Annotated in this window: 53 protein-coding genes and 1 riboswitch (2 of these 54 only partly in view); of the genes, 35 read left to right on the forward strand and 18 right to left on the reverse strand. The window is 68.1% G+C overall.

What is annotated here, in order from left to right:
* A protein-coding gene (locus GVV86_RS06235; protein WP_159802072.1) for a formate--tetrahydrofolate ligase crosses the window boundary here: on the forward strand, positions 1–1,121 show its 3' portion. Its footprint begins 547 nt before the window's first position; the window shows 1,121 of its 1,668 coding nt (coding positions 548–1,668); the start codon falls outside the window, past its left edge; the stop codon is at positions 1,119–1,121.
* A 171-nt stretch (positions 1,122–1,292) separates the two neighbouring features.
* Here the strand turns inward: GVV86_RS06235 and GVV86_RS06240 are convergent, their stop codons facing one another.
* Positions 1,293–2,378, reverse strand: coding sequence for an inositol-3-phosphate synthase (locus GVV86_RS06240; RefSeq protein WP_159802074.1), 1,086 nt, complete (start codon positions 2,376–2,378; stop codon positions 1,293–1,295).
* A 280-nt stretch (positions 2,379–2,658) separates the two neighbouring features.
* On the opposite strand from GVV86_RS06240, the gene GVV86_RS06245 reads away from it, so the two are divergent.
* Together GVV86_RS06245 and GVV86_RS06250 are read left to right on the forward strand one after the other, a co-directional pair.
* Positions 2,659–3,804, forward strand: a complete 1,146-nt coding sequence (locus tag GVV86_RS06245) for a lipid II:glycine glycyltransferase FemX (RefSeq protein WP_159802076.1) — start codon at positions 2,659–2,661, stop codon at positions 3,802–3,804.
* Positions 3,805–3,819: 15 nt separating this feature from the next.
* Positions 3,820–5,262 (forward strand): phytoene desaturase family protein, encoded by a 1,443-nt coding sequence (locus tag GVV86_RS06250; protein WP_159802078.1) that lies wholly within the window; start codon positions 3,820–3,822, stop codon positions 5,260–5,262.
* 4 nt (positions 5,263–5,266) lie between these two features.
* Here GVV86_RS06250 and GVV86_RS06255 read toward each other — a convergent pair whose 3' ends face one another.
* Positions 5,267–6,574, reverse strand: a complete 1,308-nt coding sequence (locus GVV86_RS06255; protein ID WP_159617407.1) for an Nramp family divalent metal transporter — start codon at positions 6,572–6,574, stop codon at positions 5,267–5,269.
* Between the two features lie 153 nt (positions 6,575–6,727).
* Here GVV86_RS06255 and GVV86_RS06260 point away from each other — a divergent pair, with 153 nt between their 5' ends.
* The 4 genes from GVV86_RS06260 to GVV86_RS06275 all read left to right on the forward strand — a co-directional run bounded on the left by GVV86_RS06260 (position 6,728) and on the right by GVV86_RS06275 (position 12,905).
* Positions 6,728–7,171 carry a DUF1810 domain-containing protein gene (locus tag GVV86_RS06260; RefSeq protein ID WP_159802080.1) on the forward strand — a complete coding sequence of 148 codons (444 nt, stop codon included), beginning with the start codon at positions 6,728–6,730 and terminating at the stop codon, positions 7,169–7,171.
* 89 nt (positions 7,172–7,260) lie between these two features.
* A riboswitch (glycine riboswitch) is annotated at positions 7,261–7,362 on the forward strand.
* Positions 7,363–7,521: 159 nt separating this feature from the next.
* On the forward strand, positions 7,522–10,383 hold the full coding sequence (gene gcvP, locus GVV86_RS06265; protein ID WP_159802082.1) for an aminomethyl-transferring glycine dehydrogenase: 2,862 nt from the start codon (positions 7,522–7,524) through the stop codon (positions 10,381–10,383).
* 4 nt (positions 10,384–10,387) lie between these two features.
* Positions 10,388–11,494 (forward strand): glycine cleavage system aminomethyltransferase GcvT, encoded by a 1,107-nt coding sequence (gene gcvT, locus GVV86_RS06270; RefSeq protein ID WP_159802084.1) that lies wholly within the window; start codon positions 10,388–10,390, stop codon positions 11,492–11,494.
* A gap of 37 nt (positions 11,495–11,531) precedes the next feature.
* A complete protein-coding gene (locus tag GVV86_RS06275) occupies positions 11,532–12,905 on the forward strand; it encodes an L-serine ammonia-lyase (protein WP_159802086.1) in 1,374 nt (457 codons plus the stop codon).
* A gap of 28 nt (positions 12,906–12,933) precedes the next feature.
* On the opposite strand, the gene GVV86_RS06280 is transcribed toward GVV86_RS06275, so the two are convergent.
* Together GVV86_RS06280 and GVV86_RS06285 are read right to left on the reverse strand one after the other, a co-directional pair.
* Entirely contained in the window at positions 12,934–13,377 is a 444-nt protein-coding gene (locus GVV86_RS06280; RefSeq protein WP_159617412.1) for a MarR family winged helix-turn-helix transcriptional regulator, read from the reverse strand.
* A 102-nt stretch (positions 13,378–13,479) separates the two neighbouring features.
* Positions 13,480–14,286 (reverse strand): alpha/beta fold hydrolase, encoded by an 807-nt coding sequence (locus GVV86_RS06285; protein ID WP_159802088.1) that lies wholly within the window; start codon positions 14,284–14,286, stop codon positions 13,480–13,482.
* Positions 14,287–14,379: 93 nt separating this feature from the next.
* On the opposite strand from GVV86_RS06285, the gene GVV86_RS06290 reads away from it, so the two are divergent.
* Complete coding sequence (locus GVV86_RS06290) at positions 14,380–15,102, forward strand: response regulator transcription factor (RefSeq protein ID WP_159617414.1); 723 nt, start codon at positions 14,380–14,382, stop codon at positions 15,100–15,102.
* Between the two features lie 22 nt (positions 15,103–15,124).
* On the opposite strand, the gene GVV86_RS06295 is transcribed toward GVV86_RS06290, so the two are convergent.
* Positions 15,125–17,008: a glycerophosphodiester phosphodiesterase gene (locus GVV86_RS06295; protein WP_159802090.1), complete on the reverse strand. Its 1,884-nt coding sequence runs from the start codon at positions 17,006–17,008 to the stop codon at positions 15,125–15,127.
* Between the two features lie 124 nt (positions 17,009–17,132).
* Between GVV86_RS06295 and GVV86_RS06300 the strand changes: the two genes are divergently transcribed.
* The 12 genes from GVV86_RS06300 to dnaB all read left to right on the forward strand — a co-directional run bounded on the left by GVV86_RS06300 (position 17,133) and on the right by dnaB (position 29,265).
* Positions 17,133–18,815, forward strand: a complete 1,683-nt coding sequence (locus GVV86_RS06300; RefSeq protein WP_159617416.1) for an ABC-F family ATP-binding cassette domain-containing protein — start codon at positions 17,133–17,135, stop codon at positions 18,813–18,815.
* A gap of 113 nt (positions 18,816–18,928) precedes the next feature.
* Complete coding sequence (locus tag GVV86_RS06305; protein ID WP_246199678.1) at positions 18,929–20,131, forward strand: MFS transporter; 1,203 nt, start codon at positions 18,929–18,931, stop codon at positions 20,129–20,131.
* 46 nt (positions 20,132–20,177) lie between these two features.
* Positions 20,178–21,170, forward strand: a complete 993-nt coding sequence (locus GVV86_RS06310) for an ATP-binding cassette domain-containing protein (protein WP_159802092.1) — start codon at positions 20,178–20,180, stop codon at positions 21,168–21,170.
* Positions 21,167–22,015, forward strand: coding sequence for an ABC transporter permease (locus tag GVV86_RS06315; protein ID WP_159617418.1), 849 nt, complete (start codon positions 21,167–21,169; stop codon positions 22,013–22,015). Before GVV86_RS06310 ends, GVV86_RS06315 begins: the two co-directional genes overlap by 4 nt.
* A gap of 129 nt (positions 22,016–22,144) precedes the next feature.
* A complete protein-coding gene (locus GVV86_RS06320; protein ID WP_159802094.1) occupies positions 22,145–23,098 on the forward strand; it encodes an ABC transporter ATP-binding protein in 954 nt (317 codons plus the stop codon).
* Positions 23,095–23,979, forward strand: coding sequence for an ABC-2 transporter permease (locus GVV86_RS06325; RefSeq protein ID WP_159802096.1), 885 nt, complete (start codon positions 23,095–23,097; stop codon positions 23,977–23,979). Before GVV86_RS06320 ends, GVV86_RS06325 begins: the two co-directional genes overlap by 4 nt.
* Positions 23,980–24,069: 90 nt before the next feature.
* The gene (locus tag GVV86_RS06330; RefSeq protein ID WP_159802098.1) at positions 24,070–25,362 is read left to right on the forward strand and encodes a M18 family aminopeptidase; all 1,293 of its coding nucleotides are present in this window, start codon (positions 24,070–24,072) and stop codon (positions 25,360–25,362) included.
* Positions 25,363–25,534: 172 nt separating this feature from the next.
* Entirely contained in the window at positions 25,535–25,840 is a 306-nt protein-coding gene (rpsF, locus tag GVV86_RS06335; RefSeq protein WP_120165970.1) for a 30S ribosomal protein S6, read from the forward strand.
* Positions 25,841–25,899: 59 nt separating this feature from the next.
* Positions 25,900–26,454 (forward strand): single-stranded DNA-binding protein, encoded by a 555-nt coding sequence (locus GVV86_RS06340; RefSeq protein WP_133404249.1) that lies wholly within the window; start codon positions 25,900–25,902, stop codon positions 26,452–26,454.
* A 116-nt stretch (positions 26,455–26,570) separates the two neighbouring features.
* Positions 26,571–26,810 (forward strand): 30S ribosomal protein S18, encoded by a 240-nt coding sequence (gene rpsR, locus GVV86_RS06345; RefSeq protein WP_005273147.1) that lies wholly within the window; start codon positions 26,571–26,573, stop codon positions 26,808–26,810.
* Positions 26,811–26,827: 17 nt separating this feature from the next.
* Positions 26,828–27,277, forward strand: coding sequence for a 50S ribosomal protein L9 (gene rplI / locus GVV86_RS06350; protein ID WP_159617422.1), 450 nt, complete (start codon positions 26,828–26,830; stop codon positions 27,275–27,277).
* 611 nt (positions 27,278–27,888) lie between these two features.
* The gene (gene dnaB / locus GVV86_RS06355; RefSeq protein ID WP_133404248.1) at positions 27,889–29,265 is read left to right on the forward strand and encodes a replicative DNA helicase; all 1,377 of its coding nucleotides are present in this window, start codon (positions 27,889–27,891) and stop codon (positions 29,263–29,265) included.
* A gap of 13 nt (positions 29,266–29,278) precedes the next feature.
* Here dnaB and GVV86_RS06360 read toward each other — a convergent pair whose 3' ends face one another.
* On the reverse strand, positions 29,279–29,698 hold the full coding sequence (locus tag GVV86_RS06360) for a MarR family winged helix-turn-helix transcriptional regulator (protein WP_159617423.1): 420 nt from the start codon (positions 29,696–29,698) through the stop codon (positions 29,279–29,281).
* A 187-nt stretch (positions 29,699–29,885) separates the two neighbouring features.
* Positions 29,886–30,764, reverse strand: coding sequence for a DUF2382 domain-containing protein (locus GVV86_RS06365; protein ID WP_159802100.1), 879 nt, complete (start codon positions 30,762–30,764; stop codon positions 29,886–29,888).
* Between the two features lie 482 nt (positions 30,765–31,246).
* Here GVV86_RS06365 and GVV86_RS06370 point away from each other — a divergent pair, with 482 nt between their 5' ends.
* A complete protein-coding gene (locus GVV86_RS06370; protein WP_159802102.1) occupies positions 31,247–31,582 on the forward strand; it encodes a hypothetical protein in 336 nt (111 codons plus the stop codon).
* A 76-nt stretch (positions 31,583–31,658) separates the two neighbouring features.
* Positions 31,659–32,108 carry a cysteine hydrolase family protein gene (locus tag GVV86_RS06375; protein ID WP_246669890.1) on the forward strand — a complete coding sequence of 150 codons (450 nt, stop codon included), beginning with the start codon at positions 31,659–31,661 and terminating at the stop codon, positions 32,106–32,108.
* Between the two features lie 64 nt (positions 32,109–32,172).
* Here GVV86_RS06375 and GVV86_RS06380 read toward each other — a convergent pair whose 3' ends face one another.
* From GVV86_RS06380 to GVV86_RS06390, 3 genes are read right to left on the reverse strand one after another with little or no spacing between them, the layout of a single operon-like run.
* Positions 32,173–32,862 carry a DUF3618 domain-containing protein gene (locus tag GVV86_RS06380; RefSeq protein WP_159802106.1) on the reverse strand — a complete coding sequence of 230 codons (690 nt, stop codon included), beginning with the start codon at positions 32,860–32,862 and terminating at the stop codon, positions 32,173–32,175.
* Complete coding sequence (locus tag GVV86_RS06385; protein WP_159617428.1) at positions 32,859–33,311, reverse strand: phage holin family protein; 453 nt, start codon at positions 33,309–33,311, stop codon at positions 32,859–32,861. Before GVV86_RS06385 ends, GVV86_RS06380 begins: the two co-directional genes overlap by 4 nt.
* Complete coding sequence (locus GVV86_RS06390; protein ID WP_159617429.1) at positions 33,311–34,072, reverse strand: hypothetical protein; 762 nt, start codon at positions 34,070–34,072, stop codon at positions 33,311–33,313. Before GVV86_RS06390 ends, GVV86_RS06385 begins: the two co-directional genes overlap by 1 nt.
* 283 nt (positions 34,073–34,355) lie before the next feature.
* Between GVV86_RS06390 and GVV86_RS06395 the strand changes: the two genes are divergently transcribed.
* The 6 genes from GVV86_RS06395 to GVV86_RS06420 all read left to right on the forward strand — a co-directional run bounded on the left by GVV86_RS06395 (position 34,356) and on the right by GVV86_RS06420 (position 39,681).
* Positions 34,356–35,237, forward strand: coding sequence for a manganese catalase (locus GVV86_RS06395; protein ID WP_159802108.1), 882 nt, complete (start codon positions 34,356–34,358; stop codon positions 35,235–35,237).
* Positions 35,238–35,273: 36 nt separating this feature from the next.
* Positions 35,274–35,741 carry a DUF4383 domain-containing protein gene (locus tag GVV86_RS06400; RefSeq protein WP_159617431.1) on the forward strand — a complete coding sequence of 156 codons (468 nt, stop codon included), beginning with the start codon at positions 35,274–35,276 and terminating at the stop codon, positions 35,739–35,741.
* 207 nt (positions 35,742–35,948) lie between these two features.
* A complete protein-coding gene (locus GVV86_RS06405) occupies positions 35,949–36,980 on the forward strand; it encodes an iron-containing redox enzyme family protein (protein WP_159802110.1) in 1,032 nt (343 codons plus the stop codon).
* Positions 36,977–37,228, forward strand: a complete 252-nt coding sequence (locus GVV86_RS06410) for a CDGSH iron-sulfur domain-containing protein (RefSeq protein WP_159802112.1) — start codon at positions 36,977–36,979, stop codon at positions 37,226–37,228. Before GVV86_RS06405 ends, GVV86_RS06410 begins: the two co-directional genes overlap by 4 nt.
* Positions 37,229–37,307: 79 nt before the next feature.
* The gene (locus GVV86_RS06415) at positions 37,308–38,057 is read left to right on the forward strand and encodes a LamB/YcsF family protein (protein ID WP_246669891.1); all 750 of its coding nucleotides are present in this window, start codon (positions 37,308–37,310) and stop codon (positions 38,055–38,057) included.
* A gap of 1 nt (position 38,058) precedes the next feature.
* Positions 38,059–39,681, forward strand: a complete 1,623-nt coding sequence (locus GVV86_RS06420) for a 5-oxoprolinase subunit B/C family protein (protein ID WP_246669892.1) — start codon at positions 38,059–38,061, stop codon at positions 39,679–39,681.
* Between the two features lie 96 nt (positions 39,682–39,777).
* On the opposite strand, the gene GVV86_RS06425 is transcribed toward GVV86_RS06420, so the two are convergent.
* The gene (locus GVV86_RS06425) at positions 39,778–40,065 is read right to left on the reverse strand and encodes a MoaD/ThiS family protein (RefSeq protein WP_201291371.1); all 288 of its coding nucleotides are present in this window, start codon (positions 40,063–40,065) and stop codon (positions 39,778–39,780) included.
* A 10-nt stretch (positions 40,066–40,075) separates the two neighbouring features.
* Positions 40,076–41,170, reverse strand: a complete 1,095-nt coding sequence (locus GVV86_RS06430) for a WD40/YVTN/BNR-like repeat-containing protein (RefSeq protein WP_159802120.1) — start codon at positions 41,168–41,170, stop codon at positions 40,076–40,078.
* Positions 41,171–41,323: 153 nt separating this feature from the next.
* On the opposite strand from GVV86_RS06430, the gene GVV86_RS06435 reads away from it, so the two are divergent.
* Complete coding sequence (locus GVV86_RS06435) at positions 41,324–42,229, forward strand: DUF4031 domain-containing protein (protein ID WP_159802122.1); 906 nt, start codon at positions 41,324–41,326, stop codon at positions 42,227–42,229.
* Here the strand turns inward: GVV86_RS06435 and GVV86_RS06440 are convergent.
* Positions 42,226–42,585 (reverse strand): hypothetical protein, encoded by a 360-nt coding sequence (locus GVV86_RS06440; RefSeq protein WP_159802124.1) that lies wholly within the window; start codon positions 42,583–42,585, stop codon positions 42,226–42,228. The two genes, GVV86_RS06435 and GVV86_RS06440, sit on opposite strands and share 4 nt — an antisense overlap.
* Positions 42,586–42,839: 254 nt before the next feature.
* Between GVV86_RS06440 and GVV86_RS06445 the strand changes: the two genes are divergently transcribed.
* The 3 genes from GVV86_RS06445 (at position 42,840) to GVV86_RS06455 (ending at position 47,363) form a co-directional block, all read left to right on the forward strand.
* Positions 42,840–44,234: a flavin monoamine oxidase family protein gene (locus GVV86_RS06445; RefSeq protein WP_159617440.1), complete on the forward strand. Its 1,395-nt coding sequence runs from the start codon at positions 42,840–42,842 to the stop codon at positions 44,232–44,234.
* Between the two features lie 94 nt (positions 44,235–44,328).
* A complete protein-coding gene (locus GVV86_RS06450) occupies positions 44,329–45,720 on the forward strand; it encodes an APC family permease (protein ID WP_246199682.1) in 1,392 nt (463 codons plus the stop codon).
* A 29-nt stretch (positions 45,721–45,749) separates the two neighbouring features.
* The gene (locus GVV86_RS06455) at positions 45,750–47,363 is read left to right on the forward strand and encodes an amidohydrolase (RefSeq protein WP_159802126.1); all 1,614 of its coding nucleotides are present in this window, start codon (positions 45,750–45,752) and stop codon (positions 47,361–47,363) included.
* A 285-nt stretch (positions 47,364–47,648) separates the two neighbouring features.
* Here the strand turns inward: GVV86_RS06455 and GVV86_RS06460 are convergent, their stop codons facing one another.
* Entirely contained in the window at positions 47,649–48,701 is a 1,053-nt protein-coding gene (locus GVV86_RS06460) for an LLM class flavin-dependent oxidoreductase (protein WP_159802128.1), read from the reverse strand.
* A 134-nt stretch (positions 48,702–48,835) separates the two neighbouring features.
* Between GVV86_RS06460 and GVV86_RS06465 the strand changes: the two genes are divergently transcribed.
* The 3 genes from GVV86_RS06465 (at position 48,836) to GVV86_RS06475 (ending at position 51,187) form a co-directional block, all read left to right on the forward strand.
* On the forward strand, positions 48,836–49,378 hold the full coding sequence (locus GVV86_RS06465; protein WP_246669893.1) for a MarR family winged helix-turn-helix transcriptional regulator: 543 nt from the start codon (positions 48,836–48,838) through the stop codon (positions 49,376–49,378).
* Positions 49,375–50,040, forward strand: a complete 666-nt coding sequence (locus tag GVV86_RS06470; protein ID WP_159802130.1) for an NADPH-dependent F420 reductase — start codon at positions 49,375–49,377, stop codon at positions 50,038–50,040. The genes GVV86_RS06465 and GVV86_RS06470 overlap by 4 nt, the downstream gene beginning before the upstream one ends.
* A 79-nt stretch (positions 50,041–50,119) precedes the next feature.
* A complete protein-coding gene (locus GVV86_RS06475; protein ID WP_159617444.1) occupies positions 50,120–51,187 on the forward strand; it encodes an LLM class flavin-dependent oxidoreductase in 1,068 nt (355 codons plus the stop codon).
* Positions 51,188–51,234: 47 nt separating this feature from the next.
* On the opposite strand, the gene GVV86_RS06480 is transcribed toward GVV86_RS06475, so the two are convergent.
* From GVV86_RS06480 to GVV86_RS06495, 4 genes are all read right to left on the reverse strand, one after another.
* Positions 51,235–53,817 carry an FtsX-like permease family protein gene (locus GVV86_RS06480; protein WP_159802132.1) on the reverse strand — a complete coding sequence of 861 codons (2,583 nt, stop codon included), beginning with the start codon at positions 53,815–53,817 and terminating at the stop codon, positions 51,235–51,237.
* A 1-nt stretch (position 53,818) separates the two neighbouring features.
* Positions 53,819–54,598: an ABC transporter ATP-binding protein gene (locus GVV86_RS06485; RefSeq protein WP_159617446.1), complete on the reverse strand. Its 780-nt coding sequence runs from the start codon at positions 54,596–54,598 to the stop codon at positions 53,819–53,821.
* A gap of 133 nt (positions 54,599–54,731) precedes the next feature.
* Positions 54,732–55,460 (reverse strand): response regulator, encoded by a 729-nt coding sequence (locus GVV86_RS06490; protein ID WP_159617447.1) that lies wholly within the window; start codon positions 55,458–55,460, stop codon positions 54,732–54,734.
* A gap of 48 nt (positions 55,461–55,508) precedes the next feature.
* A protein-coding gene (locus tag GVV86_RS06495) for a sensor histidine kinase (RefSeq protein ID WP_159617448.1) crosses the window boundary here: on the reverse strand, positions 55,509–56,266 show its 3' portion. It continues 430 nt past the right edge of the window; 758 of the gene's 1,188 nt are visible here — the last part of the coding sequence; its start codon lies off the right edge, out of view; the stop codon is at positions 55,509–55,511.

Here is a 56,266-nt window from a genome sequence, read left to right on the forward strand (position 1 = left end):
CGGAAGGCACACCCCGCCAGGACGGCTTCGACATCACGGCCGCCTCCGAGATCATGGCGGTGTTCTGCCTGGCCACCGACCTCGCCGACCTGCGGGAGCGGCTCTCACGCATCACCTTCGGCTACTCCTACGACCGCAAGCCGCTCACCGTCGCCCAGCTGGGGGTCGAGGGGGCGCTGACCCTGCTGCTGAAGGACGCCTTCAAGCCGAACCTCGTCCAGACGATCGCCGGGACCCCCGCCCTGGTGCACGGCGGGCCGTTCGCCAATATCGCCCACGGCTGCAACTCCGTGGTCGCCACCCAGACCGCCCGGCGCCTGGCCGACATCGTCGTCACCGAGGCCGGTTTCGGGGCCGACCTGGGCGCCGAAAAGTTCCTCGACATCAAGGCCCGCGCGGCCGACGTCGCACCCGACGCCGTCGTGATCGTGGCCACCATCCGCGCATTGAAGATGCACGGCGGCGTGGACAAGGCGGACCTGGCTGGGCCGGATGCCGCGGCGCTCGAGGCCGGCACCGCCAACCTGCTGCGGCATGTACGCAATGTCGAAAAGTTCGGCTATTCCCCGGTCGTGGCGATCAACCGCTTCGCCACCGACAGCGACGCCGAGCTCGACTGGTTGCTGGGCTGGTGCGCCTCGCAGGGGATCGCCGCCGCCGTCGCCGATGTGTGGGGCCAGGGCGGCGGCGGACCCGGGGGAGACGATCTGGCCGCGGCCGTCCTGGCCGCCCTCGACCGCCCGACGGACTTCCGCCACCTGTACCCGCTGGATCAGCCGGTGGAGGAGAAGATCCGGACCATCGTGCAGGAGGTTTACGGGGCCGACAATGTCGACTTCTCGGTGCCCGCGCTGCGCCGGCTCGCCGAGATCGAGGCGAACGGCTGGGGCGGACTGCCGGTATGCATGGCCAAGACCCAGTACTCGTTCTCCGACGACGCAACCAGGCTCGGCGCACCCAGCGGGTTCACGGTGCACGTCCGGGACCTCATCCCAAGGACCGGCGCCGGCTTCATCATCGCCCTCACCGGAGCGATCATGACCATGCCGGGGCTGCCGAAGGTTCCCGGAGCCCTCGGAATGGACGTCGACGCCGACGGCAACGCGGTCGGGCTCTTCTAAGCCCCTGCCCGCCGACCGGACCCGATCGGCGGGCCTACCCGGACCCGCCCGGCGGTCGGCCGCGCTCAGGGGGCGGAAGCGGACCCGCCGGGCATCCTCCGGCCGAACCTTAAACGGTCCGGCCGCCTGCCTGAACCAGGAAGACGGCCGGGACCTGCCTTGGGGCGGAGCCTAACGCTCGATGTCGCCGCGGATGAAGGCCTCGACCTTCTCGTGGGCGATGTCATCCGCGTACTGCTCCGGCGGGGACTTCATGAAATAGCTCGACGCCGACAGGATCGGTCCGCCGATTCCCCGGTCGAGGGCGATCTTCGCCGCCCGGATGGCGTCGATGATGACACCGGCGGAGTTGGGGGAATCCCACACCTCGAGCTTGTACTCGAGTGACACCGGGGCGTCACCGAAGTTGCGGCCCTCGAGGCGGACGAACGCCCACTTCCGGTCGTCGAGCCAGGCCACATAGTCCGAGGGGCCGATGTGCACGTCGTCGGCGTGGAGTTCGGCCTTCACGTTCGAGGTGACGGCCTGGGTCTTGGAGATCTTCTTGGACTCCAGGCGGTCGCGCTCGAGCATGTTCTTGAAGTCCATGTTGCCGCCGACGTTCAGCTGGTACGTGCGGTCCAGGGTGACGCCGCGGTCTTCGAAGAGCTTCGCCATGACGCGGTGCGTGATCGTCGCACCGATCTGGCTCTTGATGTCGTCGCCGACGATCGGCACGCCAGCGGCGGTGAACTTGTCCGCCCATTGCTTGGTCCCCGCGATGAAGACGGGCAGGGCGTTGACGAAGGCCACGCCTGCGTCGATGGCGCACTGCGCGTAGTACTTCGCGGCGTGCTCCGAGCCCACCGGGAGGTAGCAGACGAGGACGTCGGCCTTGGTGGCCTTGAGTTGGCCAACAATGTCGACCGGTTCCTCATCGGATTCCACGATGGTTTCGCGGTAGTACTTGCCCAGGCCGTCGAGGGTGTGGCCGCGCTGCACGATCACGCCGGTCGGGGGGACGTCGGCGATCTTGATGGTGTTGTTCTCGCTGGCACCGATCGCTTCGGCGAGATCGTGGCCGACCTTCTTTCCGTCGACGTCGAAGGCCGCGACGAACTGCACGTCGCTGACGTGGTAGTCGCCGAACTTGACGTGCATCAGCCCGGGGACCTTGGCCGACGGATCAGCGTCCCGGTAGTAGTGAACGCCCTGTACAAGGGACGCGGCACAGTTACCTACGCCGATGATTGCCACCCGGATGGGGTTAGTTCCCACAGTTCTCCTCAAAAAGCCCGCTGAAGTGTAATTGGCCCGTTCAGCCCCGTAATGGAGGGTCGGGCAGAGAATGTCCAGTCTACGTCCATTTGGACGTATGCCGGTTGGACTCTATCAACCTTGCAGCCTCCCCGTTCACCGGGCACGGTTCCGGCGGGCGGCGGCTGGGTCGATGGCCACCGCCGCAGCCTGCCCAGGAGGCTCCAGGGCGGGCCCCGTCTATGCCGCTGACGCCTCGGGTAGGCTGGGGCGAGCACGGATTCCCAGCGAAAGAACCCACGTGAGCGCAGCTTCATTCCGATACGAAAAACTTGGCCCGGAGGACTTCGACCGGCTCGCCGGCGGGCACCCCGACGTGGTCGTTCCGCTTGAGCAGACCCCGGACTGGGCCGGGTTCGAAACCGCCCTGGGCCGCCGCCCCTACGGGATCTGGGCCTACTACGACGGCGAAACACCCGTTGCCGTTGCCAGCTACCTCCTCATCCAGCGGCGCCTGAGGACCTCCCTCGTGGTGGTCAACGGGCCCGTATGGTTCGCGGAACGGACGCCGGCCGCCGAACGCACCCTGATGACCACTGTTCTTTCGCAGTTCGCGGCGGATCCGGGGGTCGATCCGCTGTATATACGGATGCAGGTATCCACGCCGCAGCCGCCGGCGGAGGGCCCCCTGGAGCACGGCTGGTTCGAGCGGGAGATTGTTGTCGATCTCACGCCGGAGGAGAAGGACCTGTTCCGGAGCTTCAAGCCCAACGCCCGCAACAGCGTCCGCCGTGCCCAGAAATCCGGGGTAGAGGTTCGAAGTATTCCTCGCGAGCTATGGAGTGAGACTTTCCGGCAGGACCTTTTCCCGATCATGAGGGAGACCGCCGAACGCGACGGGTTCGAAAGTTTCGCGTCCGGCTACTACGAGACACTCCTGACCGAGCTGGGGGACTACCTCCGTCTGCTTGTCGCCTACCTCGACGGAAAGCCGGTGAGCTGGCTCATCACCAGCGAGTACCGGGGTGCCGCCGTTTACTACTTCGCCGGCAGCACGCAGCAGGCGCGCAAGATCTTCGCCCCCTACCTCCTGCTCTGGGAAGCCTTCCGGGAACTCAAGGCCGCGGGCAACCGCACCTGCGCCCTGACGGGCATCGTCAGCGAGAACTACCCGCAGCTCGCCAATGTCACCACCTTCAAGCGGAACTTCTCCAAGAATGTCGTCGTGGTGCCCACAACGTATGACCTCCCCCTGAGGCCGCTGCAGTACCGGACGCTCGCCGCGGCCCTCAACGCCCGGCGGAGCCTGCCGGGACAGGTGCGGGCCGCGCGGAGGGCGCTGGCTGCTGCGCGCGGCACCCTCGCCACCAGGTCCAGGCCGGCCACCGTCGTGCCCGCGCAGCCCGGCACTGACGCCCGGCCCGGCACTGACGCCCCTCCCGCCTGAGGAAAGCGAGAACCGATGGTTGACGTCGAGGTTGTCGGTTCGGGCCCCAACGGGCTCGCAGCGGGCGTCGTGCTGGCCCGGGCCGGGCTGAGCGTACGCGTGCACGAATCAGCGGCGACCATCGGAGGCGGATCGCGCACCCTCCCGCTGATGGAGGAGGGGAGCGTGCAGGACGTCTGCTCGGCGGTCCACCCCATGGCGCTTGCCTCGGAGTTCTTCACCTCCTTCGAACTGAACCGCCGCATCGGGTTCGCCATCCCGGAGGTGTCCTACGCCCACCCGCTCGATAACGGAAGGGCGGGGATCGCTTACCGCAGCCTGGATCGGACCGTGGCCGAGCTGGGCGCTGACGGCCGGGCGTACCGGCGGCTGATGCAGCCCCTTATCGATTCACGGGACGGCATCCTCGCGCTGACCCTGAACCACCTGCTGCGCGTTCCGAAGAACCCGCTGGCGGCGGCACGGCTCGCGGCGGCCGTACTCGACCAGGGCTCGCCGGCCTGGAACCGGAGGTTCCGGGGAGAGGAGGCCCCGGCGATGCTGACCGGGGTCATGGCGCACCCCGTCGGACCGCTTCCCTCGCTCACGGCCGCCGGAGCCGGAATGGTCCTCGGGCTGCTTGCGCACGCTGGCGGGTGGGCCATCCCCGTCGGCGGTTCACAGGCGATTGCCGACGCCATGGCCCGGGACATCGAGGACCACGGCGGCGAGATCCTCACCGGCTCCAGGGTGCGGTCCCTCGCGGAGCTCAGCGGTGCCCGGGCTGTCCTGCTGGACGTTTCCCCGCCCGCACTGGTGGAGATGGCGCGGGGACGGCTTCCGGGAGGGTACGCGCGGGCGCTGAGCAGGTTCCGCTTTGGCAACGCCGCCTGCAAGGTCGACTTCCTGCTCTCCGGCCCCGTGCCGTGGACCAATTCCGAGGTGGCCCGGGCCGGCACGGTTCACCTCGGTGGAACCCGCGCCGAGGTGGCGGCGGCCGAGGCGGACGTCAACGCAGGACGCCACCCGGAGCGCCCCTACGTCCTTGTCTCCCAGCCGTCCCTGTTCGACCCGACCCGGGCGCCGGCCGGCCGGCATACCCTCTGGACCTACTGCCACGTGCCCCGCGGCTCCACGACCGACATGACCGAAGCCATCACCGCCCAGATCGAACGCTTTGCCCCCGGGTTCCGCGACCTGATTGTGGACTCGCACTCCTCCACGGCCGCCCAGCTCGGGGAGTACAACGAAAACTATGTCGGCGGCGACTTCGGCTCGGGCGCCGTCGACCTGCGCCAGATGATCGCCCGCCCGGTGCTGGCGGCCCACCCGTGGGCAACCCCGCTGAAGGGGGTCTACCTCTGCTCCCAGTCGGCCCCGCCCGGGCCCGGCGTCCACGGCATGGCAGGATTCCATGCCGCGAAGCTTGCCTTACGGCGCGAGTTTGGGCTGGGGATGCCCGAACTCGGGATCGGCTGAAGGCTCAGCCGCCCACCAGCGGCGCGACTGCCTTGACGAGTTGCTGGCCGCCGAGGACGAGGAACAGCAGCGCCGTAATGCCCAGGGCGATGTTCGTCGAGGGCTTGTTGGCCCAGCGGGCGGGAATGCGTTTCCCGTTCAGCAGTCCGAGCAGGGTCACCGCAAGGAACGGCATGAACAGCGAACCCAGGACTCCGTAGGCGAGGATCAGGCCGATGGGCTGGCCCAGGGCGAACAGGATCATCGGCGGGAAGGTCAGCCACAGCACGTAGAACCGGAAGTACTTGCCGCCCACCCGGGTGTCGGGATGGCCTGATTCCTTACCGCGCATATTTCCCCAGAAGTCGGCGAACATCAGGGAGACGCCGTTCCACACGCCGAGGATCGAGGAGAAGGAGGCGGCCCAGAAACCGACGAGGAATCCGGTGCCGACGACGTCGCCGTATTCGTCCTTCAGCACGCCGTAGAGGTCCAGCAGGCCCTCGTCACCTGCGCTGATCGAGACGCCCGCCGAGCGCACCACCTCCGCGCCGACGATGAGCATGGCGACAACGAAGATGCCGGTCATCACGTAGGCCATTGAGTTGTCGATGCGCATCACCCGCATCCATTTCGGGGTGTACCAGCCCTTTTCCCGCAGCCAGTAGCCGTAGGCGGCCAGGGTGATGGTTCCACCGACGCCGCCGGCGAGGGCGAGGGTGTAGAGAACCCCGCCGTCCGGAATTCTGGGGAGCAGGCCGGTGAACATCGCCGGGATGTTGGGCAGGGCGATGACGGCAAGTCCCACAACGGTGACGAACATCAGTCCCACCAGGACGGCGGTGATCTTCTCGAAGGTTGCATACTTGCCGAACCAGACCATGACGAACCCGAGCAGGCCCATGGTGATCGCCCAGGCCCAGAGTGGCAGGACAGGGAAGACGGCGGCCAGGGGCAGCGCCGCCGAGGACATGGCCGTGGCTCCGTACACGAAGCCCCAGATCATGATGTAGGGGCCGAAGTACCAGGTGGTCCACCGCCCCAGCGACCGCCAGCCCTCGAAGATCGTCCGTCCGGTGGCGAGGGTGAACCGTCCGACGCCCTCCACGAGGATGATCTTCAGGACCACACCGAGCACGACGGCCCACAGCAGGCCGTAACCGAAGCGGGAACCGGCGACGAGCGTGGCCACCATGTCCGCCGCGCCGACCCCCGTGGCGGCCACCACGAGTCCCGGCCCGACGAGCTTCCACTTCGCGGGAGCGCCGCCGTCGTCGTCGATCCGGTCCTCGTGCTCTGTGGGCGTTGGGGGAGTGCCGCCGGTAGTCGCCATCGACCAGGAGTCCTATCTGTTGGTACCTTGTGCGGGTGAGACCGCCCGGGGGCGGGTCCGCCGGTCGTGTGCATTCTGTCACAGGCCCGGCGCTGGATCCGGGACCCGCCGGCACGCCAGCAGCGGTCCGGGACACCGCCTGAGGAGGCTCCGATGGACAACACACCGACCGCAGGCGACCCCTACCGCCTGAAACGGTTCGTCTCAGCCCAGGACGCGGGCGGCACGTACGGGCGAGCCCTTGGCGAGATCCGCGCCGGACGCAAGCAGAGCCACTGGATGTGGTTCGTCTTTCCCCAGATCCAGGGACTTGGGAGCAGCGCGACGGCCCGCGAGTTTGCCATCTCCTCCCTGGCCGAGGCGCAGGCCTATCTCGCCCACCCCGTCCTCGGGCCTCGGCTGCTCGAATGCGCCGCGGCGGCCGCCGGTCTGCCCGGGCACAGCGCGGAAGCGGTCTTCGGCGGCATCGATGCACGGAAACTGCATTCGAGCGCGACTCTCTTCCACCGGGCGGCCCCCGGCGAGCCCGCGTTCTCCGACCTTCTTGCGAAGTACTTCGACTCACTGCCCGACACCGCCACCGACGAACGCCTCTGAACGGGGCACTGCCGGCCCGCGCGTCTTTGCCCGGCCGGGGGTTGCCAAGGTAGGATCGATGTGGTTTCAACCACAATTTCATATGCCTTTGACCTGCAGCGGGAGAGTCCTGCCGCGAATATCCACTCGGCAGGCGCCGTAGGAGCAAATCCTCCCCAGGAATCTCTCAGGCCCAGTACCGCTGCGGTGAGGCAACTCTGGAAAGCAGCGCACCGGCCCCGAGGGCAGGCAGCGCTCACCGAAGGTGCAAGCAGGCACGGAGCCCTGCGGAAACTCTCAGGTCCAAGACACAGAGCGGGGAGGAACTCGAAAAGGGACGCGCTTTCAGCGCTTGAACGTACGGAGTTTCCATGACCGCCCATGCCGACCTGGCTTCCACCTTCGCCGACCGCCACATCGGTCCGCGCACCTCCGACGCAGCGCAGATGCTGTCGGTCCTCGGATACCCCAGCATCGACAAGCTCGTCGATGTCGCCGTACCGGCAAGCATCCGGTCCGCCAAGGCCCTCGATCTTCCTGCGGCGCTCAGCGAACCCGAGGTGCTGGCGCAGCTGCGCCGGATCGCCGGCCGCAACCGGACCGCCGTGCAGATGATCGGCCAGGGCTACTTCGATACGGTCACCCCTCCGGTGATCCGCCGCAACGTCCTCGAATCGCCGGCCTGGTACACCGCCTACACGCCCTACCAGCCGGAAATCTCCCAGGGCCGCCTCGAAGCGCTCCTCAACTTCCAGACCATGGTCCAGGACCTCACCGCCCTCGACATCGCCAACGCGTCGCTGCTCGATGAGGCCTCGGCCGTCGCCGAGGCCGTGCTGCTGATGCGCCGCTCGGGCAAGAACAAGTCAGGCCGCACCGTCCTCGACGCCGACTGCCTCCCGCAGACCGTAGCTGTGGTCCGCGGCCGCGCCGAGGCGCTCGGCTTTGAGGTCGAGATCGCCGACCTCTCCCAGGGCCTGCCCGAGGGCGACATCAACGGCGTCGTCCTCCAGCAGCCCGGCGCCTCCGGTGCCCTGCGCGACTCCACGGCCGTCATCGCCGCCGCCAAGGAACGCGGAGTCCTCGTCACCGTCGCCGCCGACCTGCTGGCCCTGACCCTGATCACCGCGCCGGGCGAGCAGGGCGCCGACATAGCTGTCGGCTCCGCCCAGCGCCTTGGCGTTCCGCTGTTCTTCGGCGGGCCCCACGCCGCGTACATGGCGGTGCGCAAGGGCCTCGAGCGCATGCTGCCCGGCCGCCTGGTCGGGGTGTCCAAGGACGCCGACGGCGCCCCCGCCTACCGCCTGGCCCTCCAGACCCGCGAGCAGCACATCCGCCGTGAAAAGGCGACGTCGAACATCTGCACCGCCCAGGCGCTGCTGGCCATCACCGCCAGCATGTACGGGGTCTACCACGGCCCCGAGGGCCTCAAGGCGATCGCCGAGCAGACCCACCGCCGCGCCGTCGACCTCGCCGGGCGGCTGAGCGCCACCGGAGCGCAGATCGTCCACGACACCTTCTTCGACACCCTGCTGGTCCGCGTGACCGGCCGGGCCGCCGAACTCGCGGACCGTGCCGAGGAACTCGGCTACAACCTGCGCCGCGTCGACGCTGATCACCTCGGCATCTCCTGCGACGAGACCACCACCGAGGACCACCTCGCCGCCGTCGCCGGCGTGTTCGGCGCCGGCAGCGACGCCGGTGCCGGGGCAGCGGACACCGGAACCCGGATCCCGGCCGGGCTGCGCCGCACCTCCGCCTACATGACCCACCCGGTGTTCTCGCTGCACCGCTCGGAAACGGCGATGCTGCGCTACCTGCGCCGACTCTCCGACCGCGACCTGGCCCTTGACCGCACCATGATCCCGCTGGGCTCGTGCACCATGAAGCTCAATGCCACGGTGGAGATGGAAGCGATCTCCTGGCCCGAGTTCGCCTCGATCCACCCGTTCGCGCCCACCGCGCAGACCGAGGGCTGGCGCGAACTCATCACCGACCTCGAGGAGCGCCTGGCCGAGATCACTGGCTACGCCAAGGTGTCCCTGCAGCCCAACGCCGGCTCACAGGGTGAGCTCGCGGGCCTGCTCGCCATCCGCGGCTACCACCGCTCGCGCGGCGACGAGAACCGCACGGTGTGCCTGATCCCCTCCTCGGCGCACGGCACCAACGCCGCCTCCGCCGTCCTCGCCGGTATGAAGGTGGTTGTCGTGGCCACGGCCGCCAACGGCAATATCGACCACGACGACCTCAAGGCGAAGATCGAGCAGCACGCCGAGAACCTCTCCGCGATCATGATCACCTACCCCTCGACCCACGGTGTGTTCGAAGAGGATGTCCGCTGGGTCTGCGAGCAGGTGCACGCGGCTGGCGGGCAGGTCTACATCGACGGCGCGAACCTCAACGCCCTCGTCGGGCTGGCCAAGCCGGGTGAGTTCGGCGGCGACGTCTCGCACCTGAACCTGCACAAGACCTTCTGCATCCCGCACGGCGGCGGCGGCCCCGGCGTCGGGCCGGTCGCCGTGGCCGAGCACCTCATCGACTTCCTGCCCGGTGACGCGAACCGGGACATCGCCACCGACGAGGCCGCCGGCGGCGCTCCCGTCTCGGCGTCGATGTACGGTTCGGCCGGGGTTCTTCCCATCTCCTGGGCCTACGTGGCCCTGATGGGCGCGGAGGGCCTGACCAGCGCCACCGCGCACGCCCTGCTCGCCGCGAACTACGTTGCCGCACGCCTCAACGAGCACTTCCCCGTGCTCTACACCGGGGCCCAGGGGCTGGTGGCGCACGAGTGCATCCTCGACCTGCGCCCGCTCACCGCGAAGACCGGGGTCACCGCCGAGGACGTCGCCAAGCGGCTCATCGACTACGGTTTCCACGCCCCCACGCTGTCCTTCCCGGTGGCCGGAACCCTCATGGTGGAGCCCACCGAGTCGGAGAACCTCGCCGAGCTCGACCGGTTCGTCGACGCCATGATCGCCATCAAGGGCGAGATCGACCGGGTCGCCGACGGCGAGTGGACCGTCGAGGAAAGCCCGCTGCGCCAGGCCCCGCACACGGCGACCACGCTCATCGGGGACGACTGGAACCAGTCCTACCCGCGCGAGCTCGCCGCGTACCCGCTGCGCTCCCTGCGGCACGACAAGTATTTCCCGCCGGTCCGGCGCATCGACGGCGCCCACGGCGACCGCAACCTGGTGTGCTCATGCCCTCCCATCGAAGCCTTCGAGGACTAATCCCATGCCCAAGCAGACCCCGCTCTACACCCGGCACGAAGCCCTCGGCGCCTCCTTCACCGACTTCGGCGGCTGGCAGATGCCGCTGAAGTACGGCAGCGAACTCGAAGAACACCACACGGTGCGCCGCGCCGCCGGCCTGTTCGACCTCTCCCACATGGGGGAGGTCCTGGTCACCGGACCCCAGGCGGCCGAGTTCCTCAACTACGCGCTCGTGGGCAACCTGGCGGTGATGCCGGTGGGGAAGGCGAAGTACTCCCTCATCTGCAACACCGACGGCGGCGTGATCGACGACCTCATCACCTACCGCCTGGCCGAGGACCGCTTCCTCGTGGTGCCCAACGCCTCCAACGCCGACACCGTCGCTTCGGAGCTGCGCGACCGCGCCGCCGACTTCGACGCCGTGGTGGAGGACCAGTCCGAGACCACCGCCCTGGTGGCCGTCCAGGGGCCCAACGCCGAGGCGATCCTGCTGGCTCTGGCGGCCCCCGACGACGCCGAGGCCATCACCTCGCTGCGCTACTACGCCGCCGTCGAGGTCGAACTGGCCGGGGTGCCGGTCCTGCTGGCCCGCACCGGGTACACCGGCGAGGACGGATTCGAGCTGTTCGTCGGCAACTCCTTCGCCGTGCGCGTCTGGGACGCGGCCCTCGAAGCCGGTGCCGGCTCCGGCCTGATCCCGTGCGGCCTTGCCGCCCGGGACTCCCTCCGCCTCGAGGCCGGCATGCCGCTCTACGGAAACGAGCTCGGCCTCTCAACCAACCCCTTCGAGGCCGGCCTCGGCCCGGTGGTGAGCCTCAAGAAGACCGAGGACTTCGTGGGCCGCTCCGTCCTGGAGCCGCTGAAGGCCACCGGGCCGGCACGCCGCTTGGTGGGGCTGCGCGGCACCGGCCGGCGTTCCGCGCGCGCCGGCTACGACGTCGTCGTTGACGGCACGGCCGTGGGCACGGTGACCTCCGGGCTGCCCAGCCCCACCCTCGGCTATCCGGTGGCGCTGGCCTACGTCGACTCGGCCCTTGCGGAGCCGGGCACCGAAGTCCAGGTCGACCTCCGGGGCCGCCCCGAGCCCTTCACCGTCGTGGAGACACCGTTCTACAAGCGCGCCAAGTGATGCCGTTCGACGGCTCCATGGCATCAGGGGGACCTCAGTGACCATCAGCGCATTCGACCTGTTCAAGATCGGCATCGGCCCGTCGAGTTCACACACCGGCGGGCCGATGACGGCGGCCTACCTTTATACGGAACTGCTGCGGGAAGAGCAGCTGCTCGGGCGGGTCGACCGCCTCCAGGTTGAGCTCTTCGGATCCCTCGGCGTCACCGGGCACGGCCATGGCACAGTGAAGGCGATCCTGCTCGGGCTTGAGGGAAGCCAGCCCCATCTCGTCGATCCGGCCACCGCGGACGAACGGGTGGGACGCATCGGCGAACTCAAGTTGCTGCGCCTGGCCGGCGAACGTGGAATCGGCTTCGACCCCGACCGGGATCTCATCCTGCACCGGCGGAAGCGGCTTGAATATCACACCAACGGAATGCGTTTCCAGGCCTGGGACGCCGCGGGAACCCTGCTCCGGGCGCGCGACTACTTCTCGGTCGGAGGCGGGTTTGTCCTCGATGAGAACCAGATCGGCGTCGAAACGCAGCCCGAACCCGAGGTCGTCGTGCCCTTCCCGTTCAATACGGCCGACCAGCTGCTGGAACTATGCCGCAAGCACGATATGTCTTTTTCCGAGATCGTGCTCGCCAATGAGAAGGCCTTCCGGAGCGAGGGGGAGGTCCGGGCGGGCCTGCTGCAGATCTGGGAGGTCATGCAGGACACCATCCGCCGGGGAACCAGCACCGGCGGCGTCCTGCCCGGAGGGCTGGCCGTGCGGCGGCGGGCCGCCCGTCAGCTGGAACTCCTGGAGAAGGCCAACGACCCCGAGGACCGGCTCGGGACCATGGAATGGGTGACCCTGTTCGCCCTGGCGGTCAATGAGGAAAACGCGGCCGGCGGCCGTGTGGTCACGGCGCCCACCAACGGCGCCGCCGGCATCATTCCGGCCGTCCTGAAGTACTACGTCGACTTCGTTCCCGGCGCCAGCGACGACGGCGTGGTGCGCTTCCTGCTGGCCGCCACCGCCGTCGGCTCCCTGTTCAAGAAAAACGCGTCCATCTCGGGCGCGGAGGTGGGATGCCAGGGCGAGGTCGGCTCCGCCTGCGCCATGGCGGCCGGTGCCCTGGCCGAGGTGCTCGGGGGCACCCCCGAGCAGGTGGAGAACGCCGCGGAGATCGGAATCGAGCACAACCTGGGTCTGACCTGCGATCCGGTCGGCGGGCTCGTGCAGATACCGTGCATCGAACGCAACGCGGTCGGCGCGATCAAGGCCATCACCGCCGCACGGATGGCGGTGCGCGGGGACGGGCAGCATCACGTCTCGCTGGATATCGCGATCAAGACGATGCGCGACACCGGCGCGGACATGATGGACAAGTACAAGGAGACGGCCCGGGGCGGGCTCGCCCTGAACGTCGTGGAGTGCTGAGCGGGCAGGTCCCGCCCGCCCGGCCGGCCTAGACCGCGGCCGGGACCGACTTGTTCCGCTGCGGGGCGAGTTCGACGACGATATCGCGCAGCAGTCCGCGCAGTTCCTCGGACTCAAGGCCCTCGCCGGTCATCAGGGACCGCTCGATGTCCTGGGCCCGGGCCAAAGCCAGCTGCCCCGCCTCGGTGATGGTGATGCGCTGGCTGCGGCGGTCGCGTGCGTCGCGGATGCGGGAAATGAAGCCCTGGCGCTCCAGCTTTTCCAGCGTCTTGCCGATGGTCTGGGCCTGGACGTGCACGGCCAGGGCGAGCCGCGCGCCGGTCATGGTGCCCTCACGCGAGAGAACACCCAGGGTGGTGTAACCCGCATGGGTGATGCCGATATCGAGGAGTCGTTCGTTCCACGCATGGTCCACCAACCGGGCGGCGGTGGTGAGGAGACGGCTTGTTGACCACTCGTTAAGGTTTGGCATGACGGTACTTCTTCCAGACGCTAGTAGAACCCAATACCTCCACTATGAACCCCGATCTTCAAGTTTTCCCTGTGATCCGCCCAAAGCTTTAAGCAAGGGTGCTTAGGAAGTTGGATGCTCGGGCTCCGGACCCGAATGATCGCCGACCCCGGAGCGGTGGCCGGCGAGAAAGACCCGGATGGCGTCGGCGACCGCGCCCGGAGCGCCCTGTTGGGCGACATGCGGCTGGCCGGGAATCTCCGTGAAGGACCCATGGGGCGCAGCCTCGGCGAGCTCCCTGCACCAGGGCTCCCGCGCCACCGGATCCCGGGAGCCACGCAGCACCAGCACGGGGCATTCCACTGCCCGGAGGGCGGCTTCGAGGCGGTACTCCATCATGGGACGCAGCGCCTTCAGATACCAGCGCAGGCCCGTGCGCACGTAGTCAGTGAGGACAATGAGATTCGCCGAGGGGAGTTCGCGCAGTGAGTCATGCCCGAGGGCCGCCGCCTGCCGCCAGACTGACCGGCGCCGCCGGTCCACCACCGGCCCGATCAGCACAACCCCCCTTACCCGCGCTGGATCGCGCAGGGCCGCCGCCGTAACGATCTGGGCGCCCATCGAGTGCCCTACCAGGATGCAGGGCGCCGCCCCGGCCTCGGCCAGCAGGTCGAGCAGCACGGCGGCGTAGTCCTCCACCGAAAGGGTGGGCCCGGGGGCCGGGTTGGGACCGAACCCCGGAAGGTCGACCGCATAGGTGTCAGCGGTCGCGGTGAGCTCGGTGTGCAGGCGGTCAAGGTAGCGGTGCGACATGCCGATGCCGTGGATCAGAACAAACGGCGGCTCGGTGCAACCGGTGGGCCCGGGCGAGGAGTGGAGGCGGAGGGTGTGCCCGCGCAGGCGGACAGTTGAGACAGTGCGAGAGACCATCCGGTGAGTGTAGCCCGGCGTTCTACCCGCCGAAGTTCAAGAAATCCTCAAGTTTGGCCAGCGGCTTCTCGAATTTTCTGGCAAGGTATTGCTATGCCCGATATCCATGAACCACGCACCGCCCTCATCGTCGAGGACGACGAGGACATCCGGGAGCTGCTGGGCACAGCACTGCGGTTGAAGGGATTTTCGATCCTCGAGGCGGCGACCGGGCATGAGGGCCTTGCAAAGGTGCGCGACCACCAGCCTGACCTGATCACCCTGGATTTGAACCTTCCAGACCTCGACGGGGTCGAGGTCTGCAGGCAGTCCCGGGCGATGAGTGATGCCTACATTGTGATGGTGACCGCGCGCCAGGACGAGATCGACCGGCTGCTGGGCCTGGAGACCGGCGCCGACGACTTCATTGGAAAGCCGTTCAGTCCGCGGGAGTTCACGGCGCGCGTCTCGGCCATGTTCCGCAGGCCGCGCACCGGCCCGGGTGCGGTGGGCAACGACAGCTCCCTGCTGCGGCACAACGGACTGCTGATGGATGTCGAGGGGCGCACCGTGAGCCTCGACGGTGAGGAACTGGCCCTGACGAGGATCGAATTCGACCTCCTCGAGGCCCTGCTCGACGGCGCGTCGCGGGTGTGGTCACGGGAGGCACTCCTCGACCGGGTCTGGGGGGATGGCTGGGCGCTCGACCACCACCTCGTGGAGGTGCACATCCGGAACCTCCGCCGGAAGCTCAGCGATGACACCAGCAATCCGCGGTTCATCCGCACGGTCCGGGGCGTAGGCTACCGGCTCATTCCGCTGACACCGGTGCGCTGAGACCGCCCGCTGACGGCCTGCCCTACAGCAGGGTGAGCTTGTCGAGGGCATCACGCAGCCCCGGCGCGCTCCCCCGCTCGTCATCGATGCTTTTGCGCTCGCTCTGCACGACGTCGGGCCGGTCGGTGATGATTCCGTCGACCGGCACCCGCAGGAACGTCCGGATGGCATCGGGGTCGTTCACCGTCCACACCCACAGCTCCTTCCCGCGTCCGCGGGCGAGAGCGGCGAGTTCCTCGGTGAAGAAGGACTGCTCAACCACGAGGAAATCCCCCGGCTCCCCCTCAAGGGTGCCGACGTTGGCTGCCACGGTGTAGCCCACCCGCAGCCCGGGCCGCTTTTGCTCGAGTTCCTGGACCACCTCGCTGCTCAGGGAATGGTAGATGTGATGGTCCGTGGCGCCGATCGAATCGAGCTCCGCCAGGAGCCGGTCCACCACCTGGGGCGACTCATGCCCGTGCAGCTTGAGCTCGATGAGGAGCTTCACACCGAGCTCCTCGGCCCGCAGCACGTAATCGATGAGGGAAACCATTGAGTCGCTGTACCCGCCGACACTCACATCGATCGACTCGGCCTCGGCGAGGGTCAGCTCATACGTGTTCACATTGAGTCCCGAGACGATCCACAGGTTGACGTCGTGGCTGAGGATGAACCGACCGTCCCTGGTCTCCTGGGCGTCGATCTCAACGAAATCCGGACTCACCCGTGCCGCCGCCTCCAGGGCGCCGATGGTGTTTTCCACGCCGCCCCCGACGAAACCGCGGTGGGCGATGATCTTGGTGGACCCGGAGTTTGCCGGCACGCTTCCGGCCGCCGGGAGGATCGAGGCCGACTGGACCGCCGTGGCCCCCATCACTGTCAGGCCGAGGACCACGAGGGCGGCCTGCCGCCGCCTGGAGCGTCCCCTCCGGTGGAGCTGAGGGCCCTGCGGGGCAGGCGGCGGTGTCCCGTCCGGAACGTCAGTGCGCCGGTTGTTATAGGCGGCGGTCAGGGCGTGGAGAATCACGACGAGCGCGAAGCTCAGCACCACTGCGGATCCGACATTGGCGATGCCGTAGCCGCCGGCCGCCACGGCGGGGGCGATTGGCGGGGCGATGCGGTCCGCGAGGGCGGCGGCGAGCACCACCGCCTCGGTGAGCAGGGTCGAAAGCGCCCCGGCGCCCGCTGCCACGATTCCGATGGCGGCGGCAATCCGCCAGGACTGGCGGCGGGTCGCGGCCAGGCTGCCGGCCACGGCCCGGCCCGGTGATTTTCCTTCGATCACCAGCAGCGGGAAGGTGAAGATCAGACGGATGTTCACGTACAGGAGCGCCGCGAGTCCCGCCCCGTACAGGGTGGCACTCACCGGCGCCTTGAGCATCTCGCCGCTGATGAAGAGCGGCACGGCGATGCCGCGGGTGACCGTGGAAAACAGCCCGAATCCGCCCAGGGGCATGACCAGCAGGACATAGACGATCAGCAGGGGCGACTGGTAGTGGAGCACCGCCCGGATGGCCAGGGCCACGTCCTCTGCCACCGGCCGCAGCTGCAGGGGCAGGGCGCACTGCTGGCGGTGGACCAGCACGATCAGGGTGACAAGCTGCAGGCTCACCACCGCGAGTGCGGCGACCACCAGCAGGATCATCAGCACGAGCGCCCCGGGGTGCGCCAGGACCATCCCGAGGTTCTGGTCGCTGATCCGGGGCAGGCCCGACGCCGCCAGAACGAGGCGGAAGAGTGCCGACAGGGCAGGAAGCGCCAGCAGGATGGTGGCACCGTTGAGGACCAGGGAGGCGAGCTGGAGGGGGAGGAACCCCCTGAGCGCCTCGGTCAGGGCCTTCCGCAGGGACGCCCGCAGGGGAAACGCCGATGGCACACGGGTTTCGGGCGCGCCGGTTGACCGCCCGATCCGCTTGGCCATGTACATCTCGGATATCCCTTCGGGTCTGCGGAGCTCCGGGGCACGCGTCGGTGGGGCGCCAGCGGAGCATTTACCGAACCACTCTAGGCCCCGAGCGGAGCGGCCCGCGGCCCGCCGCTAAACTTTAGGGGTGGCCCACCTCGACGTTTCAAACATTGATTATTTTCTCTCCGACGGACGGCAGCTGCTCAATGCCGTCTCCTTCCGGGTCGGGGAAGGCCACAAGACGGCCCTGATCGGACCCAACGGCACGGGCAAGACAACGTTGCTGCGGATCATCGCCGGTGACCTGACCGCCGACGAAGGGGCCGTCACCCGTTCGGGCGCCCTGGGCATCATGCGCCAGTTCGTTGGGCAGGTGCGCGATGACACCACCGTCCGCGACCTCCTGGTCTCCGCCGCCCCGCCGGCCCTCGCACGGGCGGCGAAGGCTGTCGATGACGCCGAACTGGCCATGATGGAAACCGACGACGAACCCACCCAGATGCGCTATGCGCAGGCGATCGCCGACTGGGGGGACAGCGGCGGGTATGAACTGGAGACCACCTGGGACGAGGTGACCATGGCGGCCCTCGGCATTCCGTTCGACCGCGCCCAGCACCGGGCGGCATCCTCCCTCTCCGGCGGCGAGCAGAAACGCCTGGTCCTCGAGGCGCTCTTCTCCGGTCCGGACGAACTGCTCCTGCTCGATGAGCCGGACAACTACCTCGATGTGCCCGGCAAGCGCTGGCTGGAGACGAAGCTGGCCGAGTCGCGCAAGTCGGTGCTCTTCGTCAGCCACGACCGGGAGCTGCTGGCCAACGCCGCGACCCGCATTGTCACGCTCGAGCCCGGCGTCCTCGGCGCGTCGGCCTGGACCCACGGTGGAGGATTCGAAACCTACCTCAAGGCGCGGCAGGACCGGAACGCGCGGTTCGAGGAGCTTCGACGCCGGTGGGACGAGGAGCACCTGAAGCTCAAGGAACTCGTGAACATGTACAAGAACAAGGCCGCGTTCCGCTCCGATATGGCCAACCGGTACCACGCGGCACAGACGCGCCTGGCGAAATTCCTTGAGGCCGGCCCCCCGGAAGCCCTTCCCATGGAGCAGAACGTGTCGATGCGGCTGCGCGGAGGACGGACGGCGAAGCGGGCGGTGGTGGCCTCGAAGCTCGAACTGACGGGGCTGATGAAACCGTTCAGCACCGAGATCTGGTTCGGTGACCGCGTGGGAGTCCTGGGCTCCAACGGGTCCGGCAAGTCGCACTTCCTGCGGCTGCTCGCCGGTGGCGGGACCGACCCCGACAAGGAACACCAGCCGGTGTCTGACGTCGACATCGCCGAGGTGCCGCACGAGGGCACGGTCAAGCTCGGAGCACGCATCCGTCCGGGATTCTTCGCCCAGACCCATTCGCGTCCGGACCTGCTGGGCCGGACGCTCCTCGACATCCTGCACCGCGGCGATGAGCACCGCTCGGGCCTCGGACGGGAGGCGGCCTCGGCTGTCCTCGACCGGTACGGCCTGGCCGGACAGGCCGAACAGCCTTACGACTCGCTCTCCGGCGGGCAGCAGGCGCGGCTGCAGATTCTGCTGCTCGAACTCTCCGGCGCCACCCTGCTGCTGCTCGACGAGCCGACCGACAACCTCGACCTGCACTCGGCCGAAGCGCTCGAACACGCCATCGACGCCTTCGAGGGAACCGTCCTCGCCGTCACCCACGACCGGTGGTTCGCCCGCAGCTTCGACCGGTTCCTCGTCTTCGGTTCCGATGGAAAGGTCTACGAGACCAAGGAACCCGTCTGGGACGAGGGGCGCGTGACCCGGGCCCGCTGAGCCGGGCACCGGATGCCGGCAGCCGGTTCGTCCCCGCCGGTGGGTCCCCCGGGCCGGTGAAGTACGGGCGGACCGGTTTGAATGCCGCCGGAGCGCACAGCTACGGTGGCAGGGTGAACCCCAACCTGAAGTCCGCCGTCTGGGCCACCTTCGCCATCTTCGGGCTCAACGGCCTCGTCTTTGCGAGCTGGGCCGCCCGGATCCCCGCTGCTTCGGCAGCGCTTGAGCTCAGCTCGGGCCAGATGGGTGCGCTGCTGCTGGTTGGGGCGGTGGGCTCGGTCCTGTCCCTGCCCCTTGCGGGTCTGATTTCGGCGCGCGTCGGCACGGCGAACACCGTGCGGGTAGGAGGAGCTGCGGCGGCGCTCGCCGCGGCCACCGTCGCGGCCGGCCTGCAATTCCAGTCGGTGCCGCTGACCGGGGCGGGGCTGTTCCTCTTCGGTTCCGGCGTGGCCCTCTGGGACGTCGCCCAGAACATCGAGGGCGCCGACGTCGAACGCCGGCTGCGGCGCACCATCATGCCGCGCTTCCACGCCGCCTTCAGCGGCGGTGCGTTCCTCGGGGCGCTGCTGGGCGCAGGCCTTGCCGCCGTCGACGTCGACCTGCCGGCGCACCTGGTGGCCATTGCGGTCCTGTCCCTCGCCGTGTCCCTGTGGATGCCCCGGTATTTCCTGCCCGTGGCCGCACCCGGGCACACCGAGCAGGCGCCGGTGGCGGGCGGCAGATTCTCCGCCTGGCGCGAGCCGCGCACGCTGCTGATTGGACTCGTGGTGCTGGGTGCCGCACTGACGGAGGGCGCCGCCAACGACTGGGTGGCCAAGGCCACCGTGGACGGGCTGGGCAGCAGCGAAAGCGTCGGGGCCCTCATGTTCGCCGTCTTCGTCGCTGCCATGACCCTTGTCCGCTTCGTGGGCGGGGGCTACATCGACCGCCACGGCCGGGTCCGGGTGCTTCAGGCGAGCCTCGGAACCTCCCTCGCGGGCCTCCTCCTGTTCGTGCTCGCCCCCAATGTCCTCCTGGCGGGGGTGGGGGCCGTGCTGTGGGGTGCCGGGGCCGCACTGGGCTTCCCCATGGGTATGTCCGCGGCCGCCGATGACCCGCGCCACGCCGCGCTGCGGGTCTCCGTCGTCTCGACAATCGGCTACACCGCCTTCCTCGCCGGTCCGCCCCTGCTGGGCTTCCTCGGTGACCTCGTCGGGATCCGGACGGCGCTGCTCGCCGTCGGCGCCGCAGTGCTTGCGTCCTTCCTCGTCGCCCCCGCCGCCCGCGAACGGGCCAGCGAGGAGCACACGGCAATTTTGGATAAGGACAGAACCTGACCTGAATGGTGCGGGGCTGGCGGAGTGCACGCCTAAGCTTTTCCGCATGACAATGATTGAGGCCTCCGGTCTGAAGAAGACCTACCGCTCAAAAAGCGGCCCGGTCCATGCCCTTGCCGGGATAGACCTATCCGTGCCCCGGGGAACCGTGAAGGCGCTGCTCGGCCCGAACGGCGCCGGGAAGACCACGGTGGTCAAGGTACTGACCACGCTGATCCGGCCCACCGAGGGCACCGCCTTCGTCGACGGAATCGACGTTCTCGCCAATCCGAAAGCGGCCCGCCGCATCATCGGCGTCTCGGGGCAGTACGCGGCCGTCGACGAGAACCTCACCGGGTTCGAGAACCTTGAAATGGTGGGCCGGCTCTACCACCTGAGCGCGCGCGAGGCCAAGCGCAGGGCTCAGCAACTGATCGAACAGTTCGAACTCACCGAGGCGGGCAACCGGCCGGTCAAGGGCTTCTCGGGCGGCATGCGCCGCCGGATCGACCTCGCCGGGGCACTGGTGATCAACCCCAAGGTGCTCTTCCTCGACGAACCCACCACGGGTCTCGACCCGCGCAGCCGCCTCTCGCTCTGGGGGATCATCAAGGATTTGGTCAGCGACGGCACCACGCTGCTGCTCACCACGCAGTACCTCGAGGAGGCGGATCAGCTCTCCGACGACATCGCCGTGATCGACGGCGGGCGCGTCATCGCGGAAGGAACGGCGGACGAGCTCAAGGCGCAGATCGGCGGCCACCGGGTGGTCGTCACCCTGGTGAACCCGGCCGACGCCGGAGCGGCCCGGGAAATCCTCGCCCGCCACGGCGACGGGGAGGCCACTGTCGGAACCGACGGCCGCACCGTCGAGGTAGGCGTGATCAACGGGCCGCGCGCCCTGCAGTACGTCCTCGGTGACCTGGGGCAGGCAGGGGTCGAACTTCACGACGCCGGCATGCGGCGCCCCAGCCTCGACGATGTCTTCCTCAAGCTCACGGGCCGGCACGCCGAAAACACCGATGAGAAAGTCCCTGCTGAGAAGGAGAACGCGAAATGAGCGTCCTGGCCCCCGAAAACCGGCAGGCCCGGCCCGCGCCCGAGCCCGGCGCCGCCTCGATGTGGCTGTCCGACGGCTGGACGGTCACCAAGCGCAATCTGACGAAGCTCAAGCGCTCCCCGGACATGCTTGTGTTCGCCGTGCTGCAGCCGATCATGTTCGTGCTGCTGTTCAGCCAGATCTACGGTGGATCCATCCAGGTCGAGGGCACCGACTACACCCAGTACCTCATGGCCGGGATTTTCGCCCAGACCGTGATCTTCGGCTCGACCTTCTCCGGCTCGGCGATGGCCCAGGACCTGAAGGACGGCATCATCGACCGGTTCCGGACCCTGCCGATGAGCTCTTCGGCGGTCCTGGTCGGACGCACGAACAGCGACCTGGTGCTCAACGGCATCTCCATGCTCATCATGATGGCGACCGGGTTCGTCGTAGGCTGGCGGGTGAACGCGCCCTTCAGCAGTTTCCTTGCCGGTATCGGGCTGCTGCTGCTGTTCTCCTATGCCTTCAGCTGGGTCATGGCACTGCTGGGCATGAGCGTGAAGTCTCCGGAGGTCATCAACAACGCCTCCTTCATGATCCTGTTTCCGCTCACCTTCATCTCCAACGCCTTTGTCCAGAGCCAGACCCTTCCGGCGCCGCTCGAGGCGTTCGCCAACTGGAACCCGGTCTCCGCGCTGGTCCAGGCGGCACGGGAGCTCTTCGGCAATGTCGGTTCGGTGCCCACCCCGGATGCCTGGCCCATGCAGAACGCAGTGCCGACGGTGCTGGCCGGCGCGATCCTGATGCTGCTGATTTTCGTTCCGCTGTGCATCCGGAAGTTCGCCTCGATCAGCTCCCGCTGAACCATTTCTCCGCACCTGGTCAGGCGGATTGGATCCGCCTGACCGGCGCGGGCGGTTTCCCCCTAGAGTGGCATCCGGGGGCCCTGCCCGACCGCGCCTCCCTTACCCGGCAATCCAGAGGACGTTCCCATGATCGAGGCCCAGGGCCTGTTCAAACGCTACGGCGACAAGACGGCCGTCAACGGCGTCTCCTTCACCGTCCAGCCCGGCAAGGTCACGGGGTTCCTTGGCCCGAACGGTGCCGGAAAGTCGACGACGATGCGCATGATCGTCGGGCTCGACACGCCGAGCGCCGGCTCCGTGAGCGTGAACGGCCGCCGGTACTCCGAGCACCGGGCGCCGCTGCGGGAGGTGGGCGCACTGCTTGAGGCGAAGGCCTTCCACACCAAGCGCAGCGCCTACAACCACCTGCGGGCGATGGCCGCCACCCACGGGATCCCGAACAGCAGGGTGCACGAGGTCATCGAGATGACCGGACTCGGGCCGGTCGCCAAAAAGCGGGTCGGCGGATTTTCGATGGGGATGGGCCAGCGCCTGGGGATTGCCGTGGCGATGCTCGGTGACCCGCAGACCGTCATCCTCGACGAGCCCGTCAACGGGCTTGACCCCGAGGGCGTCCAGTGGATCCGGCACCTCGCCCGCGGCCTCGCCGCCGAGGGGCGGACCGTCTTCCTCTCCTCCCACCTCATGTCCGAGATGGCGATGACGGCGGACCACCTGATCGTGATCGGGCGCGGCCGGATCATCGCCGATGCCCCGGTCTCGGAGATCCTCGCCGGCCGCGGACAGCTTCGAACCCGCGTCCGCACCGACCGGCCGTCCGACCTGCTGGCGGCGCTCGGCGTGGACGGGACGACCTCGACGTTCCTTGAGCCCGACCTGCTCGAAATCACCGGCCCCGATCCTCGCCGGATCGCCGAGGCGGCCCTGCGCCAGCAGGTGCTCGTCTATGAGCTGACCCCCCTGCAGGCCTCCCTCGAGGAGGCGTACATGGAACTCACCGCCTCTGAAGTCGAGTACTCCTCTCACGACCTGCCCCTCGGCGCACAGGCCCAGGGTGCCCCCGAAGGAAGCCGTTCATGAGCACCTCGACGTCAACCCCCGCCGCCCCGACCAAGGCCCGCCGCTCCGACGGGCCCAGGCTCAGCTTCGTGCGCGTGCTGAGGTCCGAATGGATCAAGGTCTCAACGGTGCCCTCGACGGTGATCCTGCTTGCGAGCACCCTCGTGGTGATGGTCGGCCTGGCCGCCCTGTTCGCCTGGTCCCTCCAGACGGGCCAGGCCCAGCTTGACTCCGGCGGACCTCCGCCGCAGATGGGTCCTCCGGGGGAGGCCCTGCCGGACTTCGGCGACCTCGCCCGCGGCGCTCCCTCCTCGGGGATCATCTTCGGGCAGCTCCTTATCGCCTCCCTCGCCGTGGTGCTGATCGCCTCCGAGTGGGCCACCGGGATGATCCGGTCGACAATGGTGGCTGTCCCGAAACGGGTTCCGGCGCTGCTGGGGAAGAACGTCATCGCCGCCGCCGTCTCCTTCCTGATCGGAGCCGCCGCCGCGCTCCTGTCCTATGTTGTTGCCCAGCCGATCCTGGCCGTTGAGGACCTCGATTTCGCCCTCTCCGATGAAAAGATTGTGGCGAGCATTCTGAACACCGGCACCTACCTGGCCCTGATCGCGGTGATCTCCATGGGGATCGGCACGCTGCTGCGCAATACCGCAGGCGGGGTCGTGACGGCCGTCGGGCTGTTCTTCGTCCTTCCCGTAATCGTTGTGAACCTGATCTCCGGGCTGGCCGACTGGATCCCCGACGCCGCGCGCTTCCTGCCGACCAACGCCGGGGAACGGCTCGTCGCCGTCGCCGCCGAAGAAGGGGCGCTGACCCAGCTCGAAGGCGGCCTCGTTCTGGCAGCCTGGGCTCTCGTCCTGCTGGCCGCCTCGCTGCTCGTGACCCGGAAGCGCGACGTCTGACGCAGCCGCTGCCGGTTTCCGCTCGGTCCGGGGTCCGCTCCTCGGGCCCCGGACAGCGGAATCCGGCGGTTCTCTGATTGAATCGAAGGCATGTCCGACGCACTGACCCACATCAATGACCTCGGCGCGTATGTCAGCGCCGCCCCCTCGAGCTTCCATGCCGCAGCCGAGGGCGGCCGGCGGCTCCAGGCCGCCGGCTTCGTCCGCCTGCTCGAAGAGGAGGTCTTCCCCGCGGAGCCCGGCAGCTACTTCGTCATCCGGGACGGCGCGCTGATCGCCTGGATCCTCCCCGAGGACGCGGGTGCCACCACCGGCTTCTCCATCCTCGGCGCCCACACCGATTCGCCCTCGTTCAAGCTCAAGCCGAAGCCGACCACCGGCCGGTACGGATGGCTGCAGGCCGGCGTCGAGGTCTACGGCGGGCCCCTGCTGAACTCCTGGCTGGACCGCGAACTCACGCTCGCCGGGCGCATTGTCACCCTCGACGGGCGCGAGCACCTCGTCGATACCGGGCCCCTCCTGCGCTTTCCGCAGCTGGCGATCCACCTCGACCGGGCCGTGAACGACGGACTCGCCCTCGACAAGCAGCAGCACATGTTCCCCGTGTGGGGCCTCGGGGATCCGCGGGAGGCGGACCTGCTGGGTCGAGCCGCCTCGACGGCGGGGATCGACCCGGCCGATATCGGCGGCTTCGACCTCGTGGCCGCCGACACACAGGAGCCCAGGGTCTTCGGTGCCGAGGGGTCCTTTTTCGCCTCGGGCCGGCTGGATAACCTCACCTCCGTGCACGCGGGGCTCGCCGCCCTGCTCGAGGCGGCCGCCGGGGCGGAAAAGGGACGCCCCATCGCCGTGCTTGCCGCTTTCGACCACGAGGAAGTGGGGAGCGCCTCCCGCTCCGGCGCCAGTGGACCCTTCCTCGAAGACATCCTGCTGCGCATCTCCTCCGCGCTCGGCGCGGGCCTCGAGGACCGGATGCGTGCCCTGGCCGCCTCATTCTGCATCTCCGCCGACGCCGGCCACGCCGTCCACCCGAACTACGCCGAACGGCACGACCCGGCCAACCACCCCGTGCTCAACGGCGGCCCGCTGCTGAAGATCAACGCCAACCAGCGGTACACCACCGACGCCCATGGCGCCGCCCACTGGGCGGTCCTCTGCGGCGAGGCCGGAGTGCCGTACCAGGAGTTCGTATCGAACAACTCCGTTCCGTGCGGCTCAACCATCGGTCCGCTCACCGCCACCCGTCTCGGCATCCGCACCGTCGACGTCGGAACGCCCCTGCTGTCGATGCACTCGGCTCGTGAGATGTGCGGGGTCGAGGACCCGGAACGGCTGGCGCGTGTTCTCTCCCGGTTCTTTGTCCGTCCCGCAACCCAGTCCTGACCGAAGCCCGACAGGCGCCGTTCCGTGCGGGGCCCGGTATCCGGTAGTATTGGCAGGTCTGTGCTGATTCAGGTGGCGGGAAATCCCGTCCGCTTCCGGCCAGGCCAACGCTAAAGAACCTCCTGTTACGGAAAGGCCGTGACCGTTTAGCCCAAAGGAGGTGGGTTCACACATGCGTGCATATGAATTGATGGTAATCATCGACCCCGACGTCGAGGAACGTACCGTCGAACCAACACTCGAGAAGTTCCTGAATGTCGTCCGCAACGGCGGCGGCACCGTGGACAAGGTGGATATCTGGGGACGCCGGCGCCTTGCCTACGAAATCCAGAAGAAGGCCGAGGGCATCTACGCCGTCGTCAACTTCACCGCTACCCCCGCTGTGGCAGCCGAGCTTGACCGCCAGCTTGGTCTCAACGAGACCATCATGCGCACCAAGATCATCCGCCCCGAGGAGCAGAAGGTTACGGCCGAGTAGTTCGGCCCCTTTCCACTGAACCTATCCCGCTCCGGCGGGACGTGACCCAAGGAGGCACCATGGCAGGCGAAACCACAATCACGGTCGTAGGAAATCTCACCAACGACCCCGAGCTTCGTTTCACGCCGTCCGGCTCGGCGGTGGCGAACTTCACCATCGCATCGACGCCGCGGACCTTCGACCGCCAGTCCAACGAATGGAAGGACGGCGAAACGCTGTTCCTCCGCGCGTCGGTCTGGCGCGAGGCTGCCGAGAACGTTGCGGAGACCCTCACCAAGGGGACCCGCGTGGTCGCCCAGGGCCGACTCAAGTCACGGTCGTACGAAACCAAAGAGGGCGAAAAGCGCACCGTCATGGAGCTTGAGGTGGACGAAATCGGTCCCTCCCTGCGCTATGCGTCGGCGAAGATCAGCCGTACCCAGCGCTCAGGCGGTGGCGGCGGAGGATTCGGCGGCAACAGCGGCGGCGGCTTCGGCGGGAATGCCGGTACCAACTCCAACTGGGGCGGCGGCCAGCAGGCCCAGCAGCCCGCGGACGACCCGTGGGGCGCACCCGCAGGCGGCGGCTCCCAGGGCTGGGGCAACGGCCCGGATTCCTCCGAACCTCCCTTCTAGGCTCTCCCGAAGTCAGGGCCCGCTCCGTCCCGGAGCCCCTGACTCCAAAGATTTACCCCGCACATCCCATCCCGCAGAACAGTTCTGCGGGCTCCAATAGATCAAGGAGCACCACGATGGCTAAGGCTGAACTCCGTAAGCCCAAACCAAAGTCCAACCCCCTGAAGGCCGCTGACGTCACCGTCATCGACTACAAGGACGTAGCCCTGCTGCGTAAGTTCATTTCCGACCGCGGAAAGATCCGCGCCCGCCGCGTCACCGGTGTCACCGTCCAGGAGCAGCGCAAGATCGCCCAGGCAATCAAGAACGCCCGCGAAGTTGCACTCCTGCCCTACTCCGGCGCCGGCCGCGGCTAAGGGAAAGGAACCTTTTCATGGCAAAGCTCATTCTGACTCAGGAAGTAACCGGCCTCGGTGCCGCAGGGGATGTTGTCGAGGTGAAGAACGGTTACGCACGTAACTACCTTCTGCCCCGCGGCTTCGCCCTGATGTGGACCAAGGGTGGCGAGAAGCAGGTCGAGTCGATCAAGGCCGCCCGTTCTGCCCGCGAGCATGCCTCACTTGAGGATGCCCAGAAGCAGGCTGCTGCCCTCTCGGCCAAGCCGGTCAAGCTCACGGTCAAGGCAGGCGACTCCGGCCGCCTGTTCGGCACCGTCAAGGCCGACGACGTCGCCAAGGCAGTTGAGGCCGCAGGCCTCGGCAGCATCGACAAGCGCAAGGTTGAACTGCCGGCCCACATCAAGTCGGTCGGCTCCTACCAGGCGAATGTCCGTCTCCACGAAGACGTCGCCGCCGTGATCGATCTGGACGTCGTCGCGGGCTAGTTCCGCCTGTCCAGCAGTACACCCAAGGGATCCCCGCCACCGGCGGGGGTCCCTTGTCGTTAACCGCCGGCCGGTCCCTCGCCACCGGCGTATTTGTCGGGTCCCTCGTGTATACACGCCTCGTGATCGGCTACGCGGCCGCCGGTAGCCCTCCATCAGGTCCCGGCTATTGATCCTCACCACAGCCCCGGGCGGCCGCACAGGGGCCGGGGGGCGCCGCGCAGGCACAGAGGACGCGCCATCGGCGACCTCCGAAGCAGGGATGTCAACATGCAACCTGTGGATGAAGGTTCCGGGGAAATTACTTTTCCTCCACAGGCACTGGATAAAGTTTTCCCACGTCAAAGGCCCTTTTAGAGAGAAAATAATTTGTTGTCCACAGGCTTCTCCACATCCTGTGCACAAGACACGCCGCGAAGTCCACAGGTAATCCACAGGGCCTGTGGGGAGCGCGCTTGGTGCCGTGCCCGGCGGCGGCTAGCGTTGCGGAGGATCCCTCACGAATGGGAGTGCCGGGTGATACATCTTCAGTAACCGACCCCGGCCCAGCCGGTCAGCCAGAGGGCTGGCAGGCTGCCGAGGGGAGAGCTTAACGGAAGAAGGCGGCGCCCGTGTCCTTGGCACATGCAGACTCATCACAGGACACCCGGTCGCCGGAGTTCGCCCGGACGCCTCCCCAGGACCTGGTGGCCGAGCAGTCGGTGCTTGGCGGCATGATGCTCTCCAAGGACGCCATCGCTGACTGCGTCGAGGTGCTCCGCGGCATCGATTTCTACCGGCCCGCCCACGAGAGCATCTACGAGGCGATCATCGACCTCTACGGTCGTGGTGAGCCGGCGGACGCCGTGACCGTCTCGGATGAACTCACCAAGCGCGGCGAGATCTCCCGCATCGGCGGGCCCGCCTACCTTCACACCCTCATCCAGTCGGTTCCCACCGCCGCCAACGCCGGCTTCTACGCCGAGATCGTGCGCGAGCGGGCGGTCCTGCGCCGCCTCGTCGATGCCGGTACCAAGATCGTCCAGCTTGGCTACTCCAACGACGGAGAGGTCGATGACATCGTCAACGCCGCCCAGGCCGAGGTGTACGCCGTGGCCGAGCGGCGGACGGCAGAGGACTACGTCGCGCTCAAGGACATCATCGAGGGAACCGTCGACGAGATCGAATCCGCCGGGCACCGCGGCGAGGGCATGACCGGAGTGCCCACGGGCTTCTACGAGCTCGACGAACTCACCCAGGGCCTCCACGGCGGCCAGATGATCGTCGTCGCCGCGCGTCCGGCCATGGGTAAGTCGACCTTCGCGCTCGACTGGGCGCGCTCGGCGGCCATCAAGCACAACCTCACGACGGTTTTCTTCTCCCTCGAAATGGGGCGGAACGAGATCGCAATGCGCCTGCTCTCCGCGGAGGCAACCATCGGCCTCCAGGACCTGCGCAAGGGAACCATCAAGGATGAACAGTGGGGCAAGATCGCCACCACCATGGGGCGCATGAATGACGCGCCGCTGTTCATCGACGACAGCCCCAACATGTCCCTGATGGAGATCCGTGCGAAGTGCCGGCGCCTGAAGCAGCGGCACGACCTCAAGCTCGTGGTCCTCGACTACCTGCAGCTGATGTCCTCGGGAAAGCGGGTCGAATCACGGCAGCAGGAGGTCTCGGAGTTCTCACGAGCGCTCAAACTGCTGGCCAAGGAGCTCAATGTCCCGGTGGTGGCCCTGTCGCAGCTGAACCGCGGTTCGGAGCAGCGGACCGACAAACGCCCCCAGGTCTCGGATCTCCGCGAATCCGGTTCGATCGAGCAGGACGCCGACATGGTGATCCTGCTGCACCGCGACGACGTCTATGACAAGGAATCACCCCGGGCCGGCGAGGCCGACGTCATTGTGGCCAAGCACCGTAATGGCCCCACGAAGACGATTGTGGTCGGCTTCCAGGGCCATTACTCGCGGTTCAACAATATGGCGGCGGACGGCGGAGGTTTCTAGGCTCCGCGCCTGCCTACTTGTGGGGGCCCAGCTCGTTGATGACTGTCTGGAGCCGGTTCCGGAGGTCCTGTGAGGCGAGCCCGTCCTCGGGCATCAGCTCGTGCTCGATATTCTGGGCCTTCTCCAGCGCCTTGAGGCCGGCCGACGTGATGGTGATGCGCTGGCTGCGGCGGTCCGCGGTATTCCTCAACCGAGTAACCAGCCCACGCTTTTCCAGGCGGTCAAGGGTCCGGCCGATCGTCTGAGCCTGGACGTGGACCAGCTGCGCCAGCCGAACGCCGGTCATGGTGCCTTCCCGGGCCAGCACCCCGAGGGTCGTCAGACCCGCGTGGGTGATGCCGATGCTCAGCAGCTTTTCGTTCCAGGAGTGTTCCACGATCCGGGCGGCGGTGGTCAGGAGGCGGCTGGTCGACCATTCGTTCAACTCCGGCATGAGGGAGTGTCCTTCCACTAGGTGGTTGCGGTCGTCCTATCCACCACTCTAAACAAATGTTGGGTGAATAGGAAGCATACTTATTATCCCTGCCCCTGATTGATCCAATCGGGCGGCCAAGCGGAGGCGTGAATGGGGAAGGCCCGGAGCGCGGCGCTCCGGGCCTTCCCATCGCACGGCTGACCAGTTAGATCCGGCCGTCGCGGCGGTTCGAATCGTTAATGCCGTTCCGATCGTCGCCGTCCACGTCGATCTGCTCCTTGCGGACTTCCTCGTTGACCGTGTGGTCCTCGGTCACCGTGTCCTTATCGAGACGCACGCGCTCGACCGGTACGGCCTCCTTCTGGATAACGGGGCGCTCTTCGTGGAGGATCACTTCGTGCTCCTCCTCGCTGATCGCCGGGCCGTCCATTGCCGCCCCGACGTTGCCGTCGGTGATCGGCTCGCGCTCGAGGCGGACCTCTTCGCGGGAGACGGGGACCGTCTTGGTGACGTTCTCGGTCACCACGTACTTGCGCAGGCGCACCCGGCCGGCCTCGCGGCGTTCGGTGCCGACGCGCAGCTGCTCCTCGGAGAGCGTCATGGCATCGTCCGTGGTCGGGCCGGAGGTGTCGTGGCCGACGGTGTCCCGGCGTCCGGTCTCAACGTAGTCCGAGTCCCGACGGTCGGTGTCGACGTAGTCGGTATCGCGGCGGTCGGTATCCGTCGTCGTGCCGGCGGTTCCCGTGGTGTCGGTGTAGCCGCTCGTGCCGCCCAGCTCGTAGTGGCGGTACAGGCGGTCCTCTTCCTCGGGGCTGAGGTTGCCGTCGGACTCGATGCGCGGAGCATCCTTCACCTGGGCCTTGGAGTAGGGGACGCGCACGTCGTTCCCCTCGACGTCGGCACCCTGCAGCGGGACGAAGGATTCGGAGGTACCGAACAGGCCCGTCTTGGCCGTGACCCAGCTGGGCTCGCCCGTCTGGTCATCGAGGTAGATCTGGCCGATCGAGCCGATCTTGTCGCCGTCGGATCCGATGACGTTGCCGCCGCGGCTGAGAATGGTATCGATGTTTTCCTGGGTAATCATGTCGTTCTCCTTCTGCTGTAGCTCATTTGAGGGGTACTGAAATTTCCTGGCTCTGAGGTCAGCGGTGATGGGATATTTGAACTCTCCCCCCAAGGGACCACCGGCCTCTAGAGTAAGCACACTTAGTAGTTAATTGAAAGCCTGCTTAGCTTTTATCCCGAGAAAGTTCGACGCGGACCCACCGGAGTCCGCCGGTTCCGGTACGGCGTGGCTTCGCAAAACCGGGGCGTGCTCCGTAGAATCGAGGGAAGGTCCAGCCAAAGGCCACGGCGAATCCCCAGCGGGAGATTCCCGGATCTTCCGCTGCCTCCCCGGCCTGTGAAAGATTCCGGGCCGCTCCAGGGGGCGTCCGAAGCGATGCGTTGACGCCCCCGTCTCTTCTGGGTTGTTTTCCACTCTGCTTCCGGCGGACCTTCTTCTGCGCCCTCGCTGCTCCTGCCCTGCTCCAGCGCCCGCCCCGGGCGAAAACCGAAAGGCCCGCTATGCCCGACATGGACGACGAGCGCATCAAGCGCATCATGGTCGCCGCGGCCGACCTTGAAAATGCCGAATTCGAACGCGACCGGCTCGCGCTGGTGTGCCGTGAGGCCGTCGAGCGCGCGCTGGACGCGGGGGTGAGCCGCGAAGACGCGGCTGCGGCTGCCGGCATCGCCGAGAGCGACGTGGAGCGCCTCGTGGGTGCGCCGCGGGCCGACGAGGTCGTGCCGCTCCTGACCGCCGAGCCCGCACCGCCCGCCGTGGGGGCCATGGCGCCAGTACCGCCTGCCGTGGCGCTCATGCCGATGGATGAGGGCAGGACGGCCGCCGCGGAGGGGTAGCTGCCAGCGAGGTTCGGGCGGCACCGCCAGGCCCGCGGCAGAACTCCGCGCGCCCTGGGACCGCCCGCGGGGGAACGTGATCGACCGAGGGTCCACCTGGACGCTGAGCATGCTCGAGGACGACCGAGGCCTTCTTTACGCCGGAAGCCGTCAGGCGGAGCTCGTCGAGGGGCTGGAGGCCGAGGGTTTTGAGCGGGTGGTGAAGACCCGTGACAGCGCCTTCTTCGGCACAGACCTGGCCGGAAGGCGGCGGGCCCTTGAGGTGGAGGGGCTGGTGCTGGCAGCCGTAGCGACGCACAACTGCATCGCGCACACGTCGGCCGACGCCTTCGCACACAACTTTCGAGTGGCCTTCGCGGAGGATGCCATCACCAGCACCAAGAAGGACTACGCCTCCTCCATGCTCACGATCCTCTCAGACGAATACCGCCAGCCGGTGCTCTCCGGAGAGCCGCTCCTCCAGGCGCTCAAGTCCTCGCCCTGGACACAACGGCACAGCGGGCGGACGCCCATGGGGGATACGTGAAAGGGGAGGGCGCCGAGCGCCCTCCCCTTTCACCTAGGTGCAGTCTGTTCCCGCACCGGGGTGGTTAGAACCCGCGGGGGCTGGAACTGGAGCTGCTGGAGCTGCTGGAGCTGCTGGAGTCCTGGACCTGGCCCTTGGCGTCCTGCGCCTTGTCCTTGACGTCGGAGGCGGCCTGCTGGCCTTCCTCCTTGACGTTCTGGGCGGACTGGGCGGCGGTCTCCTTGACGGATTCCATTGCCTCCTGAGCCGGCTCCTTGAGTCCTTCGACAACTTCCTTGGCGGTATCGGCAACACCGCTGGCAAGCGGGGCGGCCTGCTCCTTCAGGGCGGAGGCGGCCTCCTTTTCCTTCTGGCTTGCCGGGATCAACGAAGCCGTCAGCAAGCCGGCACCGAAGGCGATGAGGCCTGCGGCGAGCGGGTTTCCCGCGGCCTTGTTAGTGAGCTGACGCGGTGCATCCTGCACTGCGTGGCCGGCCTGCTGTGCTGCTGACTTCGCCGAACCGGTGGTCGAGCCGGCCTTGTCGGAGACGCCGGACTTCAGGTCATCTGCCTTGCCCATTACGTTCGACTTCACGTCGTCTGCTTTGCCCATTACTGAATCCTTGACGTTGCTGAAGGTGTTCTTGACCTTCTCGGTCTGGCGGTGCGCGATGTTGGACGGGTTGACCTTATCGGCCACTGCGTCGACATCGGTACCAAGTTCACGTCGGGTGCGCTCGATGTCGGCGCGGATTTCTTCTGGAGTCTGGCTCATGGGGTCTGCTCACCTGGTTTCAGTGTTGGCGGAATTTCCTTGATGGTTTCGGCCGTATCCGGCAGGCCGCGGATCTGCTTCATTTCCTTTTTGCCCATTGCCGCGAGGATCGCGGCGATGATGCCCCAGATGACCGCGACGATGACCGCGGCCCAACCGATCGGCATCAGGACATCCAGTCCCCACATCAGGGCGAGGGACAGGAACAGGAGCACGAAGTGCCCTCCTACGGCGGCGCCGGCAAACATACCAGCGCCCTTGCCCGCATTCTTGCCTGACTCAGTCAGCTCAGCCTTGGCAAGTGCAACTTCCTGGCGCATCAGCGTCGAGAGGTTGCGGGTCACGTCCGAGAGCAGCTCGCCCACCGAATTGTTGGCGGCCCGCTGTTCAGCCTCCGAGGGAGGCGGCGGAGCGGCGGAGTGGGCTCCGCCGGTGTATGCGTCGCTCATTAGCGCAGATCCCTTTCATCAGGAAGCGTGCCCACGGGCGGGGTTCCCGGGGGAATCGTCGGGTAGTCGGCGGCGGGGTCGACGAAGGCCGGTGAGGACTCGGCGACGTGGTTGCCCCTGGAGGTCTGCGGCATCGACGTCGCGGTGCCGGCGTAGGACGGGGTGCCGTAGTCGGTGCCCGGCGTCCCGCTGAGGCGGTCCTGGTCCGACTTCGCGTCGGCCTGCGCTCCGGTCAGACCGCGGGTGAGGCGGCCGACCACGAGGCCCGCTCCGGCGGCAATTGCGAGGAAGGCTCCGGGGCGGCGCCGGGCGAAGCCCTTGACGTCGTCGAGGATGTCGGTGGCGTCACGGTTCTCAAGCCACCCGGCGACGGCACTGGTGCGCTGGGAGGCCTGCTGCACCAGGTTGGACACCATCTTGTTGTCGGACTTGTCCGCCATCGAGCGGAGCTCGTCGCTGATCGAACGCAGGCCCTCGGTCGCCTTCTGCTGCTGCGCGCCGGCCTGGCTCTTGATGTCCGAGCCGAGCCCGCTGACGAGGTTCTTCGCCTGGGTTCCAGCTTCCGCTGCGACATTCTTCGCCTCCGAGGCGGCGGTCTGCGCTACGTGCTGCGCGGCGCCTGCGCCCTCCTTGCCGACCTCCTTGGCCTGACCCTTGGCGACTGAGGTAGTCGACTGGCCGGCCTGGGTGGTGCCGCTCTCGTAGTCAGTGCCGGTCGTTGACGGAACCAGTGGATCCTGCGGCCAATTCTGCGTAGTCATGTTAGTTCCTTACGTTGATATTGCCGGTGAAACGGATGCTCCATCGTGTAAGCGATGCGTTCGTCCGGCGGCGTCCGCCTGACTTACTTCCTAAAGCTAAGCATGCTTACTTTAATCGCGCAAGCCACCCGGGGCATTTCCGCAAGTTTTTAAATAAGTACGCTTACTATCTTCCGGAAATGCTAATCACAGGTCTAGCGTCGAAGCAAGAGGTCCGGCGGATGCCCTGCCTTCGAGGGTGGGGTGCTGCAAGGCCGGACCGGGATCGGGAAGGTACCTACCTGTGTTTTTTCACAAGCAGGAACTGCAGTACAACGCCAGCCCGGATGCACCCGACGCAGTTTATGCGCGGAAGCTCCAGGAGGTCCTCGGCGGCCAGTACGGCGAAATCACCGTTGCGCTCCAGTACAGTTTCCAGGCCTGGAACGCCCATGTTCCTGGAAAGTACAGGGACCTCCTCTTCGGGATCGGGGCTGAAGAGTTCGGGCACGTCGAGATGCTCGCCACGATGATTGCCCAGCTCTTGGAGAAGGCCCCGCTCGGCATTACCAGCGACGCAGTGCAGTCCGATCCGGCCGTCGCCGCGGTGGTCGGGGGAACCGACCTGCAGCAGGCCATCGTCGCCGGGGCCGGCGCCCGGGCCGCGGACAGCATGGGCAACCCCTGGCAGGGAAGCTACATCACCGCCAGCGGGAACCTGCTGGCGGACTTCACCGCCAATGCCAACGCCGAAATGCAGGGCCGCCTTCAGGTGGCCCGGCTCTACCACATGACGGACGACCACGGGGTGCGGGACATGCTTTCCTTCCTGCTGGCCCGCGACACCATGCACCAGAACCAGTGGATGGCGGCCGCGCGCGAACTCCAGGAGGAAAAGCTGGAGTCAATGCCAGTGCCCAGCAACTTCCCCCTCCAGAAGGAGCACCGCCCGGTCTCCTACCAGTACCTCAACTTCTCCGACGGTGCCGCGGCGGGCTCGGGCAGTTGGGCCTCGGGACCGACCCCGGACGGGCACGGGGAGTTTTCCTACCACGAAGGGCCGACCACCAACGCGCCGATGCCGCCGCCGACCCATCCGGACGCCCGCTTCTACGGGACCACCGAAATACCCAATGTCGTGGAAAAGGCCGCCGGGACCCTGCAGGACAAACTGAACCGCGAATAGCACTCCGTCCACATCAACCAATGAAAGGGAGAAGCAATGACATCGAACAATAGGACGGCCACGGGGAAGACCGCGGTGCAGAAAGCGGCTCAGGCGGTCGGGGCGGTATTCGTCCTGGTCGGAATCCTCGGCTTCATCCCGGGCATCACCACCAACTACGCGTCCCTGGCATTCGCCGGGCACCAGTCCGGGGCACTGCTCCTCGGCCTGTTCCAGGTGTCGATCCTCCACAATATCGTCCACCTGCTCTATGGAATCGCCGGCCTTGCCATGGCCAAGACCGCCTCGGGGGCGAAGAACTACCTGCTGTGGGGCGGCGTCATCTACCTCGTCCTCTGGCTGTACGGCCTGTTCATCGATAAGACCTCGGCGGCCAACTTCGTGCCGCTGAACACCGCCGATGACTGGCTGCACTTCGTCCTGGGCGTCGGTATGATCGCCCTCGCCCTGCTGCTGGGCCGCAGTGCCAGCCGCACGACGAGCCGCACCAGCACCCTCCGGTAACGCCGCCCTATCCGCCGCCTTCCGCCGCTGGGGGCGGGGGCGGTACCGCTGCCGGGGTGTCCATCTACGGGATGGGTGCCCCGGCAGTTCCCTGCTCTGGGGAAACTGGTCGCCGACGAAATGAAACCAAGTATGCTTAGTGTTCCACCGTGACCCCGGTTCTCCGGCCTGAACCAAAAAGCCGGCCCGAGACAGAAAGAGTGTTCGATGAAGCAGCCCACGGCGCGCGGAAACGTCAGCGCACTTCTCCTGGAGATCGTCACCAATGAGCCCGCCGCGGCGGCCCGGATCCAGGACCTCGAGGACGCGGTGCGTGCCGCGCTCGCCCGCACCGCCGACGTCGTCGTGGACGATGACCTTCAGCTGACCCTCTTCTGCCTGTACGAACTTCACTACTCCGGCCTCGACGGCGCCGCCGAAGGTTGGGAGTGGGACCCGGGCCTGATCCGGGTCCGCCAGCTGATCGAGGCAGCCTTTGAGGAGCGGCTGCGTAGGGCCGTGGTGGTTGGCGCGGCTCCGGAGCCCACCAGCGAGGCCGTGGCCGCTGAACTATTCCGGCTGACCGGCGAGGACACCGGACCGAGCATGTCGCGGTTCGTCGCCAAGGAGGCAAACGCGGAGCAGCTGCGCGAATTCCTCATCCAGAAGTCGATCTACCAGCTCAAGGAAGCGGACCCCCACACCTGGGCCATCCCCCGCCTGACCGGGCGCGCAAAGGCCGCCCTCGTCGAGATCCAGGCGGACGAGTACGGCGGAGGACATCCGGACCGGATGCATTCGGCGCTCTTCGCACGGACCATGCGCGCCGTTGGCCTCGATGATACCTACGGGGCTTACGTTGACGCGGCTCCCGCCATCACGCTCGCCTCGACGAACATGATGTCGCTGTTCGGGCTGAACCGGCGCCTGCGCGGGGCGATCGTGGGACATCTGACCGCGTACGAGATGACCTCCTCCCAGCCCAACCGCCTGTATGCCCGCGGGTTCGCCCGCCACGGCTTCGGGGAGGACGCCACCGGATACTTCGAGGAGCACGTCGAGGCGGACGCCGTCCACGAGCAGATCGCCGGACGCGACCTCGCTGGCGGGCTGGTCGAGGCCGACCCCCGCCTCCTGGGCGACGTCCTCTTCGGCGCCGCGGCGGCGCTGCTCGTGGATTCCTGGATGACCCGGCACATTATGGATGCCTGGGCGGAGGGCCGCTCCTCGCTGCAGCCGGACCGGTCGTTCGCCGCATGAACCCCGCCGATCCGGCCCCGCGCGCCGGGGCCGCCCGAACCGGAACTCCGGCGGCCTCGATTGTCGCCTGCCCCGACGGCCCGCTACTGGTCCGCGGCGAATTCGAGGTGGTCACCCCCGACGGTGAGGCGCTGCCGCGGACCCGGCGCACCGTGGCGCTGTGCCGGTGCGGGGCCTCGGTCCTCAAGCCCTACTGCGACGGGTCCCATAAGCTGATCGGGTTCAAGACCGAGCCTCCCGCGCCATAGCTGCGCCGGTGCGCGATCCGCGTTTATGCTCGACCCATGGCCGAATTCGGTCCCGGGGTCGATGGGTGGCGGTGATCGAATGGATTTAAACAGCGACGTCGGGGAATCCTTCGGTAACTGGACCTTCGGCGACGACGCCGCGGTGATCCGGTCGGTCTCCAGCGTCAACGTGGCCTGCGGCTTCCATGCCGGAGACCCCACCGGCATCCGCTCGACCTGTGCGGCCGCGGCGGCCGCGGGCGTGACGGTCGGCGCGCACCCCGGCTACCGCGACCTGGCCGGCTTCGGGCGCCGGTTCCTTGACGTCGCGCCCACGGAGCTGACGGACGACCTCATCTACCAGATCGGCGCGCTCCAGGCGCTGGCCCGCGCGGCCGGCACCGGGGTTTCCTACGTCAAACCCCACGGCGCGCTCTACAACACCATCGTCCACCACCGGGGCCACGCGCGGGCGGTCGTAGATGCGGTGCGCGGGGTGGATGAAACCCTGCCGCTGCTGGTCCTTCCGCACTCGGAAATCGAACGCGCTGCCCGCGCATCGGGCCTCCGGACCGTCGTTGAAGCCTTCGCCGACCGTGCCTATTCCCCTGAAGGAACGCTTGTCGACCGGCGTGAGGCGGGCGCCGTGCTGCACGACACCGGCGGGGTCGTCGAGCATGTCCTTCGGATCGCCACCGAAGGCAGGATCCGTGCGGTGGACGGATCCTGGGTGGATATCGCCGCTGAAAGCATCTGCGTCCATGGCGACACCCCGGGGGCGGTACGGATGGCCGCGGCCGTGCACGATGCCCTCATCGGTGCGGGAGTGCCCATCGCGGGCTTCGCCTGAGATGGATGCCGGTGTTTCGATCCGTGCCGTGGGGGACCGGGCCGTCCTCGTCGAGCTGCCCGGCCTGCCGGAGGTGCTCAGCCTGCAGGCGCAGCTGGACGCGGAGCCGTCCGAGGGCCAGGTCGATGTCGTGGCCGCCGCACAGACCGTCCTGGTCACCGCCGGGTCCGCGCGGCAGGCCGCCCGGATCGCCCGGCGGATCCGCTCGCTGGACTTCTCCGTCGGACCCCGGTCCGAAGAGGCCCGCATCGACATTGAGGTGATGTACGACGGCGCCGACCTCGCGGAGGTGGCCCGGCACGCCGGGCTCAGTGAATCCGGCGTCGTCGACGCCCACACCTCGCAGGACTGGACCGCCGCCTTCGGGGGCTTCGCACCGGGGTTCGCCTACCTGACCGGCGGCGACCTGCGGCTCGAGGTGCCGCGCCGGGCGTCGCCAAGGACGTCGGTTCCCGCCGGCTCGGTGGCCCTGGCGGGAGGCTATTCGGCCATCTATCCGCGTGAATCCCCCGGCGGCTGGCAGCTGATCGGGCGTACTGACGCCGTGCTGTGGGACCTTGGACGGGACGTGCCGGCCCTCATCCGGCCCGGAAACCGGGTGCGTTTCACCGCCGTCCGGGAGTCGGTCAGCACGGCGGCGCGGCGCGGCGCGGCGTCCGCCCCCGGCTCGGGAGCCCTGCCCGCCCGGCGAGGCCGCGGAGCGCCCCGAAAGATCTCAGTCCCCGTTCCCGGCCCCGGGGCGTTCGTCGTCGAGCCGGGGTTGTCCAGCGTGCTCGAGGATCTCGGGCGTCCCGGATACGCGGCCCTCGGCGTCGCGGGTTCCGGAGCGCTCGACCGGGGGTCCTGCCGCCAAGCGAACCGCCTGGTCGGCAACCCGCCCGGCGCCGCCGTCGTCGAATCGCTCTTCGGCGGCCTGGTGCTCGAGGCCCGGTCGGAACTGGTGCTGGCGGTGACCGGGGCTCCGGCACCCCTGGCGGTGACCTCGCCCGGGGGGACCCGACGGAGCGTCGACACCTGCGCTCCCTTCCTGATGCGGGCCGGGGAGACGCTTGCGGTTGGGGCGCCCGCCGAGGGGCTGCGCACCTATACCGCGGTCCGGGGCGGCTGGGAGGCGGCCCCGGTCCTGGGGAGCCGGTCAACCGACGTCCTCTCCGGCCTCGGTCCCGAGCCCCTGGCCCGCGGCGGGTTCCTCAGTGCGGGCACCGCCCCCGGCAGCGCGGTGGGAATCCCCGAGCTGCCCTCGGCCGTGTCCCGGCCGGCGGTCCTGCGGATCGTGCCCGGGCCCCGGGCCGACTGGTTTGCCAACGGGGAGCCCGCCCGCCTGTGCGCGGCGCGGTGGACCGTCACGCCGCAGTCGAACCGGGTCGGCCTGCGCCTCGAGGGCCCGGCGCTGCAGCGGGTGAAATCCGGAGAACTGCCCAGTGAGGGCGCCGTGCGGGGAGCCCTTCAGGTGCCGCCGTCGGGACTTCCGGTGCTGTTCCTCGCCGACCACCCCGTGACCGGGGGATACCCGGTGATCGGCGTGGTGATTTCCGAAGACCTCGACCGGGCGGCGCAGCTGCCGCCCGGTGCGGAGCTCCGGTTCGAGGCGTCCCCCGGGCACTCGCCCTTCCCGGCAGGGTAAGGCCTTCCCCTCGAGGACGCAGTACCTACCGTGGGGAGGCCCCCCGGCCGGTTGGTTCTGCACTGTCGATGGAAGCCGCTGGACCCGGTCCCCGGGTCAGCCCCCTGCCACCGACTGGATGACCATCACGGTGTCGCCGGGCTCCACCGGCGTGTCGAGGAGCTCAAGCCGGCGCACGTCCTCGCCCTCGACATAGATGTTCACGTAACGCCGCAGTGCGCCGGTCTCATCGCGGATCCGCCGCTCCAGCAGCGGCCTCCCCTCGGACAGCCGGTCGAGGACGCCCCCGACGGTCATCGGCGCTTCCGCCGGCAGCACCACCTCGCTGCGCCCCTCCACCAGCGGGCGCAGCAGGGTCGGAATCAGGACGCTGACGGAATCCACGGCGGAACGCTCAATTCGCGACGACGGCCGCGCGCACCGTGAGGACGTCGGGAAGGTGGGAGGCGACCTCAACGAAGGATTCACCCTCATCGGTGCTCGCGTACACGCTGCCGCCACGGGTGCCGAAGTACACGCCGACGGGGTCGGCGGCGTCGACGGCGGCGGCATCGCGCAGCACGGCGTTGTACTCCCGGGAGGGCAGGCCGCGGTGCAGCCGGGACCAGGACCCGCCGCCGTCGTCGGTGCGGTGCACCGCAAGTTCGCCGTCCGGCGGGATCCGCTCGCCATCGGCCTTCAGCGGAATGACCCACGCGGTGCCTGGCCGGTGCGGATGGGCGAGCATGACGAAGCCGAAGTCAGACGGCAGCCCCTCGGCGATTGAGGTCCAGGTATCGCCGGCGTCCGGAGTGGCGTAGACGCCGTGGTGGTTCTGCGCGTACAGGTGCCGCGGGTTCCCGGCGTCGCGGGCGATCTTGTGCACGCACTGTCCGAACTCCGGCTGCGGATCGGGCAGGAAATAGGCGGAGATTCCGCGGTTGCGCGGCTCCCACGAGGTTCCGCCATCCACCGAGCGGTAGACCCCGCCGGTGCTCATGGCGACGTGGATCGAGTCGTCGGCAGGGCTGGGGAGGACGGTGTGTGCCGCGGCCCCGCCGTACCCCGCACCCCACTCACTGCGGTGCGGGTGGTCCCAGAGGCCGCGGTTGAGTTCGAAGTGCTCCCCGCCGTCGGTGGATTTCCAGACGGAGATCGGCTCGCACCCGGCCCACACCACCCCCGGCCGGCCCTCGGAGTCCGGCTGGATCTGCCAGATCCGCTCAAGGGCGGCACCGTCGTCCGGAGCGAAACCGATGCTTCCGCGTTCCGGCTCGGTCCAGGTGGCGCCCAGGTCGTCCGAGTGGACGACCGACGGCCCCCAGTGTTCGGATCGGGTGCCCACCAGGATGCGGGTGCGCCCGCCTCGCGTGTCGATGCCGACGCCGGGGACCTCCTGCATGAGGAACAGCGGATCGGACAGGGTCCAGGACCGGCGGTCCCGGCTCGTGGCCAGCCAGAGTCCCTTCTTGGTGCCGATGGCCAGCACCGTGGTCGCCTGGTCGTTCATGGCTGCCCCCAAATGGCTGCGTAAACGGGATGTCGCAGGAACATTGGAAGAATGGCACACGCCACCCGATCTGTACAGGGTCGTCGGGCCCCCCGCGGAAACCCCGTCGCGGCGGTGGCATCCCGGCCTGGAACCGCTCACTAGACTTCCCTCATGGCCATCTTCATCGACCCGCCCCGGTGGCCGGCCCACGGCACCGAGTTCTCCCACCTCATCTCCGATGACTCACTGGCAGAACTTCACGCCTTCGCGGCGGACGCCGGAGTGCCGGAGCGGGCCTTCGACGAGGACCACTACGACGTGCCGGCCCGCCGCTACGCCGATCTCGTGCGCCGGGGCGCGGTGGAGGTGAGCGGAGGGGACCTGACGCGGATCCTCGTCGCCAGCGGACTCCGGATCCCGGCCCGCCGCCGCGCTAAACGCCTGAGGACGGTGCTGGCCGGCCGGTGGGAGGCCCTCCTGCCCGGAACGGCGGAACTGGGGGCCGGCCTGGTGGAGCGGTGGAGTGAGCCGCACCGCGCCTACCACGACCTCCGGCACCTGCTCGCGGTGCTCGAGGCACTCGATCAGCTGCTGGAGCCCGATGACGCCGGGCTGCGCCGGCCGGTGCTGCTGGCGGCGTGGTTCCACGACGCCGTGTACGCCGGGAAGGCCGGGCAGGACGAGGAGACGTCGGCCGGGCTCGCCGCGGGCCTGCTGCACGGGGTGCTGCCTCCCGACGAGGTCTCCGAGGTGCAGCGGCTGGTGCTGCTGACCCGCACCCATGCACCGGGCGCCGGCGACCGGGCGGGGGCCTTGCTCTGCGACGCGGACCTTGCGGTGCTCGGCGGCAGCGGCGGAGACTACGACGCCTACACCGCGGCGGTGCGGAGGGAGTACGCCCAGGTGCCGGACGACGCGTTCACCACCGGGCGCGCCGACGTCGTCCGGCACCTGCTGGACCTCGATCCGCTTTTCTCCACCGAGAAGGGCGCGGCACTCTGGGACCGGAGGGCCCGGGAGAATCTGTCGGCCGAACTGGCCCGGCTGGGGTTCCCGGGAGCTCCCGCGGCCGGTTAGCGGCCGGTCGGCCCGGCTCCGCCGTCGCCGTCGCGCGGCCGCAGCGGATGCTCGCGCCAGTCGGGGGTTTCCGGCCGGCTGCCGTAGCCGGGACGGAAGAGTGGCTCATCGGGGTCCTCCACCGGACCCCTCGGCGGGGCCCCCCGCCGGTGCGTTAACCAGTAACCCCAGGCCAGCAGGGCCGCTGCGGCGAGGACCATTGCCATGCCGACCGCAAGGTTGAGCCCCGCCGTCGGGGCAACCGGTTCGCCCGTGGCGGCGGAGGTGGCGAACTCGGACACGCCCTGCGGCACAAAGAGGGTGCTCGTAAGCAGCAGTGCCGCGCCGGAAACGTACTGTTTTCGGCCGATTTTCATGATTTTCCCCTGGGTCTCGTGCCCGCTCCGTTGTCCCATCAAGCCTAGGTGATGCAGGGACCGCCAGTAGGCAGTGGCGCTCGGTGCAAGTCCGGCCACCGGGAAGCGCCGGGCGGAGCAGCACCCATCGACCGATCCTTGAGTCCGTCATCCATGAACATCCGCTTCCCAAACCCTCCGCGGTCCTCTACAGTTCTTCGTAAATGAATGCCATTCATTTTGTGATCTAAGTCATTCCACCTCTGGAGAATCCCATGCAGACCATCACAAGCGACGTCGTCGTCATCGGCGCCGGGCCCTCAGGGCTCACCGCGGCGCGCCAGCTGCACCGGGCCGGCCATACCGTGACGGTCCTGGAGGCCCGCGACCGGGTCGGTGGGCGGACCCACACGGATGTTATCGAGGGCGCAACACTCGAAGTTGGGGGCCAGTGGGTATCACCCGACCAGACGGCACTGCTGGGGCTGCTTCAGGAACTCGGGATGGAGACCTACTCCCGCTACCGCGAGGGAGAATCGGTCTACATTGGGGCCGACGGAACGCCCGTCCGCTATACCGGCGAGATGTTTCCGGTTTCCTCCGGCACGCAGACCGAAATGGCGCGTCTCATCGACGTCCTTGACGGGCTCGTCGGCCAGATGAACGTCAAGGCACCCTGGGAGCACCCGCAGGCCCGTGAGCTCGACACCATCTCGTTCCATCACTGGCTGCGCCAGCAGTCGGACGACGAGGAGGCCTGCAACAACATTGGCCTGTTCATTGCCGGAGGCATGCTCACCAAGCCCGCCCACGCCTTCTCCGCGCTCCAGGCGGTCCTCATGGCGGCATCCGCCGGATCCTTCTCCCACCTCGTGGACGAGGACTTCATCCTCGATAAGCGGGTGGTGGGCGGCATGCAGTCGGTCTCCGAGCGGATGGCCGCCGAGCTCGGAGGGGCCGTCCTCCTCAACAATCCGGTGCGCACCCTGCGCTGGTCGGAGTATCCGGACGGGAGAACCGAGGTGACCGCTGAGGCGGACAATGCCACCGTGCGGGCCCGCTACGCCGTGGTAGCGGTGCCGCCGAACCTGTATTCGCGGATTTCGTACGTGCCGGCCCTCCCACGCCGGCAGCACCAGATGCACCAGCATCAGTCCCTCGGCCTCGTCATCAAGGTGCACGCCGTCTATTCGAGTCCGTTCTGGCGGGACAACGGCCTGTCGGGCACCGGATTCAGCGCAGGATCCATCGTGCAGGAGGTCTACGACAACACCAACCACGGCGACAGCCGCGGAACGCTCGTCGGGTTCGTTTCGGACGAGAAAGCCGACGCCATGTTCGAGCTGGAGCCCACCGAACGCCGGCAACGGATCCTCGAATCGATCGCAGGCTTCCTCGGCCCCCAGGCACTTCACCCCGAGGTGTACTACGAATCGGACTGGGCATCGGAGGAGTGGACCCGCGGCGCCTATGCCTCCAGTTATGACCTTGGCGGCCTGCACCGGTATGGACGCCACCAGCTCACCCCGGTCGGGCCCATTCACTGGTCCTGCTCGGACCTTGCTGCGGAGGGGTACCAGCACGTCGACGGAGCGATCCGCATGGGCCAGCTCACCGCCACCCAGATCATCGCGGCCCTTGCCGCCCGAAGCGCTGCAACCATCCACTAGGCAGCGCACGGCGGCCACCTCCTGCCCATCAGCCCGGGGATAGCCGTCGACAGCCCATCGAACGTATGACTGACAGGTAAAACGAGGAGTTTTCATGGAAGCAATGAATTCCCGTGGATCCAGCGCCGCAGCGCCGCCGGAACGGGAGCAGGCCCTGCGCCGGGTGATGGGAACCCCCGCGCTGGTTGTTTTCGGGCTGGCCTATATGGTCCCGCTCACGGTCTTCACCACCTACGGTCTTGTCACGACACTCACCGAGGGCCACCTCCCGGCGGCGTACGTCGTCACCCTCGCCGCGATGATGTTCACGGCACTCAGTTACGCCTTCCTCGTCCGGGTCATACCTTCAGCCGGATCGGCCTACAGCTTTACCCAGCGCATTTTCGGGGGTCACGTAGGTTTTGTGACCGGGTGGACGCTGATGCTCGACTATCTCCTCCTTCCGCTCATCAACTACCTCCTGATCGGCCTGTATCTGAACGCCCAGTTCCCCTCAATACCGATGTGGGTGTTCACCGTGGCGGCCATCGCTTTGGTCACCGTCCTCAATATCGTCGGAATCTCGGTCGTGCGTAATGCGAACCTGGTCCTCGTCGGCATGCAGATCGTCTTCGTTGCGGTGTTCATCGTGCTGACAGCCGGCAGCATCTCCACGGGCCAGTCGCTCCTTGCGCCGTTCTTCTCCCCTGACCTGCGCCTTGGCCTGATCCTGAGCGGTTCGGCGATCCTCTGCCTTTCCTTCCTTGGCTTCGATGCGGTTTCCACGATGTCCGAGGAAGCGAAGGACCCGCGGCGCACCGTGCCGCGCGCCGTCCTGCTGACGACGCTCATCGGCGGAGCGATGTTCATTCTGGTCTCCTGGGTGGCCCACCTTGCCTTCCCGGACTGGCAGGAGTTCACCGACCCCGATGCGGCCGCCGTTGAAATCATGAACAGCCTTGGCGGCAACGTCATGGCGGCCTTCTTCCTCGCCGCCTACATCGCCGGATGCGTCGGATCAGCCATGGCGTCGCAGGCAAGCGTTTCGCGAATTATGTTCGCGATGGGGCGCGACGGCGTGATTCCCAGGTCCGTCTTCGGCCGGGTCAGCGAGCGATTCCGCTCTCCGGTCGGGGCGATCCTCGTCGTGTCCGCCGTCTCCCTGCTCGCACTCGTCCTTGATCTTGGAACGGTGGCATCGGTCATCAGTTTCGGTGCCCTGTTCGCCTTCTCGCTGGTGAACCTTGGAGCCATCAAGCACTTCCTGATCGACCACCGCCGGAGGAGCGGACGCGACCTGCTCAAGTACGGGCTGGTCCCTGCCGTCGGGTTCCTCCTGACGGTGTGGCTGTGGTTCAGCCTTTCGGCATCCGCCTTCGCCGTCGGTTCGGTCTGGCTGGTGGTCGGGGTCGCCTATCTCGTCGTCCTGACACGCGGCTTCCGGCGCCCGCCACCTCAGGTCGACCTGGACGAGAAAACGGTCACCCCGGCCACGAGCAATGCCTGAACTCCGTCCCCGATGAAGGAATGGATCCAATGAAAGCCGACCTGATCGTCCTGGCCCGGACGGTCCACACGCTGGACGGCGGCATGCGGCCGGTCGAGGCGGTGGCCGTCCGGGACGGAATCATCACGGCGGTCGGCAGCCGGGAAGAGGCGGGCGGATGGAGGTCCACCGACACTGAAGTCGTCGATTTCGGTGCCGGGACCCTCACCCCGGGGCTTGTGGACGGACACCTCCATCCGGTGATGGCGCTGGACACCGTCCGGGGCTGCGACCTGTCCAGCGTGCAGACAATCGAGCAGCTGCGGGAAGCGCTGCGCCGTGAGGCAGCCGCCCAAGGGCCGGGGGAGTGGGTGTTCGCCTGGGGGTTGGACCCCACGGTTTTCGGATCGGTGCCGCTGCACCGGAAGATGATCGACGACGTCCTCGGCGGCCGCCCCTGCCTGGTGAGGATCTTCGACGCCCACTCTGCCCTAGCCAGTAGCAGGGCGTTGACCGCAGCGGGTATCGACGGCCCGCGGAGGGCCGACACCGCCCCCGGCATCGTGTGCGATGACGCGGGGAACCCCACCGGGCTCCTGCTTGAGTGGGATGCCATCAGAGCTGTCACCTCCGTCATCCCCGAAGTCGACTTCGAGACGCGCAGGACGCGGCTTAAGGAATTCCTTTGGGCCCTGTCCCGGGCCGGCCTGACGGCCGGGCACGTCATGGACCTGAATAAGGACTCCCTTGAGCTCCTGACCGAGTTCGAACGGGACGATGAACTGCCGCTCCGCCTCTACTGTGCCCCGTGGTGCATGCCGGGAAGCGCCGAAGCCGATCTGGGCGCGATCGCCGATCTCATGCAGCTCAGCGGCCGGCGCTGGTCCGTCAACGCGGTCAAGTTCTTCATCGACGGCACCATCGACAACGGCACGGCGTGGCTCTCCTATCCCGACGTCAACGGGGAATCTGCCGCGCCGTTCTGGCCGGCGCCTGCCGACTACACCAAAGCTGTTCACTATTTCGCGTCCCGCGGTATCTTGACGGCGACTCATGCGATCGGTGACGCCGGAATTACCCATGCCTTGGACACCATCGCGTCGATTCCGTCCTGGGCGCCTGCCGTCATCCACCGCATCGAGCACATCGAAACAGCTTCGGATGAGGTGATCCGACGTTTCGCTGCCGCGGGGGTGGCGGCGAGCATGCAGCCTACCCACTGCACCCACTACACGCGGGCCGACCACAGCGACAACTGGTCGACGCGGCTGGGTGACGGGCGGGCCGACCAGGCGTGGCGCTGCCGGGACCTGCGGGAGGTTGGAGCGACCCTCGTCCTCGGATCCGATTGGCCCATCGCGCCGTTCGAGCCCCTGCCGATCCTCGCCGACGCCCAACTGCGGCGGCGGCACGACCGCCCCTTCGATGCGGCGGTCGGGCCGGCCCAGGCCCTCACACCCCTCCAGGCGCTCGAAGGCTACACAACCCATGCCGCCCGCGCCGCTGGGCTTGCCGAGGTCGCCGGATCGATCACCGTGGGCAAGCGCGCGGACTTCACCGCGTTCGAATGCGATCCCCTGGCGACACCGCCCGAAGCGCTCGCCGCCAGCAGAATCCTTGGCACCGTCGTCGGCGGTGTCGTGCAGTTCACCGACGGGCTCTAGGTCCGCCGTCCCAGCAACACGAGGAGCACCATGACCCGCCACCACCCTCCACCCCGTTCCGCCGAGGCCCGGGCACTCCCGGTACGCAGCCAGGGCGAGACCGCCCCGGAGCGCGGGCAGGGCACACGGGATGCGCTGCAGTGCGCTCCAGGCTGCGCTTTCTGCACCGGCCCGGAAACGGACTGACCCCTGACCGGCCTGCCCGAATCATCCTGCCCGCTGATGCCTGACCTCCGCCGGCGCCGCCTCTGACGCATCGGCCCGGGGGAGTCGACACTCCGGGTCTCAGGAACGGCCCAGAGCCTCCCGGACCCGCGGGGCCACCTCGGTGCCGAAGAGTCGGATGTTTTCAAGCAGGACGTCGTTAGGCATCGGACCAAGCCCGTACTTGAGGTCGAACCGGTTCACTCCCAGTGCCTTCATACTCCGGACAATCCGCCGTGCCACCGTCTCGGGGGATCCCACATAAAGCGAGCCGACGGCAATCTCCTTCTCGTAAAATTTCCGGGTGATGGGCGGGAAGCCGCGCTCGTAGCGCGCCTTCAGCTGGAAGGTCTCGTACGTCGGCCAGTACTCCTCGATGGCCTGTTCGTCGGTGGCCGCGACATGGCCGGTGGAGTGCAGCCCGATCGGGAGTTCGCCGAAGCCCGCCTCAGCGGTCGCCTGCCGATACAGCTCGCTCAGCTTGGCGAAGCGTGCCGGGTTGCCGCCGATTACGGCGAGCATCAGGGGGAAGCCGTACTGCGCCGCGCGCACCACCGACGCCGGGTTCCCGCCGACTCCGATCCAGGTGGGCAGGGCGCCGGCTGTGGTCCGCGGGAAGACCTCGAGGCCGTCCAGAGCGGGGCGGGTGGTGCCGGACCAGGTGACCGGCTTCTCGGACCGGAGCCGGGAGAACAGCTCAAGCTTCTCCTCGAACAGGCGGTCATAGTCTTCGAGGTCAAAGCCGAAGAGGGGGAAGGATTCCTTGCTGGAGCCGCGGCCGAGAATCACCTCAGCCCGCCCCTGTGAGACGGCATCGAGGGTCGCATACCGCTGGAAGACGCGGACCGGATCATCCGAGCTCAGGACGGTGACGGCCGAGCCGAGCCGCATGCGGGAGGTCTGGGCGGCGATGGCCGCCAGGACGATGTCGGGCGCGGAGAGTGGCATTTCCTCAACGTGGTGCTCGCCCAGGCCGAAAAAGTCGAGACCCGATTCCTCGGCGACAACACCTTCACGCACCAGGGAGTGGATGCTGCGGGGCTGGCTGAGCAGCTCCCCGTCGCTGCCTCTTGTCACGTCGCCGAAGCTGTCGACGCCGATCACGATCGGGTACTGCCCGAGGATGTTAGCCATTTCATCTCCAACGCTTTGAGCCTGTAATTGATGTATCAACTAGAGCGAGGATAGGAGCCTTTTAGTAGACATGTCAATAAAGACCGCCGACGCGACCGAAGTTGACATATCAACTACTCGGAGCTATTGTAGACATGTCAACCAAATCTGGAGGGAACACCATGGCCGCCCACAGCACCGCCAACGATCACCGGGGCCACCATCCAGCCCGTCGAAGCCCCACGGGCACCGAGCTCGCCACCTGGCGCCGGCTCCTCGATACGACGGCCGAACTCCGCCGCCGCATGGCCACCGTCCTGAGCGCCTCGAACCTGTCAGGCCAGGATTACGAGGTCCTGCTGGCGCTGAGCGAAGCCGACCGGCGCGTGCTGCGGTCCTCGGAACTGGCGGGGGCCATCAACTGGGAGCGCAGCCGGCTCTCGCACCACATCGGGCGGATGGAGAAGCGGGGCCTGGTGCGCCGTGAAGAGTGCCTGACGGACAACCGTGGCGCCTTCGTCCAGCTCACCGACGCCGGAGCCGACGCCTTCCGGCGTGCCTCGGTGCCGCAGCTCCAGGCGGTGAAGGAGCACTTCTCGGACGCCCTGACACCGTCACAGCTTGAGAACCTCGCCGACATCCTCGATTCACTCCACCAGCATTTCGAAGCCAATTCCTCCAAGGGGGACCCCCGATGAGCAACACCAATTCCGCCTCCCACCTCCCACGGATCGGCGTCCTCGGAGCCGGCCACGTGGGCTCCGCCATGGGCCGGGTCGCCAGCGAAGCCGGCTACCCGGTCACCATTGCCGGATCCGGAGACCCCGCGAAGATCGCCCTCATCACCAAGATCCTCATCCCGGGGGCGCAGGCGGACTGGCCCGCCAAAGTGGCCGCCGACGCCGACATCGTGATCCTGGCCATCCCGCTGCACAAGTTCCGTAGCTTCGATCCGTCACTGGTGGCCGGCAAGGTCGTCGTCGACCTGATGAACTACTGGGCACCCATCGACGGCACGCAGCAGCTGTTCGAGGACCCGCGCCACGGCAGCAGCGAAATCGTCCAGCAGCACCTCAGCGGCGCGCGGGTGGTCAAATCCTTCAACCACGCCGGGTACCACGAGCTCGAAGCCGACCGCCGGCCGGCGGGCGCCGCGGACCGGCTGGCGCTCGGAGTGGCCGGGGACGACCGGAAGGCGGTGGAGATGGTCGCCGCCCTGGTGGAAAACATCGGCTACGACGCCGTCCTGCTGGACGGCCTCCACGAGGGCCGGATCCTCGAACCCGGCGGGCCGGTCTTCGGCGCTTCGCTCAACAAGGAGCAGTTCGCGCAGGTCCTCACCGAGAAAACCGCGGCGTAGGCCGCACGCTGTCCGCGGTAACGCCGCAAGGCACCCCGCGGGACTGCCCGCACCCTCCACCCAGATAAAAGGAACAACCGTGAACGACTCATCAAGCCTGCGGACGGGCTTTCCCCTGACCTTCGGACTCGACACCTTTGGGGATGTCCATTCCGACGAGAACGGAACCCTGAATTCTCACGCCCAGACGGTCCGCAACATCGTCGAGCAGGGCGTCCTCGCGGATTCCGTGGGCATTGACTTCTTCGGCATCGGCGAGCACCACACCGACGACTACCCGCTCTCCGCCGGCGACCTGGTCCTGAGCGCCATTGCGGCGCGGACCAAGGACATCCATCTCGGCTCGGCCGTGACCGTGCTGAGCTCCGACGATCCCGTCCGGGTCTTCCAGCGGTACTCCACCCTGAACGCGCTGTCCTCGGGGCGGGCCGAGGTGATCCTGGGCCGCGGTTCGAGCATCGATTCGTTCCCGCTCTTCGGCTACGACCTCAGCGACTATGAAGTGCTCTTCGAGGAGAAGTCGGAGCTGTTCGCCCAGCTGCTCAAGGGCAGCCCCGTCACCTGGAACGGCACCACCCGTGCTGCGCTTAAGGACCAGGACGTCGTCCCGCACCTCGAGGCGGAGCCGTTCCCCACCTGGATCGGCGTTGGGGGAAGCCCCCAGTCCGTCGTCCGGGCCGCCCGCCACGGGTACAACCTCATCCTTGCCATCATCGGCGGCTCGCCCGCCCGCTTCCAGCCGTTCTCCAACCTCTACCTCGAGGCGCTTGAGCACTTCGAGCGCCCGGCCCAGCCGATCGGCGTGCATTCCATGGGCCATGTCGCCGAGACCGATGAGCAGGCCCAGGAAGAGTTCTGGCCCCGGTACCTTGAGGTGATCAAGCACGTGAGCAAGACCCGCGGGTTCGCCATCCCGACCCCGGAATCGTTCAAGCACGACATCGGCCCGCACGGCGCCATCTATGTCGGCTCCCCCGAGACGGTGGCCCGCAAGATCGCCGCCAACCTTCGGGTGCTCCACGCCTCCCGGTTCCAGCTCAAATTCGGTATGACGGGCCTGCCGCACACCTCGGTGATGAACAACATCGAGCTGTACGGCACCAAGGTGATCCCGCTGGTCCGCGAGATCCTCGGCAGCGAATCCTGAAGCTTCGCCGGGGCGCTGTGGCGTCGACCGTAAACCGGTGGCCGGCCTCAGTCGGCCGCGAGACCGGCCACGGGCGAGAGCCGCGCGGCCCGGCGGGCCGGGAGCACCGAGGCGAGGAGCCCTGCAGCGACCGCCACGGCGAGCACCGCCGCGATCTGCCCGACCGGCAGGGACAGTTGAACGGCCGCAAGCTCGCGGAGCGCCGACTGTGCGCCGAGCACTCCATATCCAATCCCGAGGCCTGTGCCGAGCAGTGCGGCGACGCCGGCGATCAGCACCGCCTCGACGGCGAGCATGCCGCGCAGCTGCCCCCTCGTGAGGCCGAGCGCGCGGAGCAGCGAGTTCTCCCGGCGCCTCTCAAGCACCGACAGTGAGAGCGTGTTGGCGACGCCGATCAGGGCGATCAGCACCGCCACCGCAAGCAGCGCGGTCACGATCAGCAGCATCACATCGATGATCTCGTTGTAGGCGACACGCTCGATAGCCGATCCGGAGACCTGGTATTCGGGCACCCCGGTGGCGGCGACGAGTTGCGACTTGACCTTCGACACGGCCGGCCCGTCCAGCCCGTCGTCGAGCTGCAGCCAGAACGTCGTGCCCAGGTATCCGGCGAGGGTTCCGTTGGCTGCAGCCTGGCTGGAGCTTTCCCCGGTATCCCCGATGAATGCGTCCAGGGCGTCCGGCGGGGTGCCGCCCAGCCGCTCCGCTGTGGCCTTGGTGATCAGCGGTACGAAGAAGGTCGAATCCGTCGCCGTGACCGGCAGTGTCGCGGGCCCATTCGCCGTATTGAGGGTGATTTCGGCCTGAGGCAGCGTCTGCGGCGCCAGGACCATCCCGTCGGTCAGGACCATGTCCTGGGAGCGCAGGACAGTGGCCAGCTCCTCCGGATCGGCGGCGTACACGAGCCGTCCGCCGTCCTCGTCGCTGGCCAGCAGCACCGGGGTCAGTTCCACCGCTGACTTCACGCCCTCGACCCCCAGGAGGGTTTGGGCGTCGGCAGTGGACGCCGTGCCGCCCGGAGGACGGCCGGCCGCCCCGGCCGCGCCGCCGAGGCCGGAGACCTCGACGTCGACGGCGAAGTTTTCGGCCAGTTCGGCGTCGAACGAAGTCCGGGCGGTCTGCGCCCCGACGATCATCATGGTCACCAGGGTCACGCCGACGATGAGGGCCGAGGACGAGGCGGTGGTCCGTGCCGGATTCCGGACGGCGTTGAGGGACGCGAGCTGTCCGGCCACTCCGAGGGGCCGGGCCAGCCGCCCGACTGCGGCGACGCTGAAGGGAACGAAGAACGGTGCGAGAAGTACGACGCCGAGGAAGGATACCCCGCCCCCGGCCACGGCCGGAACCAGCCCGGCGGACCGGGCACCCAGCACGAGCAGGCCTCCGCCCGCAACGAGTGCCAGAAGGCCTGCGGCCAGGCGCACCTTGCCGCTCTTGCTCTTCGCGTCCGCCGGACCGGTTGGGCGCAGCGCGGCCAGGGGAGCGACGCGGGTGGCGGCCCGCGCCGGGACGACGGCGGCGAGCAGTGTCATCAGGACACCCACCACCAGGCCGGCCACCACAGCCGACGGCGGAACAGCGAGGACAGCGACCGAACCGACGTCGGTGCGCCGGGCCAGGCCGACGAGAGCCGCAAGAACCCCGACGGCGAGGAGCACGCCGAGGACGGAGGCCACCACCCCGACGACGCCGGCCTCGACCAGGACCGACCTTCGGATTTGCCGGCGTTCGGCGCCGATGGTGCGCAGCAGCGCCAGTTCCCGGGTGCGCTGGGCCACCAGCACGGAGAAGGTATTGGAGATGACCAGCCCCGCGACCAGGACGGAGACGGCGGCGAAGGCAAGCAGGATCGCCGTGAGGATGTCGTCTCCATTCGAGAGGGAGGCAACGTCCGCCGTGGTCTGCTCGGCCGCCGTGCGCACGATCACGCCTTCCCGCTGATCCGCCGGCAGGTCGTTGAGGGCAGCTGAGGCGGCCGCCGCCACGGCGGCAGGATCCGCACCCGGCGCCACGGCCAGCTGGACGTGGCGCACGATGGTTTCGCCGCCGTTGGCTGCCCGCACCAGGGATGCCGGCGCGAGCACCTGGACGGTGTCGGAAAGGGTCGGATCCGGGCTCCGTGCCGTCAGACCGGTCACCGTCAGGGCTCCGGCCGGGTCGGTGGAGGGGCCGCCGGTAACGAAGGCCACGGTGTCACCTGGGGTTACCCCCAGGCGGGCGGCCGAGGTGCTGTCAAGGGCCACCTCGTTCGGCCCCGACGGCGCGGAGCCCTGCGTCACCTCGGCGGTTTCCAGTTCAGCTGGCGCCGTGCTGGTGAGCGCGGCGGACGAGGTGCTGGACCCCGTGGCCAGCTGGACAAATACCCATTCGAAGCCGTGCACGGCCGCCACCCCGGGGAGGGCTTCGAGGGTCCCGACGGCGGCGGGTGGAACTCCGGGCCCTTCGGGCCCGGAGACCACGAGGTCGGCCTTGGCGTAGGAAGCCCCGATGCTCGCACCGAGGGTCGCCTTGGTGGTGGCACCGACGGTGAGGGCCGCGGAGACAAAGGCCACCCCAAGCATCACGGCGAGGCCGACGGCGATGAAACGCCGGGCGTGAACGCGTACCTGCGCCAGGGCTACCCGCAGCACGTCAGGCCCCCAGCTTCGCGAGGGCGCCGAGGATTGCCTCAGGACTCGACTGTTCCAGGTCACCGACGAGGGCCCCGTCCTTCATGAGGACGACCCGGTCGGCGTACGAGGCCGCGACCGGGTCATGGGTCACCATGATGATGCTCTGGCCCATCTCCCGCGAGCTGCGGCGCAGCAGGGACAGCACCTCCGCCCCGGTGGCCGTGTCGAGGTTGCCGGTAGGTTCGTCACCGAAGATGACGTCGGGGCGGGTCAGCAGGGCCCGGGCGACGGCGACGCGCTGCTGCTGGCCGCCGGAGAGCTCGTGCGGCCGGTGGGCGAGCCGGTCGGTCAGCCCCAGCGTCGAGGAGACCTGCGTCAGCCATTCCCGGTCCACGGAACCGCCGGCGAGGGCGACGGGCAGGGTGATGTTCTGCTCGGCGGTCAGGGTCGGCACCAGGTTGAAGGCCTGGAACACGAATCCCACCCGCTCACGGCGCAGGCGGGTCAGGGCGGCGTCGGGAAGGCCGGTGATCTCGGTCCCGCCGATCCACAGCTGTCCGGCATCGATGCTGTCAAGGCCGGCCAGGCAGTGCATCAGGGTGGACTTGCCCGACCCGGACGGGCCCATGATCGCCGTGAAGCGCTCCCGTTCGAAGTCAAGCGAGACGTCCCGGAGGGCGTGGACGGCGGTCTCGCCGCGCCCGTAGCTTTTGGATACGCCGCGGGCGGCGACGGCGCCGGTCGGGGCGGGGGAGGTTGAACCCGAAGGGGGCACGGGTGAATTCATTGCGATGGTCATAATTCCACGTTAGGCGCCGCCGGCACCGGCAGAATCAGCGCAGAGGTGGAGCTTTCGGACCGGACCTCATACCAGGGGATGACACGAGGACCGCTGCTCCCACCGCAGGGAACCCCGGCGGAAGCGGACCCGATCAGGGGCGGACGATGCCCATCTCGTAGGCCATCACGACGGCCTGCACCCGGTCCCGCGCTTCAAGCTTCGCGAGGATGCGGCCCACATGGGTCTTCACCGTGGCTTCCGCAAGGAACAGTTTCAGGGCGATCTCCGGATTCGACAACCCCTGGGCGATCAGTTCGAACACCTCCCGCTCGCGGGGTGTGAGCCGGGCGACCGCGGCCGCATGGGCGTCGCGGACCGGAGAGGGCCGGCGCAGCAGCGGTGCCACATGGTCAAGCAGGCGGCGCGTTGTCGAGGGCGCGATGACCGCATCGCCCCGGTGGACCGTCCGGATCGCCTCAAGTAGCTCCTCGGGCGGCGCGTCCTTCAGCAGGAAGCCGGACGCGCCGGCATGTATTGCCGACAGTGCATATTCATCGAGGTCGAACGTCGTCAGCACCACGACGCGGGGGCCGGCACCGCTGCTCCCAGCGGTACCGGACTCGGCGAGGATGCGGCGGGTGGCCTCGATGCCGTCCATACCAGGCATGCGCACGTCCATCAGGACAACGTCGGCCCGGGTGACGGCGAGCGTCCGAACTGCCTCCTGCCCGTCGGCGGCCTCGCCGACCACCTCGAGGTCGGGCTGGGAGTTGATCAGCATGGCGAATCCGCTGCGCACCAGGTGCTGGTCGTCGACGATCGCGACCCGGATGGAACCGGCTGCCTGTCTGGGCGGCACTTCTCCTGCGGTGGTGTCCATTAACGTTCTGCTCCTGTGGTCGGGAATCCGCCGGCGCTGCGCACGGTCCTATGTCTCGGTGTAGGGGAGGAAAGCCTCAACGCGGAAGCCCCCGCCGCTGCGCGGCGCGGCGGACACGGTGCCATCGTAGAGGCGCACCCGCTCACTCATGCCGGTGATGCCCAGCCCGGCTCCTGCGGTGGCGGGGTCGGCCGCCGCACCCCGGCCGTCGTCGTCGACGGTGATGCCGAGCCCGCGGGGGCCGTAGGTGAGCGTGACTTCGGCGGCGGTCTGGGGCCCGGCGTGCTTGAGCACGTTGGTCAGCGCTTCCTGGACCACGCGGTAGGCGGTGAGTTCGGCGCCGAGGGGAAGCGGCCGCCGCGGTGTATCGATGCGGCGGCAGGACACGGCGATGCCCGCCCGCCGCACCGACCTCACGAGGGAATCGATGTCGTCGAGGGTGGGCAGCGGACGCGTGGAGGCACTTTCGTCGCCGCGGAGGACACCGAGCAGGCGCCGCATCTCGCGGAGCGAGCCGCGCCCGGTGTCGGCGATGGTGCCGAGCGCCTGCACCGCGAGTTCGGGCTTTTGCGCGCTGGCGTACCGGGCGCCGTCGGCCTGGGTGATGATCACCGAGAGGGAGTGCGCGACGATGTCGTGCATCTCCCGGGCGATGTGGCTGCGCTCGTCGGCGGCGGCAAGGTCGCGTTCCTGCTGGCGCTCGACCTCAAGGCGCCGGGTGCGGTCTTCAAGGGCCTGATAGGCCCGACGCCGCGACCGGGCAAGGTCCCCCATCGTCCAGGCCAGGAGTATGAGCGACTCGAAGA

It is taken from the genome of Arthrobacter zhaoguopingii (assembly GCF_009828595.1).
Lineage (GTDB): Bacteria > Actinomycetota > Actinomycetes > Actinomycetales > Micrococcaceae > Arthrobacter_D > Arthrobacter_D zhaoguopingii.

What these genes read in the sequence shown, in the direction of transcription:
- GVV86_RS06390 (WP_159617429.1), bottom strand. Translation starts at nt 34,072, where the DNA reads ATGACTACGCAGAATTGGCCGCAGGATCCACTGGTTCCGTCAACGACC.
- GVV86_RS06295 (WP_159802090.1), bottom strand. Translation starts at nt 17,008, where the DNA reads ATGTACATGGCCAAGCGGATCGGGCGGTCAACCGGCGCGCCCGAAACC.
- GVV86_RS06250 (WP_159802078.1), top strand. Translation starts at nt 3,820, where the DNA reads ATGGTTGACGTCGAGGTTGTCGGTTCGGGCCCCAACGGGCTCGCAGCG.
- GVV86_RS06360 (WP_159617423.1), bottom strand. Translation starts at nt 29,698, where the DNA reads ATGCCGGAGTTGAACGAATGGTCGACCAGCCGCCTCCTGACCACCGCC.
- GVV86_RS06290 (WP_159617414.1), top strand. Translation starts at nt 14,380, where the DNA reads ATGCCCGATATCCATGAACCACGCACCGCCCTCATCGTCGAGGACGAC.
- GVV86_RS06325 (WP_159802096.1), top strand. Translation starts at nt 23,095, where the DNA reads ATGAGCACCTCGACGTCAACCCCCGCCGCCCCGACCAAGGCCCGCCGC.
- GVV86_RS06320 (WP_159802094.1), top strand. Translation starts at nt 22,145, where the DNA reads ATGATCGAGGCCCAGGGCCTGTTCAAACGCTACGGCGACAAGACGGCC.
- gcvP (WP_159802082.1), top strand. Translation starts at nt 7,522, where the DNA reads ATGACCGCCCATGCCGACCTGGCTTCCACCTTCGCCGACCGCCACATC.
- GVV86_RS06280 (WP_159617412.1), bottom strand. Translation starts at nt 13,377, where the DNA reads ATGCCAAACCTTAACGAGTGGTCAACAAGCCGTCTCCTCACCACCGCC.
- rpsR (WP_005273147.1), top strand. Translation starts at nt 26,571, where the DNA reads ATGGCTAAGGCTGAACTCCGTAAGCCCAAACCAAAGTCCAACCCCCTG.
- GVV86_RS06260 (WP_159802080.1), top strand. Translation starts at nt 6,728, where the DNA reads ATGGACAACACACCGACCGCAGGCGACCCCTACCGCCTGAAACGGTTC.
- GVV86_RS06460 (WP_159802128.1), bottom strand. Translation starts at nt 48,701, where the DNA reads ATGGCTAACATCCTCGGGCAGTACCCGATCGTGATCGGCGTCGACAGC.
- GVV86_RS06455 (WP_159802126.1), top strand. Translation starts at nt 45,750, where the DNA reads ATGAAAGCCGACCTGATCGTCCTGGCCCGGACGGTCCACACGCTGGAC.
- GVV86_RS06370 (WP_159802102.1), top strand. Translation starts at nt 31,247, where the DNA reads ATGCCCGACATGGACGACGAGCGCATCAAGCGCATCATGGTCGCCGCG.
- GVV86_RS06420 (WP_246669892.1), top strand. Translation starts at nt 38,059, where the DNA reads ATGGATGCCGGTGTTTCGATCCGTGCCGTGGGGGACCGGGCCGTCCTC.
- GVV86_RS06365 (WP_159802100.1), bottom strand. Translation starts at nt 30,764, where the DNA reads ATGATTACCCAGGAAAACATCGATACCATTCTCAGCCGCGGCGGCAAC.
- GVV86_RS06285 (WP_159802088.1), bottom strand. Translation starts at nt 14,286, where the DNA reads ATGGTCTCTCGCACTGTCTCAACTGTCCGCCTGCGCGGGCACACCCTC.
- GVV86_RS06410 (WP_159802112.1), top strand. Translation starts at nt 36,977, where the DNA reads ATGAACCCCGCCGATCCGGCCCCGCGCGCCGGGGCCGCCCGAACCGGA.
- rpsF (WP_120165970.1), top strand. Translation starts at nt 25,535, where the DNA reads ATGCGTGCATATGAATTGATGGTAATCATCGACCCCGACGTCGAGGAA.
- GVV86_RS06490 (WP_159617447.1), bottom strand. Translation starts at nt 55,460, where the DNA reads ATGGACACCACCGCAGGAGAAGTGCCGCCCAGACAGGCAGCCGGTTCC.
- GVV86_RS06485 (WP_159617446.1), bottom strand. Translation starts at nt 54,598, where the DNA reads ATGACCATCGCAATGAATTCACCCGTGCCCCCTTCGGGTTCAACCTCC.
- GVV86_RS06340 (WP_133404249.1), top strand. Translation starts at nt 25,900, where the DNA reads ATGGCAGGCGAAACCACAATCACGGTCGTAGGAAATCTCACCAACGAC.
- GVV86_RS06400 (WP_159617431.1), top strand. Translation starts at nt 35,274, where the DNA reads ATGACATCGAACAATAGGACGGCCACGGGGAAGACCGCGGTGCAGAAA.
- gcvT (WP_159802084.1), top strand. Translation starts at nt 10,388, where the DNA reads ATGCCCAAGCAGACCCCGCTCTACACCCGGCACGAAGCCCTCGGCGCC.
- GVV86_RS06430 (WP_159802120.1), bottom strand. Translation starts at nt 41,170, where the DNA reads ATGAACGACCAGGCGACCACGGTGCTGGCCATCGGCACCAAGAAGGGA.
- GVV86_RS06450 (WP_246199682.1), top strand. Translation starts at nt 44,329, where the DNA reads ATGGAAGCAATGAATTCCCGTGGATCCAGCGCCGCAGCGCCGCCGGAA.
- GVV86_RS06380 (WP_159802106.1), bottom strand. Translation starts at nt 32,862, where the DNA reads ATGAGCCAGACTCCAGAAGAAATCCGCGCCGACATCGAGCGCACCCGA.
- GVV86_RS06310 (WP_159802092.1), top strand. Translation starts at nt 20,178, where the DNA reads ATGACAATGATTGAGGCCTCCGGTCTGAAGAAGACCTACCGCTCAAAA.
- GVV86_RS06385 (WP_159617428.1), bottom strand. Translation starts at nt 33,311, where the DNA reads ATGAGCGACGCATACACCGGCGGAGCCCACTCCGCCGCTCCGCCGCCT.
- GVV86_RS06330 (WP_159802098.1), top strand. Translation starts at nt 24,070, where the DNA reads ATGTCCGACGCACTGACCCACATCAATGACCTCGGCGCGTATGTCAGC.
- rplI (WP_159617422.1), top strand. Translation starts at nt 26,828, where the DNA reads ATGGCAAAGCTCATTCTGACTCAGGAAGTAACCGGCCTCGGTGCCGCA.
- GVV86_RS06405 (WP_159802110.1), top strand. Translation starts at nt 35,949, where the DNA reads ATGAAGCAGCCCACGGCGCGCGGAAACGTCAGCGCACTTCTCCTGGAG.
- GVV86_RS06445 (WP_159617440.1), top strand. Translation starts at nt 42,840, where the DNA reads ATGCAGACCATCACAAGCGACGTCGTCGTCATCGGCGCCGGGCCCTCA.
- GVV86_RS06315 (WP_159617418.1), top strand. Translation starts at nt 21,167, where the DNA reads ATGAGCGTCCTGGCCCCCGAAAACCGGCAGGCCCGGCCCGCGCCCGAG.
- GVV86_RS06435 (WP_159802122.1), top strand. Translation starts at nt 41,324, where the DNA reads ATGGCCATCTTCATCGACCCGCCCCGGTGGCCGGCCCACGGCACCGAG.
- GVV86_RS06465 (WP_246669893.1), top strand. Translation starts at nt 48,836, where the DNA reads ATGTCAACCAAATCTGGAGGGAACACCATGGCCGCCCACAGCACCGCC.
- GVV86_RS06255 (WP_159617407.1), bottom strand. Translation starts at nt 6,574, where the DNA reads ATGGCGACTACCGGCGGCACTCCCCCAACGCCCACAGAGCACGAGGAC.
- GVV86_RS06470 (WP_159802130.1), top strand. Translation starts at nt 49,375, where the DNA reads ATGAGCAACACCAATTCCGCCTCCCACCTCCCACGGATCGGCGTCCTC.
- GVV86_RS06415 (WP_246669891.1), top strand. Translation starts at nt 37,308, where the DNA reads ATGGATTTAAACAGCGACGTCGGGGAATCCTTCGGTAACTGGACCTTC.
- GVV86_RS06440 (WP_159802124.1), bottom strand. Translation starts at nt 42,585, where the DNA reads ATGAAAATCGGCCGAAAACAGTACGTTTCCGGCGCGGCACTGCTGCTT.